Origin of the sequence: Furfurilactobacillus milii (assembly GCF_009864005.1) — a bacterium.
Classification (GTDB): Bacteria; Bacillota; Bacilli; order Lactobacillales; family Lactobacillaceae; genus Furfurilactobacillus; species Furfurilactobacillus rossiae_B.
The window spans coordinates 115,343-173,013 of record NZ_WEZQ01000014.1 but is presented as its reverse complement, the minus strand read 5'-3'; the positions used below and the strand labels follow the sequence as shown (position 1 = coordinate 173,013).

The following is a 57,671-nucleotide window of genomic DNA, read 5'->3' as shown; positions in this document are numbered from 1 at the left end:
ACAAGATAACCGCCACAAGTGGCGCAACGATGGCAGACCGAAACGATGGCAAATTATCTGGATCAGGCGTCGCACCCGTGTCTTGATTTGCTTCAACATCCGCCATGCTGGCAATGTCGCCATGATTCTTCAAAACGGTCGCCAGCAAAACGGCCATTGCAAGACCAAACAACGCTGGCACAAAGTCCGCTACCATCACAGAACTCAGTTGCAAATGGAAGCCACGCGCAGCCGCAATCGTGTTCGGATTGGGCGAAATGATGTTACCAGCTTTACCGCCGCCAGACAGGGCAACCAGTAGCGCCAGTTTGGAAATCTTCATGCGGCTACCAACTTCAAGCGCAATCGGTGCGACAATCAACACAGCAACTGGGATAAAGACACCAACCGCTGTGATAATCATCGTTGATAAGGCGAGCGAGAATATCGCCAGCCCCTCACCAAGTTTGTTCACAATCGTCTTGGCAATCGTGTTAGCGGCGCCAGATTCCATCATGACACCAGCCAGCACACCAGCAGCCAACACGCGCACCACCGTCCCCATCACACTTTGGGTTCCGGCGACCACAATATTCACCGTTTGAACCAAGTTGGCACCTCCGATAATGGCGCCGACAATCGTCCCCAATAATAACGAGTACACTGGGTTGAGTTTACGTAAAATCAAAATAATGGCTAAAGCTAACCCAACCAGCGCACCGATCCAACTCACCGTTACGTTTACCACAGTACATCCCTCCAAATAGATTACTAACTTTACGGTATACTTTACGTTAAAGCGGTTACATAAAACAGTATCAAACTGCCAAAAATGTTGTGTGAATTTGGTCACTTTGCATATTCATTCACAATACTTAGATGTCTTAAGATAACTATAGGGAACTAGCGCTAATCAAACGCTGTTAATCGGGGTGATTTAAATGAAGCTTGAGCCAGCTCTTGCACAGTCAATCGTAGATAAGATGATGAAACAGATTCCTTACAATATCAATATGATGGATGAAACCGGCACCATCATCGCTAGTGGTGATAAAAAGCGAATTGGATCACTCCATCGCGGCGCCGTTGAAGCAATTAGCTCGGGCCAGTCATTACCAATGGCCGAATCATATGGCGAACACGGTCAACCTGGCGTCAATTCACCGGTTGTGTTTAATCACCAAATTATTGGCGTCATCGGGATTACTGGCGATCCGGAGAAAGTTACACCATTGGCATCTTTATTGAGCACTGCAACGGAACTGTTGATTTCTCAAGCGCAAACGGACGCCATTCGTCAGGAACACACCTCCCGTCTAAATCGTTTCCTACATCAGTGGATTCAAACGAAAACCATCATTTCTAAAAGTTCATCCTTGTACTTGGAAGCTGAACAATTGGGTATCCATGTTGAACAACCAAGAGTAGCCCTAGCCCTGCACGCCACCCACCTGCCGCAAATTCCCATGGATACTGCGGATTACTTACTTCAGTTGAGTGACAACACCAGCCTCGTTTTAACTGCCTACGACACAACGATTAAACGGTTAACTAGTTTCGCCAAGGACAACCATATTGCCATTGGGATCGGCACCAAAACGAACCTTATTAAAACGACGGTCAATCAGGCCTTACAGGTCATTGATATTCAAACAAAACTAGCCGATCCGAGCCTAATTTCGTTTGAACAGGTTCAGTTTATCAGCGCAATCGCCAATAGTAAATTGATTATCCCCGATACCCTTGAACGACTGCGCAACGCTACCATTGACGGTGATCAGGGAGAGCTTTTCAAAACACTGGATGCATTTATCGATGCTAACGGCAATTTAGTACACGCAGCCACTAACCTGCACATTCATCGCAACACGCTTAGCTACCAGCTGAACAAAATTCACGAAGAAACGGGACTGAATCCACGGAACTTTAAGGATCTTGTGGAACTTTATATTGGCAGTTTGCTGATTAAGCTTAATAGTTAGAAACCTTTTTAGTTAAACTTCCACAAATAGTATTTTTGTTAATTTAGATTCAATTAGAAAAACTTAAGATTCAGTCTACTTACCTCGTGACGTCTCGATAAAAATGGCTTACAATTCTAGAGTTATCATTTCTAAATAAGAAACGGAAAGGCTGAATTCAATGTCTGAATCTACTAATAAACTCTACGGTACTGTACTCATTCGTGCCAAAGAAATTCTCGATTACTTATTGAACTCTGAAACCGCCCCTACGCTTAAGGAAATAAGCGATGGGATTGGCATGACAAAACCAACAACGTTAAAGATTTTAACTACACTGGAAGCACTAAAATTTGTGACACGAGATGAAAACACTAAAGCCTACTTTTTAGATGTATCATTGCTTGCCTATGGTGAAAAGGCATCTGAAGAATTTGATATTCGATCAATTGTGACGCCAACGTTATCTCGCCTTCGCGATAGTACAGGCGAAACGATTAATTTAGGTATCGTCAATGACAATGAAATTGTGCTTCTAGACAAATTTGAAAGTCCACAAAGCATCTTTTTAAAATCTAGAATTGGTGGTCGAATGAATATGTATTCATCTTCGATGGGAAAAGCCATCTTGTCAGCCTATTCAGATACAGAAATGGCTGATTATCTTGATCACACCGATCTAAAAAAAGTCACACCGAACACTATCACAACCTCTGATGCATTAATTGCCGATTTACAGACTACTAAAGGACGTGGCTATTCTGTTGACGATGAAGAAAATGAAGTTGATATCTTTTGCGTCGGTTTTGTTATTACTAAATATCAAAAAATTTATGGTGCCTTCAGTATCACGGCTCCAAAATTTCGCATGGGCTCTGAAAAGCGAAAAAAGATAGTTCAACTCGCTAAGGCAGCTCAAAAAGAAATCATAGATAAAATATAAAATGCACCGAATATGAAAAAGACCAGACCTCCTTCTATTTTGAAGGCGATTTGGTCTTTTTTGTATAGATTCAAAAATCAATTAATTGATTGAACTTTCCGAATTTGTAATCTTACTATCTTTTTTGCTAGAAACGCCCTGTTCATCGACAATCTTGCGACGGTTATAAATCATCAATAACACAGCGCAGATAGCTAAGATACCAGCACCAATACCGGCTAGATTATTCGTGAAGAAATAAGTAATCCATGCCAAGGGACTTGCTGCAAAGTCGATACTTGCAACTGAAGTTGTCCCTACTGGAATCAAATTCTTTTGGACTAGTTTTACAGCCGCAGTAAAAATAGCTGCTAAACTCGTGGCCGAAAGAACACCTACAACTAGTGAAATCAAGCCGGTTAGAAAAGTTCGTAACACATTGCCATGAGTGTAAGGAAGTACAAGTGGAAATAGGTAAATCAAGCCAGACAAGCTGGCTAGGGGCAGAAATTCATTTCCAGGAATAATGATCGACAAGAATAAGATCATTGGCACAAGGAGTAATGACACCACTAAAGTTGTTGGATGTCCAATCACTAACGCAGGCGTCATCCCGATGTTAAATGAACGACCCTTGAAATGTTTAGAAATAAGCTCCTGCGATCGTTTTGAAATTGGACTTAGTCCTTCAATAAACAATGAAGTGATTCGCGGAATCAATACCATAACGGCACTTAGGATAATTCCCAACTGCAAAGTTTTTGCAACTGGATATCGTGCTAGAAATCCCAATAAAATGCCAATAACTACACCTAGGAAAATAGGATCCCCCATGATACCGAACCTTTTTTTCATTTTGTCGGCATCTAAATCAACCTTATTCAATCCGGGAATATGTTCTACAATCCAATCCGTCACAATAGCAAATGGAATGAATGAAACACAAAATGCTTGTGGAATCGAGATACCCTCAAGATCTTTACCATAAAATGATTCGACAGCTTTTTGAGATCGGTCCGCCCCGACCAAGGTAACAATAAATACGGAGATAGCAGCAAAAATTCCCCACCAGAAACTCTTTGTTGCAATGGACACAATCGATCCAATAAATGCAAAGTGCCAATAGTTCCAAAGATCGATATTAAGTGTCTTAGTAGTCTTAGTCAGCAACATTAACACGTTGATGCCCAGTCCCAATGGAATGATAATGGCACCAACTTTTGTACCAAATGCTACTGCAGAAGCCGCTGGCCATCCAATATCCAACGTGTGTAAATGTAGATGATATAACTTGACCATCTGATTAACAGCGGGCCCAAGATTAGTCGCCAATAATTGCGTAATCACGTTTAAGCCAACAAACCCAACACCAACAGATAGTCCGGCCTTGAGTGACTTTCCAAGGCCCATTCCGAGTAGCAACCCAAAAATAAGAAATATGATTGGCATCATAACACTAGCCCCAAGGGACATGATGTAATTAATAACTTGCATTGTAATTAAGTCCTTTCGTTTCTTTAATAAAAGTGCGAAATTTTGGGATTTCTTATAAAGAAATGCTAGTTCTTAAAACGAAATTACAATCATAGTATAGAAGGTCACACGTTCCTTTTGCAAGCCTTTTCAAAAAATATAATACTATTTCGTTGATTCCTTGACTTGCTGTCTAAGTAGCCAATCTACTATGCCTCGCAGAAGTGTATAGTAGATTTCCCGTCTACTTTTAAAATACAGAATTGACTAATTTGCACACCTTATATGCATCTTAAAAGCGCGAGTATACGGCGATCTACGCATTACTATCAGTGATTTCCCACTTGGTTCGAACTATATTTGTAACATTATGCTGACTTAAAAAATGCTGTAAAACGTGAAAAAATACGGTTTGTTAAAAATAACTATTGCAATATTTTCAAAAACGCATTATTGTGATTGTGGGATTTCTAAATAGAAAACACTATTTCTTATAAGGAAATATTAAAATGGAGGATTCTAAACATGACACAATCACAAAATGAAATTGACGAGATCACGGCAGCACTCAATAAATTTAAAATGGATTGGTTTAGCTTAAGCGGAAAAGTAGCACTCATCACAGGCGGAAATACCGGCTTGGGACAGGGTTACGCAGTTGCATTGGCAGAGGCTGGAGCAGACATTTTTATTGCCACCCACGGCACAGATGGATGGGATGCAACTCGTGACCTTATTGAAAAACGCGGTCATAAGGTTGAATTTTTAGATACAGATCTTACACAGCCTGGCATTGCCGACAAAGTTGTTGAAAAAGTCATCAACACATTTGGCCATTTAGATATCTTAATCAATAACGCTGGCATGATTAAGCGAAATCCTATTTTAGAATCCAAGGACAAGGACTGGGACAAGGTCATTTCAATCAATCTTTCTGCCGTTTACCACTTATCTTTAGCCGCTTCGAAGGTTTTTGCTAAACAGAAATCAGGAAAAATTATTAACATTGGCTCCATGCTATCCTTCCAAGGAGGAAAGTTTATTCCTTCGTACACTGCAGCTAAACATGGTGTTGCCGGACTAACTAAGGCTTTTGCCAGCGAAATGGCCGCTTATAATGTTCAAGTTAATGCAATTGCCCCTGGGTATATTAAGACTGCAAACACTGCACCCATTCGTGCCGATGAAAAACGTAACGCAGAGATTCTTGGTCGTATTGCCGCTGGTCATTGGGGCGAACCTTTCGAATTAATGGGGATTGCCGTTTATCTTTCCAGTGACGCTGCAAATTACATCAATGGTGCAGTAATTCCAGTAGATGGTGGTTACTTAGTTCGTTAGAAATAAATATTTCAATCTTTTGCTGGAGTGATTTGATAATGAGTGAATTTCTTACAATTGGAGAGCCAATGGTCGTTTTAGCATCCCAGGATATCAATCAAGAGCTAGCGGACGTTAGTCATTTCAATCGCTTTTTGGCCGGGGCCGAATTAAATGTTGCCACCGGTGTTCGACGTTTAGGACACTCCACCAGTTTTGTTTCGGCAATTGGCAATGACCCTTTTGGTCAATACATCCTTGATGCCATTCGTTTATCAGGAATTGACACAACACACATTAAAATAAATTCTAAACTATGGACTGGATTCTACTTAAAACAGCGCGTTAGCCATGGCGACCCACAAACGTACTATTTCAGAAAAAATTCAGCCGCCGCCAACTATGACAAAGAGAACTTAGCACATGTTGATTTAACTGATACCAGAATCACACATATCAGTGGCATATTTGCAGCTCTATCACCGCAATCATTAGCCGCAACTAAGGAATTAATCGCTAAAGTCGAAAATGAGAACTGTGTCATAACGTTCGATCCCAATCTTCGCCCTTCCCTGTGGCAATCAGAGAACACTATGATAGCTACGACTAATGAATTAGCAAAACATGGAACAGTTGTTATGCCAGGCATCCATGAAGGACAAATACTAATGGGATCAGACGACCCAGTGGACATCGCTAATTTTTACCTAAATCAGAGTTCAATTACGCAAACGGTCGTTGTTAAGCTTGGTCCTGATGGAGCATTCGTCAAAGAAAGAAACAGACCTGCATACACCGTTGCCGGATTTCACGTAAACAGTGTTATTGATACAGTTGGTGCGGGTGATGGCTTTGCAGTGGGCATCATTTCAGCGCTATTAGAGGGCAAAGAAATTAAAGAGGCTGTGAAACGAGCATGTGCAATAGGTGCATTAGCAGTGGAATCGCGTGGAGATAACGATGGGTATCCGACGAGAAATGAATTAAAGAGATTCTATGAAAAGAATAATAGACAAGTGGGAGAAAAAATATGAAGCGTGAAAAACTACTAAAGAAACTGACAGAGGTAGGTGTTGTTTCGGTCGTTCGCGCTGAAACCGCAGAAAAAGCAGTTAAAATTGCAGACGCAGTCATTGCCGGTGGTGTTCGAGGAATAGAACTAACTTACACTGTCCCTCATGCAGATACAGTAATCGGTAAACTAGTTGAAAAGCATGGTGTCGATGCTCTTATTGGTGCTGGAACAGTGCTTGATGCAGCTTCGGCTCGGCTCGCTATTATAGCAGGAGCTCAGTTTATAGTCAGTCCAACATTTGATACTGACGTAGCAAAAATGTGCAACCTATATCAAATTCCGTACGTGCCAGGTATATTCACACCAACCGAAGCGCAAACAGCCTTGCAGTATGGATCAGAGGTTGTCAAACTATTTCCTGGTGCATTAGCCACACCAATGGCAATTTCCGAATTCAAAGGACCGTTTCCGTATCTTAATGTAATGCCTTCTGGAGGTGTTAACACTGATAATTTGAAGGATTGGATTAAAGCGGGGGCTGTTGTTGTTGGGGCGGGTGGAGGCCTTGTTGGCCCAGCAAAAAATGATGACTATGACGCTGTTACTGCAAATGCCGAAGCTTATATGCATGCTTACACTGAAGCAACAAACAACGATAAAAACGCTATAACAGTTTAATACCAGCCATACTCCGTTCTGTTTTATGTGATTTATCTCTTCGCAAAGGTTCTTGGGCTTTCTGCCAAGGCCTTTTTAGTTTGTCAAATTGACACCAGATCCCACATCACCGCATAACTAGTTGCTATGAACCTAACGCAAAAAATAGCATCGATGAATTTAAGAAACAAATCACCGATGCCGTTGAAATGAATTACATCATCTACCCCTTAATGTTATTCATCTGACTATTTATACTTAGACACATTTTCTTTCGTAACCAAGTGAATTGGTGACGTTGTGTGCTTAGGTACTGACTTGCCTTGATAGTGTGCATAGGCAGCCTTGATGGCCAACTGTCCTTCAACTTCTGGTGACTGGGCAATAATACCAGAAATCTTGCCTTGCTTAACAGCAGTTAATCCTTGAGGTTCACCATCAATGGAAACAACAACTAGATCAGGATTGTTAATGGCTTTAACGGCCCCGAGTGCCATTTCATCATTTTGAGCAAACACACCTTGGATAGATGAGTGAGCCTGCAAAATATTTTCCATAACGGAAAGTCCCTTAGCACGGTCAAAATCTGCACTTTGCTTCGTCACAATCTTCAGATTATTCTTGGCAGCGGTATTGAATCCTTTACCACGTTGAATGGCAGCATCCGCACCAGGCGTTCCCTCAAGTTCAGCAACCTGACCGCCCTTTGGCACTTTGCTCATCATGTACTGAGCAGCCATCTTACCGGCTTTAACGTTATCAGAAGCAACCGTCGTCAGTAGTTTCCCACCGTTAGATCCACGATCACAGGCGATAACCGGAATACCAGCGTTGTTTGCATCCTTAACAGCAGGAACAATGGCATCTGAGTCAACAGGGTTAATGATGATAACATCAACCTTCTTCTGAATCAGATCTTCAATGTCGCTGGATTGTTTGGAACTATCATTTTGTGCATCAAACACTTCAGTTTTAGTGCCATTTTGTTTGGCAACACCATTAATCCCGTTACGAACAGAAATGAAGAACGGGTTGCTCAATGTTGAGAGTGATACCCCAACCTTCAGCTTGTCCTTTGATTTCTTGGTAGTGTGCGTTCCACCGAATGTTGGCGGTGTTAATGAGACTGCTTTACACCCGGTTAAAATAATTGAACTCAATGCAAACAACGCAACTAGAACAAGTACATATCGTTTACCCTTTTTCATGAGTACCCCTCCCTAGGCTTTGGCCTGCTTACGATCGAGCAGGACAGCGACCAGGATCACGATCCCTTTAACGATCTGTTGATAGAAACTTGAAATTCCAAGTAAATTCATACCGTTGTTTAGGACCCCGATAATTAAGGCACCAATCAACGTTCCGAACATCTTACCTTTACCACCTGCTAGACTCGTTCCACCTAACACAACGGCGGCAATGGCATCCATTTCGTAGGCCACCCCTGCATCAGGCTGAGCAGATGCCAGACGTGACGTTAGAATCATCCCAGCAACCGCAGAAAGAAAACCTGCCAGAGTGTAGATCCAAATGATCATTTTATTGTTCTTAACACCAGCAACAAAAGCAGCACGAGGGTTACCACCCAAGGCGTAAGTCTTACGACCAAACGTTGTCCGGTGTAACAGAATAAACGCAAGGATGTAGAACAATACCATAATGTAGACAGGGAATGGAATACCGAATAAGTAACCTTGACCAAAGAATTGGAAGCCAAAGTTATTGCTCATCTTGGCACCTGTAATTGGGTTACCTTTAGTAAACACATACGTTGCACCACGGAAAATTGTTTGTGTCGCCAACGTTGCGATAAACGGTGCTGCTTTACCATAAGCAATTAAGACACCGTTCAATGCACCAAAGATACCACCAGTAACCATCCCAATCAGGAAGGCAATAAACGACGGCACGCCCATCAATACTAACTGTGCAGTAAACGCACCACTTAACGCTAGAATCGATCCAACAGATAGGTCAATTCCACCAGTCAGGATAACAAATTCCATCCCAAAGGCAATCAACGCGTTAATGGAGACTTGGCGAAGTAAATTCAATAAGTTCAGTGGATCAAGAAACGAAAAATTCAAAATTGATACAAGCACAATTAGAACAATCAGGGCGACCAGCGGACCAAGTTTCGAATAAAAGTCGCCAAAGCTAAAGTGACGCTTTGTTTCTGTTTGGTTATCCATTAGTTTTCTCCTCCCGTTGCTAATGTCATAACACTCTCTTGGGTCGCGGTAGCAGTTGGCACAACCCCCATTAGCTTTCCTTCATACAGTACGGCAATGTTATCTGAAAAACCGAGTACTTCATCAAGATCACTAGAAACCATGATGATGGCAGTTCCACGATCTGTGAGTTCGTTCATCAAATCATAGATTTCACGTTTAGCACCAACATCGACCCCACGAGTTGGCTCATCCAAAATTAGCACTTGCGATCCGGAACCTACCCACTTAGCCAAAACAACTTTCTGTTGGTTACCACCAGACAAACTGCCTGCTTCATCTTCAGCACTATTTGCTTTGACGGTCAGTCGCTTCATCAGCAAGTTAACGAAATCCCTGTCAGCCTTACGATCAATCATTCCGTGCTTGACGAATCCCTCAATGCTTGGCAGATCGATGTTGTCAGCAATACTGTCGTCCAAAATAAGCCCTTCAGATTTGCGATCTTCAGTTAAAAATCCAATATTATCCTTGATGGCATCACTTGGATTTGAAATCTTGACTTGCTTTCCATTTACCGTGATTGTCCCTGAATCAAGTTTGTCAATTCCAAAAATGGCACGCATGACTTCCGTTCTACCTGCACCCATTAATCCAGAAAAGGCGAGGATTTCCCCAGAACGCACGCTGAAACTAATATCTTTAAAGACACCTTCACGTGTTAACTTGTTGGTTTCTAACATGACTTTGCCAAACTTGGGATGACGGTCAGGATAAAAGTCACCCATATCTCGACCAACCATGTCGTGAACGATTTGTTTAACGTTGGTTTCCTTTGTGTTGTACGTGTTAATCGTTAGTCCGTCACGCATAACAGTCACACGGTCGGAAATCTCAAAAAGCTCTTCCATTCTGTGTGAAATATAAATAATACCCACACCCTGCGCTTTAAGAGACTTAATCACGTCAAACAACTTGCCAATTTCATTTTCTGTCAGGGCAGCCGTAGGTTCATCCATGATAATGATTTTGGCATCTGTCATTAAAGACTTCGCAATTTCAATCATTTGCTGTTGTCCAACAGATAAATTGCCAATTGGCTGATTTAAGTCTAGTTTCACATCAAGCTTGGCTAGTGATTCCTGTGCAATCGCTTTCATTTTTACGTTGTCGATAAAGCCAAACCGCGTCTTAATTTCCTTGTTCAAAAACATGTTGTCTAGAATCGGCATTTCACCAAAATTATTCATTTCTTGATGAATAAAGCTGATGCCATGCTGTTCCGCTTCCAACGCGCTAGCAAAATGTGTTTCTTTACCGTCAACTTTGATTGAACCACCGTTAGGCTCCAATAAGCCCGTCAAGATATTCATCATTGTCGACTTGCCTGCACCGTTTTCTCCCATCAACGCATGGACCTCTCCGCCCTTAACGGAAAAGTTAACGTCTTTTAAAACGACGTTAGGACCAAACGCTTTAGAAATATGTTGCATGTCAATTTCCATCTGTGATTTTGCCTCCCCTAAAAGGTTACGCCACTCTCAAGAATAATATTTGAATACGGCGTCATTTCCCCTGTCCGTACAAATGCATGCGCCTTGCTAAGATCTGCCTTCATCTGATCGTGCGGAATGAATTGAATCTCAACGTCTGGTAATAGTTCTTTAACCGCCGTTAGTTGTTTCGGATTTTGAGTCTTCATTTCTTCTGCCAGAAAAATCCGTTGTACTTGAAGTTCACTTAAGATGTTTTTCAGCACATCGATAAAACTTGGCAGGTTCTTAGTAACCGCTAAATCAATCTTCTCTGTCCCAGCAGGCACTGGCATTCCTGCATCGCCAACTGCCAGCGTATCAAAATGCCCCATTTGTGCAATAACACGCGATAAGTCTGAATTGATAACTGTTGTTTTCTTCATTTGAAACGTTGAACCACCCTTCGATTAATGTTTGTGAAAAAATCCAGTAAAACGATTTACGTACTTCACTCGTATAGGATACCAATTTATGTAAGCGTTTACAACACTTCGTACTCAAATTTAGAAATTTTGTTTATACACTAGCAATCTAGACAAAAAAATCTTCCTAAACGATAGATCATAATCGACCTATACATTTAGAAAGAAGCATTTAATCAAGCATAATATCGAACATTTACATTTTGGCAATTCACAATCTTTTAACCGAGTTACGTTCCCTTAAACTAACATCAACCATCTTAAGTTGTGGACTCAATTCTGGCGTGCTCAAGCGACTCATAATCATTTGGCCGGCCCACACGCCCATGTCGTAAATCGGTTGATGAATTGTTGTTAATCGTGGCGTTACATAATCGTCTAAGTCAATGTCATCATATCCGATCACTGAAACATCCTCGGGCACGCGCACGTTTGCTTCCTGCAATCCCCGAATCAGCCCAATGGCCATTTCATCGTTAGTACTAAAGACGGCCGTTACCTTGGATTCGATAATATCAGCAGCGATTTGTCGACCACCCATTTTCGAAAGCACCGTCGGAAAAATCAACTGTGAGTCAAACGGAATCTGATTTTGCTCAAGTGTGTGCCGATAACCTGCCAATCTTAATTTCACATTTTGTGATGGCTGCTCTGGTATCACAACGGCAATTTTTCTGTGTCCAGCATGAATCAAATGGGATGTGGCCAGTTCACCACCGTGCTCATCGTTCACAATTATTTGATCCCCGCCACTTATGGGATCAGCTTGGTCAAATAACAGATATGAAATGTGAATCGGTTGTAATAAGTCCTTAATTCCTTTATTCCCAATCGCCGACCCCGCAATGATGACACCATCAACGCCGCGCTCAATGAATGTTTTTAAATAATACCTTTCCAGGGTCTCATTGTGATCTGCCGACAAAATAATCGGCACACACTCACTCTCATACATTGCACTTTGAATACCCCTCAGAAAAGTACTGAAAAAAGGGTTAACAAGATTAGGCACGATGATGCCAACAGTCTTCATTGAGTGGTTAATCATACTTCTTGCATTAAAGTTTGGAACGTAGCCGAGCTTATCTCTCACGGCCATTACACGATCTCTGGTGGCTTTGGGAAATCGTTCTCCTTTACCATTCAATATTTGAGAAACAGCCGTAATTGATAGTTCTGCCGCTTCAGCCACATCTTTGATAGTTACTCGTTTACCCACAGTTATCACCAAACTTTCATCACATAGAATGCCTATTAGTAAAACTTTTACCATATCATCATAACAAAAAGTAAGAAGATAACCATGTTTTTTATTATTTTTTATTTAAGCAAATACCTTTATCTAAGCATTGGAAGCGTTTGCTAAAACTCAGCTACTTTCAATCTAAAATAAAAGAGACAACCATTTTGGTTATCTCTTCTCTAGTTCAAATTGCCTCAGCAATAAATTATCACTTTAGGATTTCTCGAAAGGATCTAGCGGCTCCCTCAGCAAACATTGCGCTGCTTATTTTCCCACCAACAATAACGATCTCCGCGATACCTTGTTTCCTAAGCCTCTGAGCATTGTCTAAATCAATTCCGCCAGCTACAGCGATATGCTTCACTTTAGGATGTAATTGATGAAAATTAGCGAGCATTTTGGGTGCGTCAATTTTGGTACCAAGATCATTATTGTGATGAACCAAATAAACGGCGTTATCGAAAGTATCAATTTTTGCGACTTGATTCTCAGGCACATCAGTCAAGTCAATCATCATGTGCTGAATCGCATTAGTTTCCTTATAACATAAAGCAATTGTCGACGGAGACGCTGAGCCCATGACTGTTAGATAATCGGCGCCATAATAAAAGCCGGAATGAAATTCATAGGCGCCTTCATCAACAGTCTTAATGTCATACAATACACGACTGTGACGAGCCAACTGTGCAAGTTTACTGACATCATTAAACCCAAAATCTTTAATCAGCGATGTACCAAACTCAATGATATCGGCGATACCATTCAAGCTTCGGACTAGCTGCTCGGTTTCGGTTAACGACTTACGATCAATTGCGACCTGTAATTTCATTCCGACTTCCTCAGAAAGAGATCTTTCAATATTTACTTTAGTGATTACAAGAATGACTTGTATGGTAGATTAATCGGATGCGTATAACGATCCTTGAATCCACGATCATGATAATATTCCAGTTTATCTTGGTCGTCAGGATAAACAAATCGTCCACCTGGTAACCAAGAGAATGGATGGAATTTATAATCCAACCTCTCTTTACGCATTTCCCACAATGCTTCAACTTCACTCGGGTCTCCAAGCATGTTTGACCATACATCCCAATGTAGCGGAATGACAATTTTTGTATTTAAGTCTTCTGCAGTCCGTAGAACATCTACGGAAGTCATTTTGTCTTGGACACCGATTGGATTTTCTCCATATGCCACAATTGCGACATCGACGTCAAAGTCCTTACCATGTTTAGCAAAGTAAGATGAAAAGTGTGAATCGGCAGCATCGTATACGGTGCCTGCATCAGTTTTCAAAACATAATTAACGGCTCGAGCATCCATATCAGGCACCTGTTTATCATCAGGCAAATCTTTTTCGTCGGGATCAGTAATTAACACCGAGCGGTCAAAGGAATCTGTCACATCGATTTCAATGTCCTTTACTTTGATGACATCCCCGGGTTTGACGATACGACACCGGTCAGCCGGAACACCCCAGTCAAGCCACTGATCAACAACATCTTTAGGCCCAATAAATGGAATTGGCTCCTTTACGTTTTGCAAAATGGCCGCAGCCACATTCATGTCAATGTGGTCATGGTGAAAATGCGTCACAAGATATGCGTCAAGATGATGAATTGCAAACGGATTAATGACCATTGGTTGAGCCCGTAAGTTAGGCTGAATTTTACGGCCCCCGGTCAAACGGGACCACTGATGACGTGGTGACATGTCAGCCTTGTCATGTGTTGTTTTACCAGTACCGCACCACAAATCAATGGCAACACTCGTCTGCTGATCAGACTTAAGCCAAATGCCCATATTAACTAGCCACCACATTTCAAACTTGTTTTGTGGTACCTCAGTACGATCAATTTCTTCGTTTAACCACGTTCCCCACTCTGGGAACACTTCATCTTTCCATGTTTGTTCTGTGACATCATTTACATTATCAACTGACATTTTTCCACGTTCCTTACTTATTCTCTAATTCTGCCATTTTTGGATCTAAGTGGGCTTTGATATCGTTTTTGTCCACAAAGTTTGTCAAAACGATGGTCTTTTCTTTATCTTCTTCAGGAAAATCTTCAAACAATTCCCGTGTCGTTACATAAATGTCAGCTGGAGCACTTCGAATACTGCCTAAATCAACAGTGTCTACATCAACTTCATCTTTACCTTCTTCAGACAAAATACTTTCAATGTTCATCTTTGCAATAACACTTGATCCAACACCTAAACCACATACAGCAATAATTTTCATGATATTTCCTCCAAATTTCGTTTGCGTTTAAATTACAGAATAAAGCCAACAATCGCGGTGCGAATGAACTTTAGCAGGTACATAAGTGGCATCCAAACAAGAGCATAGTCGATGTTTGACCACGTTAACCCACTGCCGTACACAGCACCAGTAAGTGGATAGAACAGAATGACGGCAGCTGATGAAATCATCCCAGTGATAAATCCGGCCATAATGGCACCACGCCAACCACCAGCCTTATTACCAAATACCCCCATGACATTCCCGTCAAAGTACATAATGATTGGACTTGGGAACACGATAACAGGAGATTTGAAAATAATTGTGGCAAACGTGATCAAAATACAACCAACAGTCGAACCAAGGAAACCAAACATCCCACCCATTGGTGAATAAGGGAAGATGGTTGGCGCATCCAAGGCAGGAATCGCACCAGGAAGGAATTTATCAGAAATCCCTTTAAATGCTGGCACAATCGAACCAATAAACATCCGCACACCAGAAAGTAAGATAACAATCCCAGCCGTAAACGTGAATCCTTGTAGAATTAACCACATGATCCAGTTCGTAGCATCAGGACCTTTCCCTGCAAGTTGTTGGATGCCTGCAGGACCAACGGCTAATCCGATTCCAACAAAGATAATTGGCATTAAGAAGAACAGAACAATCGTATTGTCTCGGAACATTGAGGCCCATTTAGGCAACTTCATATTATCGGCATCCTGTTCAGGTTTGGAACTACCAAACCATTTACCAATAAAGTGAGCAACCAACGACCCAACCTGATCCATAAACCCTAGCGTGGACACATCATGCATCCATGGTCGTGAAATGATTCTTGGAATTGCAGGTGAATACGTGTAGTAGACCGCGTTCAGAACCGTCCCAACAACAATCGTCCAAAAACCGTTGGTATGTAATACAACTGGCAACGTAACATTCATAAACGCTGCGTGGTAAAGCATTAGGTGGGCGGTTAAATAGGCGTTCTTAAAATTCTTTCCTGATGAAATTCTTACTAATACCAAATGGAGGAAGAATGCCAATAGGAAGGTGATAACCGTGTTCTTTGCAATGCTGCTAAAGCGAAGTACCACGCCAAAGACAGCATCATTAGTTGGTAGAACCCCTTTAACATGAAGTGTTGAGTTCAACTTTGTGACCACTGGCGATAGAGAAGTAATTAAAATTCCGGCACCAGAAGATAAAACGGTTAATCCAATAACAGTTTTAACTGTGCCATCAACAACCTGCGGAAACTTTTTGCGTTGGAGCAATAATCCAACCAACGCTACCAAGCCAAGAAAAATAGTTTCGTTACTCAAAACCTGATAAACCAAGAAATTAATCACTTGCATTACTGATCGCCCCCGTTGATCTGTTCAGCAATATGCTTTGCGTCTTCTCGTGTTTTCGCACGACGCAAAGTTTCTAAGTTTTGACTGTCATTCAAAAACATAACAATCTTTTGCAACAATGAAAGGTGGGCCGTATCACTGGTAGAAGCAAGAATAACCACCAGATCAACTGGATCGTTGTCTTTGTTTCCAAACTTCACGGGTTCCGCCAATGTTGCAATTGCGAACCCTGTTTGATGCACAGCTTCTGACGGTCGTGCATGACCAAGCGCCAATCCTGGTGCAATCACAATGTAAGGGCCTAATTTTTTAACGGAATCAATCATTGCTGTAACGTAATCATTAGTAATTTTTTTACCATCTACTAATGGCTTGGCAGCAACCTGAATTGCTTCTTCCCAGTTTGATGCATGTACCTTTAACTGCACTTCATCAACAGAAAGCTTTGGATCGGTGTCCATAATTTTACCTCCGTAATGTAAAATAACGTCATAAATTTCTAATTAGAAATGATTGCTTTTTACATTTACTATTATAATCGAAACCGCTTTCATTGCAAGCTAGAAAATTTTAAATTGTCATGTTATCGTTATGTCACACTACAAATCATTAGTTTTATGAATTAAGGAAGATAAAAACAAATGGAATTAAACATCTTTGACCGGATTAAAGACATCTACCCGTCCCTTGGACACAGTAGTAAGAGCATCGCAGACTATTTTCTCGCCAACCAAACTAATGCTTCCTCCAAAACCGTTACTGAACTTGCTGGGGACTGCCACGTTTCTGTTGCCACAATTTCACGTTTTGCAAAACAATTAGGTTACACTAATTACTCACAGCTTAAATGGGCACTTTCAAATCAAATGAGTAAAAGCGCACCCACCATTCAAGAAGTTGCTGACACTGACACACCAAAGATGGTTGCTAAAAAAACACTCGATGCAAATATCGAAACCCTAAATGGTACATTCGATTTAATGGATGAAAAAGACTTGGAAAAAGCTGTAAATCTCATCGTCCACGCTAAAAAATTGGAATTCTTTGGTCTCGGTGGATCAAACATTGTGGCTCTTGACGCCTATCACAAATTTCTACGAGTTCCCTTAAACGTTCTACATGATACCGAATACCACTTGGCCTTAATGCAAGCCTCTCGAATGTCTGATTCTGACTGTGCGGTTGTAATTTCGCATACTGGAAATGATACGGATACACTTGAAATCGCTGAGGCCTTAAGATCTAAACATGTGCCAATAATCGTTATCACAAGTTTTCCAAATTCACCTTTAGCTGAATACGGGAATGTAGACTTCTTCTCCATTTCTGAAGATTCTCGATACCGATCTGAGGCATTGCTATCACTAACCTCTCAATTGGCAATCAACGATTGCTTGTATATGCTAACGGCACAATATTTTGGCAAATCTGCAGAAATAGTTCTTGATGAAATTCGTTCCACTATTTCAAAAAAGCATCCTGCATAGAATATAAACAAAACAACAGTCAGGCTACATTGATTCCAGTGGTCTGACTGTTGTTTTACTGACAAGTAATTTTGGCTTAAGTTATATTCGGAGCAATGACTAAGCATCCACTCAAGTAGGACTTGCTACAACTCTAAACTAGATTTTTTAGCAGTTTCTTCTACCATCTGAACACTAACAGCAATGCTTTCACTGGCCCGATTCAAATCCCACTGACGCAGTTTCGATGAAAAAGGTTCAAATGAATAATTTCCGGAATATCCAGATGCCTGTAACAGTCGAACATACTCAAGGCAACGACTTTCATCGGCATTATCAAGCATCATTCGATCTTCATCTGCAAGTGAAGACACTGATTTTCCGGGTGCAACTGTACTCATATGAACAAGGCCAATTTGTTTTACATCTACTCGCTTTTGAATATCCCGAGCAGTTACACCGGCTAGAAAGTAATGAAATGTATCCGCTACTATTTTAAAATTGTCCACACCGCTAATTTTTAGTGCTGCTTGCGCCTCCCAAGGCGTTTGTAGAACACTATCAGCAAAACCTAATGGTTCTAGTAACCCTTGAAGACCAAAGCTTTTTAAAATTGCTGAAAATGAACGTAGCGCAGTTACCAAATCTTCTTGCCGTTGTCCGTCCGAGCGTGTATCACTGGCATCACGCGTCGGACAAAAAATGATTCTAGTAACTGAAAGTTGTTTAGCCACTTCACACATTTGTGTAAGAATATCGACGTTATTTTGAAGTAATTCTGCTGAATCAGCATTTCCCAGCGCATTAATTGTCTCAATTTTTAAGCCTTTTAAAACCGATTTGACCTCTTCAATTGATCGCCCGTCAGTGATGGATTCAACCGTAGGTACTCCAGATAAATCATTCCTCAATTCTACTATTTTAATGTTATTGTCTTTGGCTAATTGCGCAAATTTTTCCAACGACATCCCTGGAGCAACGTTCCGGTTTATCCCGATTCGTTTTTTGCTGATCATATTTATCCCCTCACCTGCTGGTCATTTTTATGCTTCAACTGACGTTCTCAATTTATTTTATTCAGAGTCTGTGAATCATTTTAATTCGAGACCGTCCCTAATACTTTTTAACGTCTTGTTATTGGACCATTCAACTTTATCAGGCCATGCAAAAACATTATTGGTGACGATTCCATCAAACTTTGTTTCTTTTAGAACTTGATAGAGTGTTTTAAAATCAACCTCTCCTTCTCCGGGATTCAAATGCTGATGGATTGTAACAGGTGCCTCAGGCGGATTAATAATATAACGTAATCCAAAATTTCCTTTGTGATTAAAAGTGTCAGCAATCAAAATATGCGATATCAAACCATCGGCCTCTTTAAACTGCTGACGGACATCTCCCAAACCGTCATCGTAATAGAAAGCATGCGCTGAACACCAGACTTGGCTAACAATATCCGAATCTAAAGATCGAATTAATCTAGATGCTTCTCTACTAGTTTCAATGAAATCATTCGGATGTGATTGAATTTCCAATTTGATGTTTTCCCGATCAAATATTGGCAACAATTCTTCCATAGACTTGTACCACTGACCTTCGGAAGCTACAGCATTGTATTTATCACCAGAAAATTCAGTATTAAGGGTATCTACGCCCAATTCTGACGTTATTTCAATTGTGCGTTTCATATTACGAACTGCGGCACAACGTTCTTGTTCATTTGGCGATGACCATTGCTGAACTGGTAAAACGGAAGAAATACGAACGCCTGCATCGTCACACCAGCGTCTGACACTTTTAATCATTTGCGTATTTACTTTGGGATATTGATAAAACCAAATGAAGTCTTGTCGTGGTGAGAGCTCAATATATTGATATCCTAATCGAGCTACCCTATCAACCATATCTTTGAATGACATATTATCTCGAAACATTGATGGATCGTATGCTAATTTCATATCGATCATCTCCTAGTCTTCGCTGTACAATTCAGGCCGGTCAATTGGCAATGTAATCGCTTCTTTGATTCCACCTTCATTACGCGATTTATGGAGTGCATCAACCGTAGTCATTGAAATTAACCCATCCCAGGCGCTAGGTCCAACCGCCCTGTCTTCATTGATTCCGTTCGCCCATTCCTGCATTTCAGTATCATACGCTGTCTTAAAACGTTCTGTGTACTCTTCAGGAATATATTCTTCCTGATGCAGATTCGTCTTAACACTTGTATAATGTGGCGTTTCAAGCCGTAGTACACCTTTTTCACATACCACTTCGCAATTAATGTCATAACCCATCTGATTGTTTACAAATACCTCCAAGTCAACATGTACACCTGATTTAGTATCAATCGTAATTACTTGTGGATCATGCAAATTTTTGTGAGTATATCGCGTTTGTTTTTTGGGTAAGAAAGTCGATCCGAACTCATAATCATCATTAAGCAACCAATGGAGGATGTCGGTTTCATGAACCGCCGTATCTGCAATTGCCATCGGAGTATCATACGTTTCGTCCACTGTTTCGTTTCGATGCGTTGCGTGCACTAACAAAGGTTCACCATATCTTCCGGAATCTATTTCTCTCTTTAACTCAATATAGCTCGGGTCAAAACGACGCATGAACCCGATCTGTGTATAACGCTTTCCAAGTTTCACTTCCGCATCAATGACTCTCATTGCATCATCTGCAGTATCTGCGATTGGCTTTTCGCAAAAAACATACTTTTTCTGTTTAATGGCTTCAAGTACGAATGGCACGTGTGTCCGATGCTGTTCCTCTTGATTGCCTTCCAACGTAACTACCACAACCGCGTCAATGTCAGGTGAGTCAATTAAATCCATGGCATTGTCATAAACCTTAACGTCATACATTTTCGAATATTTATCTGTTAACTCCTTTTTTAAATCACAAATACCGTTCAGCCTCACGCCGCTGATTCTGTTAGCCAGCCTATCCAAATGACTTGAACCCATATTTCCTAAACCAATAACTCCGACATTAATTGTCATTTTCATACCCTCCAATTATTGTGATTGATTTTACAAATACACTATAAGGACTAATGAAAGGGCTTACAATTAATGATTGTGCATACTTATTGTACTTTTATGCATTAGTTTAAGACATGCAAGTAACTATAAATGCGACTGTCTAAAGAACCGTGGAGTATACCCAGTTGCTTGCTTAAACCGCTTGATAAAATGTGGAGAATCACTAAAACCGCATTCTTGAGCAATCTCCTCAATTGTTTTATCTGAATCAGTTAACGCCTCTTGAGCATGAATTATCCGTTGACGAATAAATGCTTCATGTATCCCCATACCAAAATACTTTTTAAATTGGTGTGACAACGAAGAAGAACTAGAACCGAAAATATCGCCAATTTCTGTAATAGAATAATTCGTTGCAAAATTATCTTGAATAAACAGCATTACATTTTCAATTTGTGCGGGCACTGTTTTCACTGTGTGAGGCTTTATCTGCTGTCCTCCTTGCTCTCCATAGATAAGTAAACTCAGCAGCACACGATACAAACCTTCAGATAATTTGGCTTCATCAATTTTATTTTTTTCGTGTAGCTTGATTTGGTCGACAACTTCCCACACTTGATTGCAAAGATTGTCATTATTGGTCACCAAAATTGAATGGTTGAGTAGGAAACGGTCAAAAAAGCTTTGTACTTCATATCCTCTAAAATGTATGAATGAAAAGTGTGTTTCACTTCGCGCCAAGTATCTATTGGGTTCCTTGCAATCTAAAATCAGCACGGACTTATCTAGCGCTGTAAACCATTTTCCATGATAAAAAAAATCTAAAGCCCCAAAATCAATGCACATTAAAATAAAAGAGTTCATATAATCACGTTTGACTTGATATGGCGTTTTAACAATATAATCACCTGCCCATAACGGATAAATCATATAGTGACGAGATAAGATTGAAGGTACATTAAAATATAGCAACTTTTGAGAAATCCCTGCCTCATGCCTTGGAATAAAGTGTGAATATTGCATCTTAACTCCTCCGTTTTGCCCCTTACGTTTCTAAGAATGACTTCGAGTGATTAGCCACGATCCCCCAACCAATAAAAGGATGCCAAAAATTTCTTGAATATTAATAGTAACCTTGTGCCCGCCAAACCACCCAAAAAAATCGATCATAATAGACATTAGTAATTGACCCGCAATAAATAGTCCAAAAAAAGTAGCATACCCAATTCGTCCAGGTACAATAACCGTTGACAAAACAATCAATGCGCTAAGAATTCCGCCTGTCCAAAGCCACCAATTGTCTGCTGCGGGCTTTATCAAAGACACATTATTACGCTCGATACTCGCCGCCAACAGGAGCATAATAACTGCACCAATAAAATTACTAATTGCTCCTGTTAAATAAGCTGAATTAATGTGAGTACGTAGGGTAGCATTAACACCGCTTTGAATAGGTTGAAAGCTACCTGCAATCAGTGCAAAAAACAACAATAGTAATTTCTCCATTACAACGTCCTCCTACACGCAAAAGGCCAATCACGGAAACCCGTGATTGACCTTTTATGCTATGACCCTTATCAGCAACGATACAGGTTTTAGTGCTTTGAATCCTCTTTATAAGACTTATCATATTTTGATCTGAAATATTTTTCAATTTCTTCAAGGGGTACACCCTTTGTTTCAGGAACCCTTATATGAACAAACACTATTCCTAAAACACAGCATGCAGCGAATATATAAAAGGTATATGACATGTTCCAATCCAGTAGTACTGGGGATAATAACCCAACAACGAAATTACCAATCCAAAGTATAAAAATGGTAATTCCAGTTCCAATACCACGGAACCTCTGTGGAAAGATTTCTGAATTGATCAGCCAAGTAACAGGCCCTAAAGTACCCTGGAAGAAAATAATGTAAATGTAAACAAGGATAACGATAGTGATACCTGCCCAGCTTGCATTTGGCACTGTCGAATGAATCACCCCGGCGATGACTAGCGTGGTTGCACAAATGATTAGGCCAGAATACTCCAATTTTTTACGACCCAGCCAGTCAATTGTGAACATCCCTAGAACCGCACCAACAACAGACAGTAGTCCATTACCGGTATTCAAAATGGCAGCAACCGTTGGATTAAATCCTGAATCTTGAATAATCTTACCACCGTAATACATTATGGAATTAATCCCTGCAAATTGTTGAATAATGCCTAACATAGCACCTGTGATAAGGATTTGCAGTACCCAACGTGTTTGAAATAATTCTTTAAAACTCGCTTGTTCAGCTGCCTCTTCTTTGTCGGCCTTATTCTTGGCCTCGATTTCGGCCATCTCGGATGGCACTGATGCAGCAGAACGAATTTTTTTCAACACTTCGAGTGCTTTTGACGTTTTATTTTGAGAAACCAACCATCTAGGTGATTCAGGAACCAGATACATTCCCAACCATAAGATAATTCCGGGTATAGTTCCAAGCCCGAGCATCCATCGCCAAATTGCTGCATTGCCTGCGCCTAATGGTGTTAATGCCGCATTCACGCCAAATGCAATAAATTGTCCTGAAACGATCATAACTTGTGCGGTCGTAACCATTTTGCCCCGAAATTCAGAAGGAGCAATTTCAGCAATATAAACCGGTACATTCGCCGAAGCTGACCCAACTGCTAAGCCTAGTAAAAATCTGAATATAATCAGTATGGCAATGCTGGTCGAGAATGCACAACCAAGTGCTCCAACTGCGAAAATAATTCCCAAGATAGTTAAAATTCGTTTGCGGCCAATTTTATCAGCTAACGGCCCACCAAAGATAGCTCCAAATGCGGCACCTAAAGTTAATCCTGAAGAAACAATCCCCTGTTGAAAGGATGTTAAATCAAGTTGCTGTGCTTTGGCCATGAACTGCAGTGACCCATTAACAATCCCAGTATCATACCCAAAAAGGAGTGATCCCATCGCAGAAATGAATGTGGCGGCCCATAAAAAGCCAACATGTGATTTTTGGTCCTGACTTTGATCCATTATTGTGTCTTCTTTCTTATAAGTAGGTTATAGGTCATCCCTTTGGAATATTTACCAGTTTTCCCGTGTTAGCGGACTCCTGACATGCCTTGGCAATCTTCAAAGCTCGGATACCATCCTCAACAGTTACTTCTGGCTGCTGGCCTTTTGCAATGTTGCTAATAAAATCTTGAACTTCATCTAAAAAGGCTTCATCGAAACGAGCGCCAAAACTCTGCAAGGATGGTCTAGAGACACCATTTTCACTAAAGACTGTTACGCGATTAAGATCCGGATGTTCGCCCACACGAAGCCAGCCATTAGAACCCATCACTTCGAGTTCGACCTGATTGCCATGTGCGGCGTGGCGACCACCAATTAAAGTAGCAATGACGCCACCATCCATTTTCAACTGCGCGACCCCAGTTTCAAATTCTCCAATATCCGCCAAGTCAGGTGCGGCAATATTGCTAGTTAATCCATATGCCTCAACTGGTTCCTGATGCGTAAACCATCGAATTAAATCAACATCGTGAATATTCATATCCACGAAAATGCCGCCAGAGTCAGCTTCAGATGCAAATTTCTTGAAGCTTTCCATTCCGGATATTGGATCAATTCCGTAACCGCGCATATAAATGATTTTACCAATCTTGCCTTCATCAACTATCTTCTTTGCGTACTGATAGGACTTGTCATAGCGGCGCATAAATCCACTTTGAAAAATTTGCTTAGGGTGTTGGTGAATGGTATCTGCCATTTTTTGAACTTCATCAAGGTCAAGACCAAGTGGTTTTTCGCAAAAGACATGTAATCCCGCATTCATAGCATAAGTTGTCATTTCTGGATGGAAAGGTGTCGGTGCAACAATAACCACAGCGTCCAAATTGGACTGATCAATCATTTCCTTATAATCAAGGAATATTTTTTCAATTCCAAGATCATCGTGTGCCCATTGCAATTGATCTTTATCAAGTGCACATGCCGCAACAACGTCAACTCCTTGAATTTTCTCAGTTAAGTGGCGTGCATGCCTCGAGCCTAAACGGCCTAAACCAATAATTCCAACGCGAACCGGATTTGTCTGTTTTGTCATGGCTAATTCCTCCGAGAATCCATAACCGTTACTTTTCAGCGTATAAAGCTGGTGCTTCAGGGAAGCTCAAATCTTGGGTAGCACCTTTATCGTTCAATGAAGTGATGGCAGCGTCCGCAGTAACGGCAGCAATGTAACCGTCCCATGCAGATGGACCAACTGGTGATTCTTCTTGTGAAACATGATCGATAAAGTCACGGAATTCGATATCGTAAGCACTTTCGAAACGAGCCTTCCAGTCTGTCAAAATGGCAGTGCTGTATTCAGCGTTCAAACGAGTAGCAACTTGTGGTACCGTTGGCAATTCCAGAACCCCTTCTTCACCAATAACATCACACTTAATGTCATAGCCATACTGACAACGAACAAAGACTTCGATAATGATGTTAATACCAGTCTTAGTTTCCATCATGACAATCATTGGGTCTTGAATCTTAGCATTTTGAACATACTTAGTTTGCTTTGGACTAAAGACACGAATATTTGCATAGTCATCATTGATTAACCAGTGATCCAAATCAATTTCGTGAATTGCTGTTTCAATAATTGAACGACTTGAATCATATTCTTCAGGCTGAGTTTGGTTGTAATGGCGTTCGTCAATCATTAATGGCGCACCAATTTTACCCTCATCAATCATTTGCTTCATTTGTACATATTCAGGTGCGTAGTGGCGCATGAATCCAACCTGCAACATCCGTTTGCCATATTTCTTTTCTTCGGCAATGATGTCCAAACATTGTTTTGCATCCAATGCCAATGGCTTTTCACAGAATGTGAACTTACCGGCTTTTAAAGCTGCCATTACAATTTCGTAGTGGGCTTCGTTATTCGCAGTACATACAACAACGTCAACATCTGGGTCGTTAACCAAATCGTGATAATCCAAATAGTCATGAGCAGTTAGTCCCTGTCGGTCCAATTCTTTCTGTGCTTTTCCGGGTACAATATCACAAACAGCAGTGACATCCACGTTAGCAATAGTTTTCGTCAAACGGTGTAAGTGATCTGATCCAATAAAACCAATACCAACAATCCCTACTTTGGTAACATGTGTTTCAGCCATGATGTAATCTCCTTATTTTCTTTAATTGCTTTAGTTGAATTGAGAAATTAAATTATTATCGATGTACTTACGGGCAATTTGAGCCATTTCCAGTGGATTGGCTTTATCAGGATCCTGTTCAGCTTCAACAACAATCCAACCCTTATAGTTGTTTTCAACCAATTTTTTAAATACAGGTTTGAAATCCAAATCGCCATCACCAGGCACTGTGAACATCCCGTTCAAAAAGGCTTGCTGGAAAGTGAGTCCCTTTGCACGTGAATCATCTTCCTGCTTTTTGCGAACATCCTTGAAATGAACATGAACAACTCGATCAATATGGTCGTTTAATAGGCTCATGTAGTCTCCATCAGAAACATAAATATGTCCTGTATCGAAAAGCAGACCGACCTTGTCTGGATCAGTGTTCGCCATCAAGCGATCCGTTTCTTCTTTCGTTTGAATGCCAGTTCCCATGTGGTGATGATAAGCAACCTTAATCCCATACTTGGCAGCAATTTCACCGTAATGGTTTAACCCTTGGCAAACTTCATCCCATTCTTTATCTGTAAAATGCGGCTTGTCCGTGAAAATATTGGCTGTATCAGATCTTTGGATCGTATATGTTTGTTCAGAGACAACAGCGACTGGGGCATTAACCGCTTTCAAAAATTGACAGTGTTTTTCAAAGGCTTCACTCGCCTTTTCAATACCGTCACGAATGATATAACTACTGAACCACTGACCGGCAATGTGCAGATTGCGTAATTTTAATTCATAGTTCAATTTTTCTGGTGCTGGGAAGAAACCACCCACTTCGGTGCCATCAAACCCTGCAACAACAATGTCGCTTAATAATTGCTGAAGATTATTTTCTTTACCAATTGATGGAATATCATCATTCCGCCAACCAATTGGAGCAATACCCCATTTAATGTCGTTTTTAACATCTGATGCCATAACTATTGCCTCCGTTTTATATGTCTTGAACTGAAACAACTGCGCCTGTATCTAATGACTTCTTCGCTGCTTGAGCTAAACGAATCGCACGAATACCATCTTCAAATGTGCACTGGACTTCGTGTTCTCCGCGAACTGCACCAAAGAATGATTCAAGTTCTCTTTTATATGCATCCATGTAACGCTGTAAAAAGAAGAACATTGGTTTATCTCCCGCAACGTTATCCTTTGAGGAATAGGTCGTCGTCGAATCTGTCACATTATCGGCGTGCGCCATGCCTTTCGAACCAAACAATTCAATGCGCTGATCATATCCATACACGGCCTGTCGACTATTATCAATTACACCCATCATTCCATTCTTGAACATTAATGTAATGATGGCAGTGTCAATATCTCCAGCCTTGCCAATCTCGTCATTAATCATGACGTTGCCAGTTACAAATACACGATCAACTTCTTCGCCAGTAATGAACCTTGCCATGTCAAAGTCATGAATCGTCATGTCCATGAAAATACCGCCAGAATGACGAACATAATCCATCGAAGGTGGTTCTGGATCACGAGAAGTAATTTTTAATATCTGCTCATTTCCAAGACTGCCATTTTTTCTATAATCGACTATCCGATCAAAATTTTTATCAAACCGACGATTAAATCCGACTTCGAATTTAACGCCGGCTTTTTTGACAGCGTCTAATGCTTTTAAAATTTCAGCATTGTCAAACCCGACTGGCTTTTCGCAAAAAATATCTTTGCCCGCTTTAGCAGCGTCAATAGTCATTTGTGGATGTAAATCTGTAGGCGTACAGATCAAGACCGCTTGAATATCAGAATCATCTAACACTTCGTGATAATCCTTGACGATCTTTTTCACTGAATATTTTTCAACCCAATCATCCTTAGCGAGAATGTCGCAAATTGATTCAATTTTGACATTATCTATCTGCTTTAAATTTTTGAAATGAACATTTCCAATACGCCCCATACCGATAATCCCGATTGTGATTTTTTTGTCATTGCTCATGTGAATACCTCCTTTCATGTTATGATATGAAGCATTTTTCAACTGAGCAAATGCTTGTGAAAATATATATAAAAATGGCATTTTCACACCACCTGGGTATCCCCAGCTGTTCGCTGCATCTGACGTCATAATAGCATGATAAAGGCTTTTGTCAACATCACATTTTATTTTTAAGCCTAAAAAGAAAGCGTTTTACTTTGATGTGTTGACAATCACAAGCACTCGTGAAATAATTCAAGCCGAAGTTAAATTATCTTCTTGTGCGCACAATCACTTTGTGAAGATGATGTCCTTGTTAAGGCCATTGCAGCGTTACGGCTTGCACAAAGATGTCGATTTCATATCATAATTTGCTCAAAAAAAATGACGATTCAATAGCTGAATCGTCTACACATTTACTTTTTTTCTGGAGGTGGCTATTTTGAACGATGATTCAACTGGTCCTGAAGCTTCAGATGTGCAGTCAAAAATGTCAATTAACACAAAAGCTTCCAAAAACCTACGCCGTATTGCCATCGTATCAACTCTCGGTGGACTTTTGTTTGGAGTCGATACCGGAGTCATTAATGGTGCACTTTCGTATATGTCGTCACCTAAGGAACTAAATTTAACGCCAACTGACGAAGGTTTAGTCACGAGCGGTATTACATTAGGTGCCGCTATCGGCGCTATTGCGGCAGGGCGTCTAGCAGATAAATTCGGTAGAAAGCGGGTTCTTCTTTACCTCTCATTCGTTTTCTTTGCAGCAACTGCTATCTGTTCCATCGCACCTAATGCTCTTATTCTTATCATTTTTCGCTTCTTGTTAGGATTGGCCGTCGGTGGGGCATCCGTCATCGTTCCGACATTTTTATCAGAAATGTCGACACCTGCCATTCGTGGACGATTGGTTACACAGAACGAACTAATGATAACTGGTGGTCAATTGCTCGCCTTCATCGTCAATGCAGCGTTAGGTTCTATTTTTACGAATGTTTCCAACATCTGGCGTTATATGATTGCTTTTGGCATGGTGCCGGCCGTATTACTTTTCTTCGGCATGCTAACTGTACCTGAATCGCCCCGCTGGTTAACTATGCAAGGCCGAACAAAAGAAGCATTGTCCACGTTAACCGAAATTCGACCGGACAAGGCCAGCTCCGAAAGAGAAATACAACAAATCAAGGATACCTTGGCGCAGGAAAAAGAAACTGCTCAAGCTCGTTTTCGCGACTTGGGTAAACCATGGATTCGTCGTTTAGTCCTAATCGGCATCGGTCTAGGTGTTATGCAACAGATTATTGGAATCAACATCATGATGTACTATGGAACGACAATTCTCATGAAAGCCGGTTTTGGTCATAGTGCCGCACTAATCGCCAACATCTCCAATGGGTTGGTCTCAGTAGTAGCTACCTACATTGGCATGCGCATGATGAATCGAGTCAATCGACGACGAATGCTTTTAACAGGAATCACAGGAACCAGCATCTCACTGGTCTTAATCGCGATTGTATCGTCAACGCTTAGTCATTCGTCACTATTACCCTTCTTTGTAATTCTTTTGACCATGTCATTTCTTGGCTTTTTTCAGGGATGCATTTCGCCCACTACTTGGTTGTTACTTTCAGAAATTTTCCCTCAAAATTTACGGGGTCTCGGCATGGGCGTATCAACATTCTTCCTTTGGTTCTCAAACTTTTTAGTTGGGTTCTTTTTCCCAATATTAATGTCAGCCATTGGGTTATCTCTCACCTTCGTAGTCTTCGTTGGTTGCAACATTCTATCGTTCATCTTCGCTTACAAATTTGCTCCAGAAACACGGGGCAAATCTCTTGAGCAAATACAATTGGAATTTAAGTATGGTGATGATTCAGGAGTTAATCCTGAATCAAAATAATAATTTATAAAGGATGGTTTTAAATTATGAGTATGAAACGTATTAACGTCGGTATTATCGGTCTTGGTCGTGCGGGTCAAATGCACTTACACAATCTAATGACGATCCCTGAGATTCATATTGTTCAAGTTGCAGATGTTTTTATCGAAAAAATTTCAACTGAATTAAACGATCTCGGGATTACAAATCAAACTCGCGACTATCACGACATTTTGAACAATCCCGATATTGACACCGTTTTTGTCTTTACTTCTACGGATACTCACGAAGAAATTGTGACGGCTGCAGCAAACGCAGGTAAAAATATTTTCTGCGAAAAGCCACTGAGCATGAACACTGTTGAAGAAGCCAGTGTTAACGTTCTTCGAGCGGTCGAAAAGAACCACGTTAAGTTACAAATGGGTTTTAACCGTCGAATGGATCCTCAATTCCGCAATATTTTTGAAAATGTTCGGCAAGGAGAAATCGGTACACCTCAAGTCGTTAAAATAACTTCACGGGACCCTGACTTATTACCTCATGATCTCATTCAGCGAATTGGCGGACTCTTATTTGATTTCACCATGCATGATTTTGACATGGCTCGCTACATGATGAACAGCAACATTGCCGAAGTTTACGCAAAGGGCGGCACCTTAATTGATCCCACACTCAAAGAAATCAACGATATTGACACATTAGCGCTCGTTTTGCAGTTTGAAAACGGTGCCTACGGCGTTATTGATAATAGTCGTCGTGCCGTCTACGGTTATGATCAACGTGTTGAAGTATTCGGATCTGAAGGAATGTTAAAGGCAGAAAACGTTAGTGAAAGCACTGTCGAACTTTACACTGATAAAAACAAGATTATGAAAAAGCCCCTACCGATGTTCGTTCAACGCTACCGCAATGCTTACATTAACGAAATGAAGGCATTTGTTAATTCAATTTTAAATGATGAACCAGTCGTTGCCTCCGGACAAGATGTCATCATGGCACAACGAGCGGCCATTGCAGCTCAGAAGTCCTTAGAAACAGGTCTTCCACAAAAGGTGGACACGAATTTTTCGTTAGATTAGGAGGTCAGTATGTTATCAATCGATGAGATTCTTAAACAGGAAGAAGTTGCAACATTAGATCACTTCGGTTTAAAAGATGTTGATCGACTAGTTGAAAAATTAAAAACCATTGGTGAAGATGACTTTCAACGCGTATGCATTCTCATTACAAAGAATGACCGTGAAGTCTATTTCCATGCTGGCACGAGCACAACCAACGAAAACAATATTTGGATTGAGAAAAAAGCTAATGTTGTGAATGCTTACGAGCATAGTTCGCTACTAGAAAAAGCAATCTATGCTGATAATCCAGATAATTACTACCAGTCAAACGGACTTAGCCCAAAGGATTACGCAATTGTTGGTGGTGGTTTTCCGATCTGCGTTCAAGGTACTGGCATTGTCGGCACGTTAATCGTGTCTGGATTAACAGATGAGGGTGATCACGATTTGGCATATAAGGCATTGTCTGCCTTAAAACAGTCACAAAAATAGTAGATTCCTTTGCCAAGGAGGTTATCAAAGATGAAAGCTTTCGGCTTCAATCAATACGGCGACGCCAACGTCATGGAAGAGCTGGAAATGCCAATGCCCACGATTTCGCAAAATGAAGTATTAGTAAAAAACGAAGCTTTTGCAATCAACGCATTTGACGTAGCCGTGCGAAGCGGGCGATTCAAAAATTCAGTTACTCTTCTATTCCCAACAATTTTAGGAACAGACGCAGTCGGCCGCATTACTGCTGTTGGTAATAATGTTTCTGATTATCACATTGGCGATGAAATCATCGCGCATGCCGGCACAGGCACCTATGCTGAATATTTCAAAGTTTCAAGTGCTAACATCGGTCTGCGACCCGCCGAGTATGATCGAAACGAAGCAGCAGGACTCCCCCTTTCAGGAATCACTGCGTACAACGTTCTCGTTCATATCGCTCAGGTGCGCCCAGGTCAAACAATCGTAGTTCTAGGTGCAGCAGGTGGTGTTGGATCGATGATCGTTCAAATGGCCAAAGCGCTGGGACTTTATGTCATCGGTACAGATGTCAATACAGCAAAAGAAACAGTGTTAAAACTCGGAGCAAATGAATTTGGTGCCTACGATACTGAACATGTCGGACAAAAGTTTAACTCTGTAGCAGACATTGTTGTTGATGCTACAAACGGTGGCACTGGTGCCAAAGCTGGTGTCCCTATCGTTAAGCCAAGGGGAATCTACGTATCCTTAACAACACTTCCTAACGATACAACACAAAAACCAGATGCCTCATACCGTCAAATGATTCCCAAAAAGGATTATTTAGACAGCGACGCATTTGCCGCCATATCGCTAATGATTAGAAATAATCAGCTTCACGTCAGCATCGGTAAGATGGAGTCTTTCACCCTTTCAGGTATTCGAAACGGACAAAACCTCGTTTCAAACGGAAATCCTGATGGAAAGGTCATCGTAACGTTATAAAAATAACCGTTCAAGAGCCTATTTTTAGGCATTTGAACGGTTATTCTTTAATTATTAAATGACTCCAAGCTAGAAATAACTAAATGAGCAAATCTCTCCCTGTTTATATGAAAAAGCACATTGGCGTTCTTTTTACGGTGCGTCATATTGTAATAATCAATGATTGTCTCACCAGAGGTTAATTCCCCTTTAGTTTCAATTTCAACATTGCAGACACGACCTTCAAACATATCTGGATCAATCAGCCACGCAATCGTACATGGATCGTATAGTGGCAACCCCTTAAATCCCCAACGATCCTGACCAAAGGCAATGCCGTAGTAAGCAACTAATCCAGAAACTGCCTCACCAACTGGGTTTGTAATCTTGTTAATTTTTTTGACATCTTCATCGAGTAGTTGGGCTTCAAAAGCAACATTCAAGGGTGCTAACACAATCGGTATACCCGAATCAAAAACGATTTTAGCAGCTTCAGGATCAACAAGGATATTGAATTCAGTGGTTGGTTCCCAGTTTCCAAGTCCCATACCGCCACCCATGATGACAATCTGTTTAATTGAATTGACCAACTCGGGATGGACAGATAAAAACAACGCGATGTTGGTACATGGCCCAGTAACCACAATTGTTACTGGATCATCCTGCTCTTGTAAAACCCTCGCGATTAGTTCCGTTGCCGGTACATTTTGGGCAAAAAAATCTGGATGCGGCAAATCTGCACCATCCAAACCAGTGACACCATGCATGCTAACACCAGTAATCAAGTCACGCATCAAAGGCTTTTTATCACCCGATGCTACTGGAATATCTTGACGTTTCATCAAAGTCAACAACGACATAGCGTTGGTCAATGTTCGCCCAGGCGTTTGGTTCCCCGCAGAGGTCGTAACAGCCAACAACTCAATATTTGGGTTTGCTACTGCAATCATCATTGCGATTGCATCATCATGACCAGGGTCACAATCCAGAATAATTTTTTCCAAAACAAAGCCTCCAACTTTTCCACTAACAATATCACTTTTCAATTGTGGAAAATGTACTTTAATCCACATTTACATTACATGTTTTATTCAAGAAAGGACACCATTATGCAAATCATTAACTGCGAATTTCATATCAAACATGATCAAGAATTGTTAACACAGTTTAAAAAGGCTGCCTTAGTTGAAATTGACCACGCTAGAAAAGACAGAGGTAATATATCATTTGGTTTATTCGAAGATGTCGAAAACCAATATGAGCTTCAAATGATTGAAGCTTGGGATAGCGAATCTTCTATTGGACTACATGCTAACTCTAGGCACAATCAACAATTTAATCGTGAATTATCAAATCTTGTTACACGCTTGCCTGCTGTTCATCAGTATGTTTCGGATTAGGAATAAATTTTATATTTGGCGCCATCGATGTTCGTAAAATCACTGAATGAATACTGTTGGTATAGTCATGACGCAATCCCCATTTTCAAATACTGAATTGCTCGTTCGTATTTATTTCATGCTAGATTTATCACAAAACGCGTGGAGGAAGTGCAGACATGGCAACTTCAAACGTACAATTAGTGATTTTTGGCGGGACGGGTGACCTGACAACACGGATGTTAATGCCGTCGTTGCTGGGACTGTTTGATACTGGGAAGCTCGCGAACTTTGCGGTACTGATTCTGTCGAATCGGAATTTTACGGACGATGATTATCGGGAGTTCATTCGGCCCTTTTTACGACGGTCAACGAAACCGGACATCCCCGGATTTTTACAACATATCTTCTATCAAACAATGGATGTGACTAAAGGTGCGGACTATACGGCAGCGGCTGCCAAGTCACACGATATCGACAAGCAGTTTGAGCTCGGCGGCAACCGCATCTTTTACTTTGCCGTTGCGCCGCGCTTGTTTAGCCCAATTATTGCCAGCCTACCAGATAGTGGTTTTCTGGCCCGCCCTGGATATAAACGCGTTGTTATCGAAAAACCGTTTGGTCAGGACTATCCCAGTGCCAAGGCGTTAAATGAACAATTGAATCATCTTTTCCACGAGGACCAGATTTTCCGGATTGACCACTACCTCGAGAAACGAATGGTGCAGAACATCATGTTGACGCGGTTTGGTAACGGTCTAACAGAAGGCATCTGGAACAGTCACTTCATTGATAACGTTCAGGTGACGCTGAGTGAAACGGTCGGGCTTGAAAACCGAGCCGGTTACTATGATCAGATGGGGGCAACCCGCGATATGGTGCAGAATCATATTTTCCAACTGATTAGTTTGTTAACGATGGATCAACCCATCTCGCTTCGACAAGAGGACGTGACGGAGGCCAAGGTAGCGGCGCTACGCATGCTGAAGACGCCGGACCTGCAGCTAGTTGATCAGCAATTCGTGCTGGGTCAGTATCTCGGCAACCAGCAGGAACCCGCCTATCTCGACGAGGAGCGCATCCCGAAGACTTCACGAACGGAAACGTTTGTCGCCGGTGAACTGAACTTCAACAGCTACCGTTGGGATGGCGTGCCCTTCTACTTCCGGACAGGCAAACGTTTGGCAACGAAAACAACACGGATCGACGTGGTGTTCAAAGCCCCACAGCTCAAACTATTTGAGGAACATCATCAAGTGATTGACCACATGGCGCCAAACATCCTGACGATTCTCATTGATCCCGATGAAGGATTGTCCATGCAACTCAACACGCGGGACAGTGACGAAGAAACGTTTGGCTCGACCAACGCGATTCTTGCCAACACGCAACCAGCAACTGGATTTGAGACTCCGGAGGCGTACGAATCGCTGCTGAGCGACATTATCGATGGCAATACGGAAAACTTCCCACAGTGGCGTGAAATCGCCGTTGCCTGGCAGTTTATCGACGCACTTCGAGCGGGTTGGCAAAAGACCTCACCGATTATTCACCAGTATCCATTAGGCAGCATGGGACCTGAGCAAGCCGACGAATTGTTAACACGGACTGGGCGCTACTGGGCGTTTGACCCGACTAAATAGAGACAAATAAAGCCTTCGCAGAATTTCATCTACGAAGGCTTTTTACGTTCTCTCAAGCTTTAGATTGTTCGACTTTCAGGTAAATCCGTTCGGCACCCGCTTTAATCCACGTTTCCAGCCGGTGACCTTCAATCGCAAAGCCAAACGCAATCGCCCATCCGAGCACATACGTCACGGCAACGCGAACACCCAGTGCATTGTTGCTCTGCCAGCCGAATAGTCGTTCACCCTGCCACAATAGGTTCATCCAGAACACGTTGCCCAGAAAGGCGCGGTACGCATAGACGGCGAGAAAGTGAACCGTGGGCAATAACTGAGATTGCCGTTTGATTAGCCACAACGCCAACGTAACAATGAGGGCAATCGCACTCAGCGCGTAAACTACTCCGGCCGGTTTTAAATAAGGCGCATTAGCAAACGTCAGGCCGCCATTGAAACTTTTCAACTCAACATTATTGCGCCACCAGGACCAAATCAGAGTAATGGCGGCGACCCACCACCAACGTTTCAGCAGCGGTATCAGCTGGTCGCGGAACACCCAGAGCAGAATCCCGGCAATGGCGTACAGAATAAAACTAATAAACACACGATCCAGCAGGTACCAGTCGTTTGCACGCGGGCCGTTGAAGACTTCCACATCGTAAATGGCGACCCACCAAACGTAACCAACTAGGGTGATCAAACTGACCGCTACGCCTCGTCCAGAATGACCCGTCAGCCATCGAGTTAAGCCGACGAATAGTGGCATTAAGATAATGAATTGCAACATCATCGTGTTGTACCACAGGTGCGGCGCTGCGTTACCGTTCACAAACTGCCAATTGAAGCTCACCAGGCCATCGAAGTGTTCCCGTTGTTGCAGGCCGGGCATTAAGACGAGATAGGCCAGCGTCCACCAAATGGTTGGCGTAAACAAGGCCGTCCACTGTTTCTGTAGATAGGGCAGATAATCGCCATGCAGGGTTCGCAATGAGGTCGTTCGGACCGTTGTGTAGAGGATTCCGAAAATGAAGGCTGGCGCGGTGAACTTAACGGCATTGTACCAGCCGATAATCCAAGATTGCTGAGCGGTGTTCGGACCAACATCGAGGGCGAATCCGAGGACCGTTTGCAACATCACTGCGGTGCAGGCAAACACTTTCAGAAAGTCGCCAACATCTGTGCGATTCGGGTCATTTTGTTCATTAACTTGTGCCACGATTCGTCCTCCCCTCAGTAAATTCATTACTAACTAGTTTACACGTCTACCGATTCGATAGCATCCCATCGCGTAGACTTCGTCTTGTAAGTGCGACTTTTTAACGTTAACTTAATCCACGAACCAATATGGTCGCAAACGGCTGTGAGACCAGTCGTTCATCGCTTTCCATCTTAGTCTTCTAATAGACCAATGAAGCACTAACCCTTGAAATCACCGATAACTTTTTGTATGTTAGACGATAATTTAAGTAATTAACGTCCTAGGAGGTCTCTATGACAAACATCGAATCAACTAAGGATCAACCTCAACCCAACAAGGTCATCAGTGTGACCTTAAAAACACTGATGTCGTTCTTCGGCATTGCCATCTTATCGCTCGGAACCACCTTCTTGCGCGAAGGCCAAGTCGGTTTGGACCCCTTCACCGCTTTAAACACCGGTATGGCGAACAAGTTCGGCCTTAGTCTAGGTACATATCAGTTGGCCGCTAACGTGGTTATTTTCGTTTTCATCGTCTTACTTGACCGCAAGAAAATTGGAATTGGGACCGTGCTAAACATGGTGCTGGTCGGCTATGAAATTCAGTGGTTCTCCGCCATTTATAAATCGATTTTACCGTCGACTGTTAACCTGTTTACCATTTTAGCGGATGCCATTATTGGATTATTATTGTTTACACTGGGTGCTTCCCTATATATGACCGCTGACCTTGGGGTTGCCCCATATGATGCGATTGCCCCAATTGCGTCGGACCGTTTGCACATTCAATACCGCATCGTCCGAATTGTTCAAGATGTCCTCTTCATGCTCGCAGCGCTTTTTGCTGGCGGTCCAGTCGGCATCGCAACAATCATCGTCGCCTTCTTTACTGGCCCATTGATCACTTATTGGAACACTCATGTCAGCCAACACGCTGTCACCAGCATCGACCGGTTTAGCACTCAGCCAAGTTTCAAGGGTGTCGGCACTGAAATCGTTGAGTTAGGCCGTGTCAGTTACGGTGCTGTCTCTCACGCCTACAAAATGACTGTGCACACCCAACAACGATTATCTGGTTACTCGAATGCAGAGTTGGCTGGCCGTTTGAACGTCACCAAGAAGAATTTGGATAACGCCAAGCAAATTTACGACAACATGTCAGCACAGTATGAAATGCTGAAAAATGAAGCTAAACGCCGGCATGATAACAATGACGAAACTAAATAAGCTATAAAAGAAGGCAATCGTAGAATTAATCCGCGATTGCCTTTCGTTTACCTATTTTTTGGTGCCAACCATGCCGCCTCCAGAATATCTAAAATTGTCTCCAATGGTACTTGAATCGGATCCACAATCTTGTCACGAACTGACTTAGCGTACCGAACCAGCGTATCAAACGCAATGGCCATCAGTACATATGGATCAGTATCCCGCACAATACCATCAGCTATCCCCTGCTTCACTAATACCGTCACCCGGTCAAAGTCCATCTCGGCTTCTTCGGCCGAAATATCAATTTGGGCAAAAATTGGAGAGTTCTCGTATTGTGTGATGACATCCATCGCAACAGGGTTTTCAATGGCAAATTGATAAATGATTCGTGCATATAACTTCATATTAGCAATTGCCCCTGGCTGTTCGCTGAAATGATCGCGCATATAATCACTCATTTTGGCTTTTTGCGCCAAGAATACCTGTTTGAGTAAATCATCCTTGTTCTTAAAGTACAAATAAATATTCGATTGTGAGATGCCGGTGCGCTTGGCCACCTTCCCCATGGCGATGCTGGAAATGCCTTCCTCAATCACCATGTGCGCCACGACATCAATAATTTCCTGTGGCCGTTGTTCATTCTTTGTTCGCATGCATTATATTATAAAAGAATGGTTGTTCCTCGTCAATTTATTATTTGTTTTGATTTTATAGTTGACAAAGAATGTTCATTCTTTTATATTAGTCACATACTCATCGCGAATGAGTTTTTATTTTAAATCTAAAAAGAACAATCATTCTTCAAACGAAATTAACGTTGACACCATCACTGCTGTTCGTTTGAACATCAAAAAGGAGATCTTCATTATGACTAAATCTGTTGCTTTAATTACTGGTGCTTCATCAGGCATGGGCAAGGCCGCTGCCATTCAATTCAATAACGCTGGCTACACGGTTTACGCTGGTGCCCGTCACACGGAACCGATGGCTGAGCTGAAACAGCAAGGCATTCACACCATGAAATTGGATGTCACAGACCACGATTCCAACAAGGCGTTTGTCGATGCCGCATTGGAAAACGAAGGCCGCATTGACGTGCTGATCAACAACGCCGGTTATGGTTCCATGGGCGCCGTTGAAGACGTCGACCAGGCTGAGGCCAAACGTCAATTCGACGTCAATGTCTTCGGTGCCGCAGATTTGATTCAACTCGTCTTACCAACAATGCGTGCCCAACATGCCGGCAAAATCCTGAACAATTCTTCTATCGGTGGCCAGATGTACTCACCACTTGGTGGCTGGTACTACGCTTCCAAACACGCTTTGGAGGCCTTGAGCGACTCCCTTCGTTTGGAAGTTAAGAACTTTGGCATTGACGTCATCATCATCGAACCAGGTGGCACGAAGACAAACTGGCAACAGGTTGCTGCCGACCACATGCTGGAAGCAACACCAAAGGATTCCCCTTACCGTCAGATGGTTGAGATTTACGCTCACGCCAGCATGAACTTCAGCGCCACAGCCGATGATATTGCTCACCTGATGTTCAAAGCGGCTACGACCGTTAATCCAAAAACACGTTATCAGTTATCTTGGGGTGACCGAGCCGTCGTTATCGCCGTTCGCAAGTTTTCGTACAAGACTATCGACCGCGGCATCCGGTTTGCAATGCGGATCGCTGAACGAAATTTGACGAAGAACCGTTCTCTAGAAGGTGCGGACGAAGACCAATCCACAGATAACTCACAAATGATTTAAATAAAAAATGTGATTTTAAAAGAGGCTGAATGTGCGACCTACTTTAAAACCTGAATCTAACTTCTATTTGACACCTAAGAAGACTTCATTGTACGTAATTCTGAAAACGGCCTGTATAACTCTTCAAAAACGTTTTTCGAATCATTGAATTTTATCTCGTTTAGAAGTCGCACTTATGCCATTAACGATACCCCCTCGCTTGACACTCAGGCTCACAAGGATAAAGAATTCAAGAAACACGAACCAGGCCAGCCTAAAAAAAGGCTGGCCTGTCGTTGTATTTAAGATAATATTTTTTATATTGTTACTGACGGTAAAAATACATATCCGATGAGTAATTGGTTGCTTGCTGAGTAATTATTAACCTTGGCTTCGTCGAATCTGATTGATCTCCTTTTGGATTTTGGTAGCCTATTTTAAACAGTGCTAATACCGCTCCAGTATGACCATCTGTTAATCCGACATATGGTCCGCCGCTTACATCACTCGGCATTCCATTCGTCTTAATTGATTCTGCATGGTTTGTTGTGCCATCCGCATTAATAACAAGCGTGGCACCTTGACCATTTTTCCAAGTACCAACTAACGAAGATAAGTCACCATTTACGATAGCGTTAACATCTAAGTCCCTTTGTTTAGGATTACTGATAGCCTCAGTGCTCGATTCATCGATGCTGGACGAACTAGAATCAGCGTCATTAGTTAAACTTTCACTATTTTCTTGCTGCTGGTTATTATCTACTGATGTTCTAACTTGTTTTGCACCCTCAGTATTTGTCTGTGGTATTGCGCTTTCCTTAAATACACGCGTATATACTGTGTATCCACCCATTACTGCAACGAAAAACACAAGAAACACAGTCAATCGTAATACCATAGAGCGTCGACGAGCTGAGCGAATTTGTAGAAACTCTTGCCGCCATTTTGGATCGTCTCTACGATTCTTAAAAAATTTATATGTATGTGGTGTTCTGGAATGACGACTAAAATATTTTTTAGCCATGAACTTTCACTACCCAACGTAATAGTATTGTATGACCTTATTTTATCAGCTACTGTTCAAATAATCTTTGAAATAAATTTACACCTGGGTATAACGAAAAAGCAGACATTAAATGTCCGCCTTAATCAGTTTTTTTCAAATTCAGTTAAAAGCAATAGTTAATACAAAGTTTATATTCTCCGTGACAGCTCCCACGCTTAATTACAAATAGACGTTTACTTTAGGCAGGCAAAATAATATCCGAAACCTAAATCAGACATTAAATACTAATTTCTTTGCCCAATCATACCCGTCTCTTTCATCAATCAATACCTTTAGTTCATTTGAATACATATAGATTGTTTCGAGCATTTGATTAGTGTTGTCGATTATCTCTAATCCATCAAACAAATCACTCAGTTGCACAAGATGCTTTAAAGATTTTTCGTAACGCGTTCTTACTACCGAATCTTCAACTCCGTGTCCACCCAGCCTAACTCTTTTGTGCACTCGCCGAATGGCTATATCTGGAGAAGACAATCCCACGTATCGAACTTCAACCTTAAATCCGTTCGCCTTAGCAAACTCTATTTCTTGACGCGGATGTCCTGCCAGCGTTGTCTCCCATATAAAAGACTGTTTTTGACTAACGTATTGCCGAAAAAGAACTGCGGCAGTTCTAAATGCAGCTAAATAAGCCTTTGAATCACGCCAGTCACTATGTTGTTGACGAACAATATCATCAACATTAATTCTTTTAAAATTACTGAAGGCATAACCACTTTTCTCAAGGGTCAAATCCAATGTGCTTTTGCCAGCACCGTTAACACCAGCGATAATCAAAAGGACTGGTGAAGTCATCGGATAAATTTCTTTTCTTCAATTATTTTTCTGCTATCCTCAGCAAGAAATGTTCGGTAAGCAGTAAACGCTACCTCCTGAGTAACACGATCTGGTGCCTTTGCAATTAACTTTACTAAAGTACCTTGATTGTATGCTTTTCGTAATTCGCTCACGTCATCACTCAACTGTTTCATCTGCTTTTTTTCGGTTAATTCAGACATAAAATCGCCTCCTCGTATGTGTCATTATACGACGTTTTTTGATTTGAGACGTATCTTTTAACTTTATAATGGATAAACTCAGTTTTGTATTAATTCTTAGAAGGCGTGGGGAAAACAGTTGAACTTTCACCTTTAAGATGCTTCCATCTATCCATAATCGTGCCACTACCTCCCAGCAACCCTGCACAACTCAAAACAACCACTATAAAGGCAAAATTCACCTTCACAGTGGCTGTTTGATGTGGTTGCTCAAGCTTTTTACTATTACAACGCAAACGCGTTCACAGACCCTGGCCTCTGTGCATAAGAAGTAAGCCGAACTATTCGGAAAACCACCGAATAATTCATCTTACTTCTTATTGCTCGAGGCCAAAAACGGGTCTGTTCACGCTCTCCTCTTTTACCACAAATACTCAACTGGATTCTTAATGTACTTGTTGTAAACATCGTTGACGATGAGCATCTGGTCGTGTGTCAATGCTGGTGCATCAGCGGCGCTCACGTTGCGGTCAATTTGCTGTGGGTTAGATGCACCAGGGATAACCGTGGAAACAGCATCGAACATCAAGATCCACCGCAAAGCCGTTTGGGCCAAGTTGTCTGAACCCAACCGTTCTTTCAATTCATCAGCAGCTTTCACACCAGTCATGTAGTCCACACCGGAGAATGTTTCACCCTTATCAAAGGCGGAACCGTCACGGTTGTATGAACGATGGTCGTTCTTACCAAACTTGGTGTCGGCCGTGTACTTGCCGGATAACAAGCCGGAAGCCAGCGGTACACGCGCCAAGATGCCGACGTTTTGTTCCTTAGCCAGTTTGAAGAATAAATCCGCTGGACGCAAACGGAACATGTTGAAGATGATTTCAACAGTTGAAATGTTGTAGCTCAATGCCTTAATGGCTTCTTCAACCTTTTCAACACTCACGCCGTAGTTTTGGATCTTGCCGGCCTTTTTCAGGTTATCCAGTTCGAACCAGACTTCTGGATTGTAGTAAACGTCAGTTGGTGGGCAATGCAACAGAACGTTGTCCAAGCTGTCGACACCCATGTTCGTCAAACATTCATCCACGAACTTGTCGATGTTTTCTTTGGTGTAACCTTCAGCAACATGCGGATCAAGTTTACGACCAATTTTAGTCGACACGTGAACCTTGTCTTCTTTACCTTTCAAGAACTTACCGATGGCCTTTTCACTAGCACCATCCTGATAAATATCAGCGGTGTCAAAGAAGTTAACCCCAGCGTCATAAGCGGCTTCCAACGTGTCCAAAGCATCTTTTTCGCTAAACGGATCGCCCCATTTACCGCCAAGTTGCCAGGTGCCTAACGAAACTTCGCTGACTTTAAAGCCAGTTTTGCCTAACGTACGATATTGCATAGTTTATGTCTCCCCCTAAGCTATTTTTCACATCAACTTTATCATAATTCTCTGGCATCGAATGTCAGATTTCTCCTAGTCACTGACGATTACGTGTTCAAATGCTGATCACATTAATCGCCCACAGATTCTAGTGTAGCAGTCTGTCGCTGGATGAAAAGTACGCACCTGAATGTAACTACGGCAGCCCAGTCTTGCAAACGCTTTCCGCCGCACCTATACTAAAGCCAAGATTACTTAGAACTTGGAGGCTTTAGTATGACAATTGCAGTTCGCTATCAAACTCGTAATGGCAACACAGAGGCATTCGCTAATCAAATTGCGGCGGCAGTTGATGCTCCAGCAGAAAAAATCGACACACCGCTGCCAACAGATCCAGTTGATGTACTCTTTGTCGGCGGCGGTACTTACATGATGCGCCCAGACAAAACATTAAGCGCCTTTATGGCAACTTTAGACGCCGCCAAGGTAAAGCACATCGCCTTCTTTACTACTTCTGGTGGTCCAGAGACACCAACGGATAAGGCATTAACTAAGCTAGCCGATGAAAAAGGCATTCCCGTTATTGGGCATTTTCATCAAATGATGGGTGGTAAAGGCATGTTTGGTTCCAAGTCTGTCACCTTGAAACCTGATCAAATCCAGGCTGTTAAAACGTTTGCTGAAAGCATGTTGACGCATAACTAAATAATCAACCGGTCTAATGAAGAATGGTCTATAAATTCAAAAAGCGTTACTTGAATGGTGCGATAAGATGCACTCAAGTAACGCTTTTGAGCTAGCTAAGCCTTTTTATAATCATTTTTTATCGTCCTGAATAGTTCCAGCCGAATATTTCCCTCATCATCCGGTTCCGCGCGGCCATCTTTATAGTCAAAGCCAAACTGTTTGTAAAATGGCACGGCACTGACGGCAGCCGGAATTTCAATTCGTTTGGACCGCAAAAATACAGGATCATTCATCAGCTGGTGCATCATTTTATGACCGATCCCCGCACGCTGCTGATGGCGTTCAACAAACACCGTTAAAATGATCGCCTCTTGTGGCACATCCCAATAATTGCTAATGCCGCCGCAACCGACGATTTCGTTTACATCGTTCACAGCAACGTAGAAGTCAGCATAATGCGCCATCGTGCGAAGATGAGCTGCATCATGTTCAGCAGCCGTTTTTAACATCAGCGCTTCACCATAATCTTTGACGTTAACCGTCAGTAACACATCTTTCACCATGGCGGCCGTTTCCTCGGCATCTGTATCCACAAAGGGACGGATCGTAATCTCACTTGCCATCTGCATCGCCTCCTGTTGGTTACGATCATCAGTGTTTCCATGGTCAAAGTCAATTGCAAATTGCGCACTAAGTGACAAATTTCCAACAATCAAATAGCTTTTTTTGCCGAATTTCAAGTAATCACCGTACAATAGCGATACTAAAAATCATTCAAGCGGAGGATTTACATTATGTTCAAACGAGCTTTCGCACTACTCAGTACGTTTGTCATCGCTGTAACGCTTGTTCTTACAACGCAGACACAAGCAGCCGCCAAACAAAATCATAGCAAATACAACTATTCTCAAACACCGACCATTTTCCTGCACGGTTACGGTGGTGGTCCCTCGTCTGCTAACAATATTATCGCAGCCGCGCAAAAAGCTGGGGCTGCGCAAAAAGTGTTAACCGCTCATGTCAGCCGTTCTGGTCACGTAACATTCAGTGGTAAGTGGCAAACGGGCAAGGTCAATCCACTTGTCCAAGTGCTGTTTGCCAACAACCGTGAATCAAATTACAACAACGACGCACGGTGGGTTAAAAACGTACTGACCACCTTGCAGAAAAGATATCACATCACTAAATTCAATGTTGTCGCTCACTCAATGGGCAATCTGGCCCTCATGTACTACGAAGTCAACTACGGCAAGCAACGTTCCCTCCCTCAACTGCAAAAGCAGGTCGATCTAGCCGGTCATTTTGACGGCATCCTTGGCATGGACGACAAAGCTAACCGCAATCATTTGTTAGCAAACGGCAAGCCACAGCATTTTAACAGTTCATACAGGTACATGCTGAAACACCGTAATAATTATCCAACGAATCAAGTCGACGTTATGAACATCTACGGCAACCTCGGTGACGGCTCTAATTCTGACGGCAGTGTCAGCAACGTTTCAGCGCAATCACTGAAATATTTATTAGGTAGCAAACCAAAAAGCTATGTTGAGCACATGATCAAAGGATCGAATGCCCAACATAGCAAGTTGCATGATAACGATGAAGTTAACCGGTATATTATTCAGTTCTTGTGGGGAAAATAATGATTTAACCTTAGCCTCAAACTTAGATCAGTTTAAATGGAGTAACTTTTCAATATTCTCATGGGCAATCTTTTCTTTGTCCTGGTCACTAATTGGCGTTTGGGACAGGAATTCTTGAGCATTGCCTTTCACATATGGGTAATCTTGTGCCCACAATACGTGGTCAGCCCCCATTTCCGACAGCACTAACTGCATTTGGGGCCACGTATACATACCACTTGGCGTAATATACACGTTCTTCTTGTAGTAATACGAAACTGGATGCTTCAATGTATTACCAGTGACCGGTGTCGTCGCTTCGTCCAACCGTTCCAGAAAATACGGGACAAACTCGCCCCAGTGCCCAGAAATCAGTTTTAAGTTTGGTAATTTATCGAAGAGCCCAGACAAAATGATTCGGGTGACATGAAGGCCGGCTTCCATGTGCCATCCCCAGCCAGGCGTTGACATAATGGCATTAAAGCCAATTGGTTGCATGCCACTATAGTAATTGTCACGAATCGTTTCGGATGGTAATGACGGGTGCATATATAGTGGCACATCAAGCTCTGCCGCCATTTCAAAAATTGGCATGAACTTTGGCGCATCCAAAAACTCGTTATTACGAGCAGTACCTAGAATAAGCGCACCTTTCAAGCCAAGTTTCGTGACCGCCCGCTTTAACTCCTGCGCAGCAGCGACCGGCTCTGAAACGGGTAACGTCGCAAATCCCAAATACCGACCTGGGTGTCGTTTGACCGCTTCGGCAGTCGCGTCGTTGATTTTCTGCGTTAACGGAATCGATTGCTCACCTGGCAAAATATCTGGGTTAGTGACTGAATCTCCGTAAGACAAAATCTGCATATCAATGCCATTTTCATTCATGTAACGGATTCGTTTGTCATCAACATCCTGCATCACTGCCGGATCGACAGCATAGGCCTTCAAACCTTCAGCAAAAGACTGACCAAATTCAGCCATTTTCTTAGGATCACTTGGTTGTTGTTTTAAATAATCAGTGATTTCTTTGTTAGCAAACGCTGTGCTAATGTGTTCTTCAGTTGTAATTAATTTCATGTTTAATTCACCTCATCTATTAGGATAAGGCTTAGCTTACAGGGCTTTTAGCAGAAGTTATGGACCGATTTCGCTGCTTTGTTGCATAACTAGAAAAGGTCGCTCAGACCGTTAGTCAGGTGCAGCAATAGTTTGGCTGCCTGCTCCGGCGTCCACTTGTGTTCCAGTACGTAATCACGTAAGAACATATAGGTCGCTGCTGCGTAGACATTACAAATCGTTGTCTCATCGATTAAAGCTTTGCTATTTCTGAGCGCAATTTGGTGATTAAAGTTCGCCAAACGTTGAATAAAGAGTTGTCGTATGTTTGACCATTCGATCATTTCAAAAGCGTCCGTGCGCTTTTGCCAAGCCTGCAGCAATTGAATAACCATACTCTGTGCAGTTAAATCTTGAAAACGAAACGCCGACAAGAATTCATCCAGATGACGATCTAAAATCGTGACAATGACTTGTTCCGGTGTGAGGTAATAGCGATAAAAAGTTTGACGTGATACGTGTGCTGTTTGGGCAACTTGCGGCCCTGTCAACTTGGCAAACGGCACATTATCATGACAAAGTTGGAGCATTGCAGATTCAATTTTACGTTTGGTCCGATAGGTTCGTTGATCTATTTTTTGCATACTTTGCTCCCTACACCTTTTCTTCTAACGCAATCAGACACACAGTCTAACAACTCAACAAAATGGATTGTATCCACATGATTTTTCATGCAACCACCTCAACAAATTGCAGCTACACATCCCGTTTGTTCTGCCGTGAATCAATTACCTATTACATATCCTAATCAACTATGTTGTTTGGGAAATTTCACTGAAAACTCAATGGAGCATGCGTTATTAATTCATGGTATCAACAGTGTACCGTCCCGTACTGAAACGCTAAATGCATCACCCGATGCTATTAATCCAATTTTCATAGACCTTTTTTGTAAGGTCATAATGACTTGTCAACAGTTTGAAAGAAACTAGCAATTTTTTTTGCATTTTTTTTAATTATAAAAAAAACAGGTAATAATAAAAAAAACAAAAAAGAAACAACTATTGTAACCTCAGACCCACGCCACAAAACATCAAAAGATTTTGAATTACCAAATGCACACTCGCTGAACTTTAAGAAATACGAACTGTCTACTATATATTCAGAAAGACAAATAATAAATGTTATAGAGACTTCCAAGGCCTGCAGGAAAACAAACATTGTTCGCTGTCTGTCAACAAACTCAATTTTGTCATAAGGAATTTTGTCAACTCTTGATTTGACCGATAGCCAAAAATTTTCTCTTGAAAAGCTTATCACTACAGCACTAAAAGCTATAAACAATGACCATTTATTGTCATTGGCAAACCCTAAAATAGCCATTAAAACAATAGTTAAAATTAGTGTCAGAGATACAAAAATTCTTTTATAGCCGACCTTTTTGCCCTTAAAAAGGCTCGTATCACTTAAAAACCATAAAAAGTAAGTGTCACTGAACTTCCAAACAATATAAAATCCTAAGATCATAATCGCTGATGGTCGCAATTCGTCCAGGATTAATATTTTTTTAAAACTATTTACAATATTAAGCACCGAAAAAAAAGTAAAAAAAACAAATGCACTGTTAATAATGGCTGTCATAAAACCATTTATTAAAAAGAAAAACGACTTCAATTGTTTTTCTGTTAACTTGGATGGGGAATACTGACATTCATATCGTAGTCCAAAAAAAGAAATGATTAATAGCACTGATACTTGGATCCATTCCACAGAAGACAAAAACTTTGTTTTTAACAATAAATCAGAAAATTTAAATAGTCCAAAAATTGTAATAGCAAAATATACCAACACTGTTGAACAAATTAACCATTTATTTTTAATTTTCCCTGTAATTGCTGCTCTAATAAAAGTCACGTTACCGCCTCCACTTAAAATTGAATTAACTGAGCTTAATAAATCCATGCTTAAACGACGGGGCGGCTAATTATTATCTTGTTCCTGCGCCCGTTGAATCTGTGTCATGGTTTCCAACCAATCATTGGTCAACGCCTGTTTGGCCGCCTCGGCATTATGATGATCAATTGCGCTTAATAACGCTTCGTGCTGCCGACCATTGATATCAATACTGACATCGTGGTGACTGAAAAAGTATGTCTCAAAACGTAAAATGTGACTGTATAGGAAATCACTAAACTGCGTTAAATAGGGATTGTCGGCAACCGCTAAAACCTGTTCGTGAAAAGCTCGGTCAACGCTCAGTTCTGTTCCAACATATTGCTTATGCAACGCCGTCGTTAACCGCGAATCGATTTTTTGCAGTTCATCGCGCTCGGCAGGACTGATCTTGCTGACCATTAGCTGAGCAGCTAGTCCTTCAATAGCGGCCATTGGCTGGTATAACGTTGCTACGTCATCATGATACAGTGGCGCCACCCGTGTGACTTGCCCTGTATTCATAATGACGAAACCATCCGTTGCCAAACGTTGTAAAGCCTCGCGTACTGGTGTCCGACTGATCGAAATAGCGGTGGCCAACGCGGTTTCTGCCAGTTTTTCACCTGGTTCTAGCGTGCCATCAATCAACCAGCTGCGAATTTGCTGATAAGCATGGTCTGTCGCCGTCTCACGTTTGATTGGTTGGCTCTTTGGAATGGGCATATTATCCACCTCGTTTGAAATATTACATACACTATACACTAATTATTAACTTAGCACGCTAAATTGACATCTGGTCTAGAATACAGATGTCGCATCATTTACGTGAACAAAGCTCAAGATTTTACTAATGCTAACTAATTCGAATCAGTAAAGGAACTCATATGACAAACACCATCACGCAAACGGAGATTCGGCACCTGCGTCTCCAAAATAGTTTACTGGTTAACCCTGCCAATAGAACGCTGGCACAAACGGTTGATCACTTGCTGGGTATCCAAGCACAATACGGTAATGCTGCATTACTAAATTTATATAATCGAATCGACAACATCACCCCGCAGGACTTTCAAACAGCCGTGCAGGCGTCACCAATCGTCAAAGCTTGGGGCAATCGGCAAACTTTGCATCTCTTCACGCAACACTCGTGGCAAGAATTCGTCACCATTTTCGGTGACCGTGCCACCTGGGTCACTAAACACCTGCGCGAAAACAACATCGATCCGAAAGAAGCTTTCGACCACTTTCACGCGTTTGGCCAAGCGCATCCCCACTTTACCCGTGACGAACTGTTCGCTGAGTTTGGTGAGCAAGCCCCCATCCTCTTCACTTGGAGTGCTCTTTTGTTAGACGAATCAATGCACGGCCGGTTGTACCTGCCTGCCATTGCCGCCACCAATACTAGTTTCACCGCCTGCCCGCCAGCGCCCCAGCAATCGCTATTACCGACACTTCAACGTTATGCAATTGCTTACTTTACCGCCTACGGTCCAGCCACGTTGCAAGACTACGCCCACTTTGCCGGCCTTTCCCAAACGGCACTCCACCTTACGGAAATGGATCTGAGCAGTTTGGCAACGTTTGAATACGACGGTAAGACGTACTACGGACCCGCAGATAATGTGCCCACCAAAATGCCTGCGCTCATCATGCTATGCAAGTTTGATCCCCTACTGATTGGTTATGCAGACAAAACGTGGCTCACCACGAAACATCAAAAGAAGATTTGGCATACTGGTGGACAGATTGAGCCGATTATCCTAATTGATGGTGATTTGTACGGTACTTGGCGATATCAACTCACAACGAAGAAGCTCAATGCCACCGTGGATGCATACAAGATTATTAATAAACAGCGCAAACGACTGATTGAACGGCGGCTAACCGAATACGCAACTATTTTTGGACGAGCGCTTGGAAAAATCACGTACACTGGGAAAGCCTATGGTGTGAAAAGTTAACGCGTTGCATTGCAATCTCATCAAAAACAGCCTCCAAATGAGTTGGTTAAAAACCATTTCATTTGGAGGCTACTTTTATTTCAGATAACCAAATTTACTTTTTATCACGCTTGGGACGGTACAGACCAAATCCCAATAGACCCAAAATCAATCCTAGCAGAGACAGACTTTGTTCAGCATGTTGCCCAGTTTTTGGCAGTGCCGAGGTTTTAGCTTTCGTAGTTTGAGTACCAGACGCAGATGGCATCTTTGGCAGGCTGTCCTTTGCTACTCCTACAGACACGGTTTCTTGGTTTTGCGTTGAAGATCCAGTCGCAGAAGTCATGCCAGGTTTGGCTATGGTAGATGATTCTTGACTTGAATCACCTGCGGATTTCTGATCGTTTGTTTCACTCTTAATAGCCGTGACATGGACAGTTACTGTCTTACTAATGCTGTTGCCTTGACTGTCCACGTAACTGTACGTTACCGAATAATCGCCAGGCATCTGTGGATTTACATTTCCGGCTACCTTCACATCGTTTAGTTGCAGTGGCTTACCGTTAGCGTCAGTCGCGCTGTCAAAGTTATCACTGGCAGTCCATGTGGTATTGGGACCAGCAACTAGATTACTGTCATGGCCGTCTACACTGGCTTGGCTAGCGGTAACGTGAACGGCAACAGTCTTGCTGACATTGTTACCTTGACTGTCCACATAACTGTACGTTACCGAATAATCGCCGGGAATTTGAGGATTTACATTTCCAGTCACGTTTACGTCACTTAACTGCAGTGGCTTACCGTTGGCATCAATCGCACCGTCAAAGTTATCAGCGGCCGTCCACGAAGTATTTGGACCAGCTACAAGGTTACTGTCATGGCCGGTTACGCTTGCTTGGCTGTTCAGCACATGAACAGCAACGGTTTTGCTGACGTTGTTACCTTGACTATCTACGTAACTGTAAATGACAGAATAATCGCCGGCAACCTGGGGATTTACACTTCCAGTCACCTTCACATCATTTAGTTGCAGTGGTTTGCCACTTATATCAGTTGCACCATCAAAATTGTCAGCGGGCGTCCACGTGGTATTGGGACCAGCAATTAAGGAGCTGTCATGACCTGATACACTAATTTTGCTAGCTGCAACATGGACAACCACCATCTTGGTGACACTGTTACCTTGGCTATCTACATAACTGTAAGTTACGGAATAGTCACCAGGCACCTGTGTATTTACAGTGCCTGTTACTTTTATGTCACTGAGCTGTAAAGCCTTTCCATTGGCATCAGTCGCGCTATCGAAATTATCGCTAGCAGTCCACGTGGTATTGGGACCAGCAACCAAATTACTATCATGACCGGTTACGCTTGCTTGACTTAATGTGACGTGAACCATCACCGTCTTGTCAACACTGTTTCCTTGGGTATCTACATAACTATAAGTTACAGAATAATCACCAGGCATCTGTGGATTTACGCTGCCAGTTACCTTGACGTCACTTAGCTGGAGTGGTTTGCCATTGGCATCGGTCGCACCATCGAAATTATCACTGGCAGTCCACGCTGTATGGGGACCGGCAATCAAGTTACTGTCGTGACCCTTCACGTTTGCCTGACTAGCTGTGACGTGAACAACTACCGTCCAACTAACGTGATTTCCTTGACTATCCACATAACTATACGTGATCGAATATCCACCAGTAACCTGCGGATTAACGGTTCCTGTGACTGTCATATCACTTAACTGTAACGGCTTGCCATTAGCATCAGTTGCGCTATTGAAATTATCGCTAGGCGTCCACGTAGTATTCGGACCGGCAACTAGATAACTGTCATGTACTGATACCCACGCCTGAGTGGCTGTAACATGCACAACTACTTTCTTGCTGACACTATTGCCTTGACTATCCGTATAACTATAAATTACCGAATAATCGCCGGGCACTCGCGTATTTACACTACCGGTGACTTTTACGTCACTTAACTGTAGTGCCTTACCATTGATATCAGTCGCACCGTCAAAGTTATCACTAGCCGTCCATGTAGTCTTTGGACCGGCAATCAAGTTGCTATCATGACCGGCAACGCTAGTTTTAACGCGGCCAACAGTTACTGTATAGGTATGTCCAGCAACAAATGTTTGCCCTGAACTCCATTGGGCTGGTGTGAGGGTTATATCATCCGTTAACGTGCCATCGTTGACGTTTATATCAGTGTTAACGTACATCGCCGGATCAAGTCCTAAAGCGACTAACGAATCAATAAAACCTTTTCGGGAATACTGAGTTCCGTCCTGCCCAACTTTTGTCAACACCTTGATGACTTTATTAGTTTCGGCATCCACTATGTTGTAGGTATCTGTCACCGTCGCATGTGTATAGGTCAGCACCTTAGTAATGCCAGGATAGACAATTCCCTTTAAGTTTGCATCTGGGGCGTTTATCCCTAATGAGCTCGCTGGCAATGTGGGATAAAATCCGCCGCCCTCTGTGTAATTACCGGAACCGGCAAACAGCACGCCCTTCGATGCTAATTCATTCATCGTATTAGCATTCATGCTTATTGTCTTAGGGGTTGTGCTAACATCCGCACCCGTGTGAACAGGCAGATGAAGAACTGGCCAACTAGACGATATGTTTGCATTGGTATCATTAGCGCCATCATTAGGTCTGAAATAATAAACCTGCCGGCCATCTGTCGTATCATTCAATTGGTAAGCGATCATAGAATCAATTGAAAAGCCCTTTGCCTTCATTTGGGCCACTAGATCATCCGCCGCCGCTTGCATAACGGTCAAACCTTGTCCCGTAATCGATGTCGGCAACACAACATAAAATCCATACAATTGCTTATTTAAATTGGTAACACTGTACGGAAATAAATCAAAAACACCAGATGCGTTAAATAAAATATAGTCGCCCTGACCAGTCACAAAGAAATTGGACAACGCCGGTGCCTGATTTAATGGTGGCGCAGTGACTTGAGATGCACTTGATAATGTGAAACTCGTTTGAACGGGTGTCACTTGGACTTGGGGTGTAGGATTCTGTTGGACTAACTGAGCTATAGTCTCGGTGTCACTCTTAGTCTGACTATTTACGCTTTCTGCCGAAGATAATTGGCTGTCCCCAATTGAAGCCTGACTCGTTGCACTTGATACAACTGAATCTTCCGCAGCTGATTGCGTATTGGGATCGGCGTTGCTTGCTGAATGGCTGTTAGTATCGGATAAGGTACTCGATTGCGTGGTCGAATGCGCAGCACTAGATGAAGCTGCGGCACTGCTGCTCAGAGCATCCTGTTTTTGTTCAAACTGACTCGTTGCTTCCGTGCTTCTCGATGCACTTATTTCACTACTTGGTGTTGAAGGGGCTGTATTGTTATTCACTGCCGTGCTCGCGGTTGATGATGCTTTTGAAACATCACTAGTTGGTGTGCCTTCTGAACCAGTACTACTCGAAACCGCGCTTGAAGCACTTAATGCATGCGCTGTTTCCGTCGTCAAATTTGTTGTGGTCGCTTTGATTGCCGTTGCATCTGTTGATCCAGTGTCTGCATGAACTATTTCAGAAATTCCGGAATAGGTAAAAACACCAAACATTCCAATCGTCAAAAATGCTCCTGGAATCCAAGCTCGTTTCTTTTTGGCTGCATCTTCATACGTTAATTTGTTATAGGCACTAAATTTCATGTCTAGTTTCCCTCTTTATTGATTCGTGTCCGCATGTAGCATTTGCAAGGAACACTCATGTTTTATTTAGTCTGCTCTAAGCAAGTCAATAACACGTCGATGTTGATGATGAAAACCGTTGATTTGCCAATCGCAAATTCAATCGTTTTACATTAGCCGCTACAAGTGTTACCCCCTTGATTTTTTAGCGACTACAATATATCATTGTGCTTGTAAATCGTCCACAGGATGTACTCGCTACAAAAAGATAAATTTGTGACGAGCTAATCGAGAAAATAATATATGTATACCAATTCGTGTATATGTACTATTCGAGCGTGAGCCATTTATTGACTAAGGCTTTTAAAATTTGAGAAAAAGGTTGGTATATTAACTATGGTAATAATTTATACCACTCCATTTAATCGACCATCTCGAGAAGCTGTTCAATGGTTTAAAAGACATAACGTGCCTTTTACTGAAATAAGGATTACTCAGCATGATCGATTGTCAGTTAAGACCTTAAAGAGACTTATTGCTGCCTCAGAAGATGGCGTAGATTCCATCTTGGCTCGTCGCTCAAGATCTTTAAAATCGATATCTGGTTTAGATACGATGAGCTTGAATAATCTGTTAAAAATGATGAGTCTAGATAGTCACTTGATTCATTTTCCACTTATCTTTGATGACGAGAGAAACATCTTGGTAACCCACGGCCAAGAAGAACTCGGAGTATTCATCTCCCACAAAGAACGGATTGCAGAAATGCAGGCGCTTCTGAGGAGCCATGGCTAATGCATACTTTTAGAAGTTGCTAAAAATCAGCATTTTACAATGTGAGACCCAATCTGATGTTTTCCCTTTAAGTTTTTTGCGTACTCAATTATCGGTTCTAATAAGTTGCGCACAATTCGTTAAAAATGGTAGCCCAGTGATTGGTGATTGTATAAGTTGGGGCAAAACTTAAATCACTTCAATCTGCTGAAAGAGCTCTGCAATGCGAATTGGTCACCTCTTTACTGTGTAAACCTTGCTGACACATAAGCCCTAGATCAGAACTGCGACGAACTCATTAACTGGCTTGAGACACATTGTCTCGACATTCAAAAAGAACAGAATAGGAGGTAGGGCTTGAAACTTTCATCGTTTATTTACCAAAAACGGTACTATGCGCCTCAGTTATCCCTATCCCCTTCCATAAGCTGCAATCGGCAATCTTTAGCATGTCACTCAGCAAGTAAAAGTCACAGCGGGCTGTCACCGCCTAGCACTTTGTATCATGCATGCCGAGTGCGCCTACAAAAATAGCGCCACTTCCATCACGGAAGTGGCGTTATTTGTTTTGCATTAACTTCATTTTTAGTTTGGCTAAGGATTGGCTGAAGTCAGTTTGTTTGAAAACGGAAATTTTACTTCAAATCCAACCTGACTTGGCTTAATTAGCGCTGGCCGTCTCTGCGGCCTCAACCGCTTGGCTGGCATAGAGGCCAGCCAAATATCCCGAGGAAATTCCCCATGTATTCATCATGCTCGGCATAGAATCATGACCGTTAGCACCGCCCACAATTTCACCAGCAGCATAATAACCAGTCACATCCTGATCGTCTGTATTCTTAAGTTGCATGGTCGAAGGATTAATACTATAACCACCCAACGTTGTGGCAAACCGATCACGCTGTTCAACAACGTAGAATGTTTCACCGTCAAACTGATGTAAGTACTGGGCATCTCGACCAAAGTCTGGGTCTTCTCCTGCTTCGGCCTGTTCCTGATAACGCCGAACTGTTTTAACCAATTGATCAGAATTGATGCCAGCTGCCTGAGCAACCTCACGAAGACCACCTTTAACAAACACTGGCTTCTTGTCTGGATTATCAAAGTAACCTTTAATCTCGGCCGCAGTGAAATCATGTAGCACCAGCAAAGCATAAACTTCTTTCCAAGTGCGTTCGTCCATCACCATAAACGCAACTTTGCCCGGCTGATCAAGAATAGCATCTCGGAACTTGGCGTAAACGTCTGATTCATTAACGATCCGCTGACCACGGTTATTCACATAAATGGCGCCCATGTCAGTGGCTTTTTTTGAAGCATACGTTGTCAGTTTAGCAATCCCTGGCTCCACTTCAACACCGTGTGGATAAACTTTGTACCAACCGAGATCGTGCGATTTCAAATTCAGTTTGTCATTAAAACTGTACGCATCCCCTGTAGATGTCATTGGGCCATAATAGTCGATACCTTCACTTTCAGTGCCACGCATCTTCTGATTGGCGCCATACCCACCTGCGGCCAAAACAACAGCTTGTGCGTGAATAGTAATCGTTTTATTTTTAGTTTCTGCTACAAGACCAGTTACACGATTATTACCGGTCAAAATATTTTCAACACGGGCATCTAAAAGTATTTGACCACCGTTTTGTTTAAATGCTGCTGAAACTTTTTTATGAATTCAAAACTAGAAGCACTCGGCAACTCAATCTGTCGTTCCACAGAGTGCTCGGGTGTTTGTGTTTGGGCTTTTTGGTACGTGAGATCCGCATAGTCACTGACAAAATCGATCGCTGAACCGATATTATTTACCATTAACTTGGTTAACTCAGGCAAGTTCGTATTACGACTTTCTTTTGTCACATCATTGAACAACTGTTCCGGTGAATCTTGCTGTTCTGGGAAAATGCGCGCCGCAACCTTTGAACCAGTGGCCGTCACGTTAGAACCATTAAGAATAGTTGCGCCACCAAGATAGCCGTTTTTCTCGACTAAAATCACTTTGTGTCCCAAACTGAGTGCCCGACTAGCGGCAACCAAACCGGCTTCACCACCACCAATTACGACAACATCTGCGGTTAGTTCGACATCTTGATGCTCCGTATTTGTTGGAACAGAATGTAACTTAACATCAGCTGCATTAATCGCAGACTTGGCGGAATTTAATAACGCCTGTGTCATCACGGTTGCGCCACTAATTGTATCAACATCAAATGACTGATTAGCAATAATATTTTGTTTAAGTGTATCTACCACCTGATTAAAAATACCAGGCGTTTCAGAATGCTTCAATACTTTAAAATCATCAATGTGATTATTCGAAACGTCCACTTCATAATTAATAATACCGTTGTGACCATTAGCCTGGCCGGTAATTTGCTGTTCATTGCTCATAATGGATTCTTCCTTTACTTATTTTTCCAAACCGCGAGACATTAATATTTTATTCTGACGGGTAACAAAAACGGCTTCGACATCTGTCATATGATCAACCAATTCGAGCCCACGTCGACTACCTGCAAAGAAACAGACCGTCGTCAAGATTTCAGCCAATGTCGATTCCGGCGTCAGGATGCTAACAGAGGCAAGATCGTTATCAATTGGATAACCAGTTAACGGACTAAGAATATGATGATACCGGTGACCGTCAACAATGAAGTATCGTTCATCAATGCCAGAAGTCACAACACTTTTCGCCACCGTACTTATTGTCGTCAAAGGTTTCCCTGCCGGTTGTTGTGAATTGCGAATACCCACATGCCACCAGCCATCCGAAGTTAACGGATTGCGGCCAAACAATTGAACGTTACCACCAAGGTTCACAATGCCAGCTTTCAAACCATTCGATTGCAACAGATCTATAATTTGATCGGCAAAATACCCTTTGGCAATTGCACCCAGATCCAATTCCATTCCGCGCCTAGTCAGATAAACAGTTTGCTGCTCATCATTCAACAAAACATCATCGGGTTCGATAAGCTGCAACCGTGCCTTAATATCTGCTGGATCTGGCAACCGCTGTCCATCGAAACCAATTCGCCATAGTTTCACAAGTGGACCGATCAAGACATTAAAACTGTCACGGTATTTGCGGCTTGCCACTACACCCCGTTTGATCAGATCGTACAGCTGGCGTGGCGCTTGCACTGGTTGCACAC

The 57,671-nt window shown here is 42.1% G+C and carries 54 protein-coding genes and 1 pseudogene (2 of these 55 running past the window's edge); 18 read left to right on the top strand and 37 right to left on the bottom strand.

Translation table 11 applies throughout. The features are described 5' to 3' along the window. Nucleotides 1-727: the 5' portion of a GntP family permease gene (locus tag GB993_RS08495; RefSeq protein WP_161003924.1), read on the bottom strand. The gene continues 584 nt to the left of window position 1, outside the view; the window shows 727 of its 1,311 coding nt (coding positions 1-727); it begins with the start codon at nt 725-727; its stop codon lies beyond the left edge, outside the window. Nucleotides 728-920: 193 nt separating this feature from the next. Between GB993_RS08495 and GB993_RS08490 the strand changes: the two genes are divergently transcribed. Then, nucleotides 921-1,961 (top strand): CdaR family transcriptional regulator, encoded by a 1,041-nt coding sequence (locus GB993_RS08490; protein ID WP_161003923.1) that lies wholly within the window; start codon nt 921-923, stop codon nt 1,959-1,961. A 160-nt stretch (nt 1,962-2,121) separates the two neighbouring features. Next, entirely contained in the window at nt 2,122-2,883 is a 762-nt protein-coding gene (locus GB993_RS08485; protein ID WP_161003922.1) for an IclR family transcriptional regulator, read from the top strand. Between the two features lie 81 nt (nt 2,884-2,964). Here GB993_RS08485 and GB993_RS08480 read toward each other — a convergent pair whose 3' ends face one another. Continuing rightward, nucleotides 2,965-4,356 carry a PTS galactitol transporter subunit IIC gene (locus tag GB993_RS08480; protein WP_161003921.1) on the bottom strand — a complete coding sequence of 464 codons (1,392 nt, stop codon included), beginning with the start codon at nt 4,354-4,356 and terminating at the stop codon, nt 2,965-2,967. Between the two features lie 504 nt (nt 4,357-4,860). Here GB993_RS08480 and kduD point away from each other — a divergent pair. The 3 genes from kduD to GB993_RS08465 are packed head-to-tail and all read left to right on the top strand — an operon-like array spanning nt 4,861 to nt 7,348. Further along, nucleotides 4,861-5,676: a 2-dehydro-3-deoxy-D-gluconate 5-dehydrogenase KduD gene (gene kduD / locus GB993_RS08475; RefSeq protein ID WP_162854085.1), complete on the top strand. Its 816-nt coding sequence runs from the start codon at nt 4,861-4,863 to the stop codon at nt 5,674-5,676. A 38-nt stretch (nt 5,677-5,714) separates the two neighbouring features. Further along, nucleotides 5,715-6,689, top strand: coding sequence for a sugar kinase (locus tag GB993_RS08470; protein WP_161003920.1), 975 nt, complete (start codon nt 5,715-5,717; stop codon nt 6,687-6,689). Further along, nucleotides 6,686-7,348 (top strand): bifunctional 2-keto-4-hydroxyglutarate aldolase/2-keto-3-deoxy-6-phosphogluconate aldolase, encoded by a 663-nt coding sequence (locus tag GB993_RS08465; protein ID WP_161003919.1) that lies wholly within the window; start codon nt 6,686-6,688, stop codon nt 7,346-7,348. Before GB993_RS08470 ends, GB993_RS08465 begins: the two co-directional genes overlap by 4 nt. A gap of 227 nt (nt 7,349-7,575) precedes the next feature. Here the strand turns inward: GB993_RS08465 and GB993_RS08460 are convergent, their stop codons facing one another. The 10 genes from GB993_RS08460 to GB993_RS08415 all read right to left on the bottom strand — a co-directional run bounded on the left by GB993_RS08460 (nt 7,576) and on the right by GB993_RS08415 (nt 16,765). After that, on the bottom strand, nt 7,576-8,535 hold the full coding sequence (locus GB993_RS08460; protein ID WP_161003918.1) for a substrate-binding domain-containing protein: 960 nt from the start codon (nt 8,533-8,535) through the stop codon (nt 7,576-7,578). A 12-nt stretch (nt 8,536-8,547) separates the two neighbouring features. After that, nucleotides 8,548-9,519 (bottom strand): ABC transporter permease subunit, encoded by a 972-nt coding sequence (locus tag GB993_RS08455; RefSeq protein WP_017260718.1) that lies wholly within the window; start codon nt 9,517-9,519, stop codon nt 8,548-8,550. After that, nucleotides 9,519-11,003, bottom strand: a complete 1,485-nt coding sequence (locus GB993_RS08450; protein WP_161003917.1) for a sugar ABC transporter ATP-binding protein — start codon at nt 11,001-11,003, stop codon at nt 9,519-9,521. Before GB993_RS08450 ends, GB993_RS08455 begins: the two co-directional genes overlap by 1 nt. A 17-nt stretch (nt 11,004-11,020) precedes the next feature. Continuing rightward, nucleotides 11,021-11,416 carry a D-ribose pyranase gene (gene rbsD / locus GB993_RS08445; protein ID WP_161003916.1) on the bottom strand — a complete coding sequence of 132 codons (396 nt, stop codon included), beginning with the start codon at nt 11,414-11,416 and terminating at the stop codon, nt 11,021-11,023. A 250-nt stretch (nt 11,417-11,666) separates the two neighbouring features. Beyond that, nucleotides 11,667-12,674 (bottom strand): ribose utilization transcriptional repressor RbsR, encoded by a 1,008-nt coding sequence (gene rbsR, locus GB993_RS08440; protein WP_161003915.1) that lies wholly within the window; start codon nt 12,672-12,674, stop codon nt 11,667-11,669. Between the two features lie 232 nt (nt 12,675-12,906). After that, on the bottom strand, nt 12,907-13,527 hold the full coding sequence (locus GB993_RS08435) for an orotidine 5'-phosphate decarboxylase / HUMPS family protein (protein ID WP_161003914.1): 621 nt from the start codon (nt 13,525-13,527) through the stop codon (nt 12,907-12,909). A gap of 44 nt (nt 13,528-13,571) precedes the next feature. Further along, nucleotides 13,572-14,645, bottom strand: coding sequence for an L-ascorbate 6-phosphate lactonase (gene ulaG / locus GB993_RS08430; RefSeq protein WP_017260712.1), 1,074 nt, complete (start codon nt 14,643-14,645; stop codon nt 13,572-13,574). A 13-nt stretch (nt 14,646-14,658) separates the two neighbouring features. Next, nucleotides 14,659-14,946: a PTS sugar transporter subunit IIB gene (locus GB993_RS08425; protein WP_017260711.1), complete on the bottom strand. Its 288-nt coding sequence runs from the start codon at nt 14,944-14,946 to the stop codon at nt 14,659-14,661. Nucleotides 14,947-14,978: 32 nt separating this feature from the next. Further along, the gene (locus tag GB993_RS08420; RefSeq protein ID WP_017260710.1) at nt 14,979-16,304 is read right to left on the bottom strand and encodes a PTS ascorbate transporter subunit IIC; all 1,326 of its coding nucleotides are present in this window, start codon (nt 16,302-16,304) and stop codon (nt 14,979-14,981) included. Continuing rightward, nucleotides 16,304-16,765 carry a PTS sugar transporter subunit IIA gene (locus GB993_RS08415; RefSeq protein ID WP_161003913.1) on the bottom strand — a complete coding sequence of 154 codons (462 nt, stop codon included), beginning with the start codon at nt 16,763-16,765 and terminating at the stop codon, nt 16,304-16,306. Before GB993_RS08415 ends, GB993_RS08420 begins: the two co-directional genes overlap by 1 nt. A gap of 180 nt (nt 16,766-16,945) precedes the next feature. Between GB993_RS08415 and GB993_RS08410 the strand changes: the two genes are divergently transcribed. After that, nucleotides 16,946-17,791, top strand: a complete 846-nt coding sequence (locus tag GB993_RS08410; protein ID WP_161003912.1) for a MurR/RpiR family transcriptional regulator — start codon at nt 16,946-16,948, stop codon at nt 17,789-17,791. A 125-nt stretch (nt 17,792-17,916) separates the two neighbouring features. Here GB993_RS08410 and GB993_RS08405 read toward each other — a convergent pair whose 3' ends face one another. The 10 genes from GB993_RS08405 to iolG (GB993_RS08360) form a co-directional block, all read right to left on the bottom strand. After that, on the bottom strand, nt 17,917-18,786 hold the full coding sequence (locus GB993_RS08405; RefSeq protein WP_161003911.1) for a TIM barrel protein: 870 nt from the start codon (nt 18,784-18,786) through the stop codon (nt 17,917-17,919). A gap of 75 nt (nt 18,787-18,861) precedes the next feature. After that, on the bottom strand, nt 18,862-19,728 hold the full coding sequence (locus GB993_RS08400) for a sugar phosphate isomerase/epimerase family protein (protein WP_161003910.1): 867 nt from the start codon (nt 19,726-19,728) through the stop codon (nt 18,862-18,864). 12 nt (nt 19,729-19,740) lie between these two features. Beyond that, a complete protein-coding gene (locus GB993_RS08395) occupies nt 19,741-20,781 on the bottom strand; it encodes a Gfo/Idh/MocA family protein (RefSeq protein ID WP_161003909.1) in 1,041 nt (346 codons plus the stop codon). A gap of 126 nt (nt 20,782-20,907) precedes the next feature. Next, a complete protein-coding gene (locus GB993_RS08390; RefSeq protein ID WP_161003908.1) occupies nt 20,908-21,786 on the bottom strand; it encodes an AraC family transcriptional regulator in 879 nt (292 codons plus the stop codon). A 30-nt stretch (nt 21,787-21,816) separates the two neighbouring features. Next, nucleotides 21,817-22,269, bottom strand: coding sequence for a DMT family transporter (locus GB993_RS08385; RefSeq protein ID WP_161003907.1), 453 nt, complete (start codon nt 22,267-22,269; stop codon nt 21,817-21,819). 89 nt (nt 22,270-22,358) lie between these two features. After that, a complete protein-coding gene (locus GB993_RS08380; RefSeq protein ID WP_161003906.1) occupies nt 22,359-23,783 on the bottom strand; it encodes a sugar porter family MFS transporter in 1,425 nt (474 codons plus the stop codon). A 34-nt stretch (nt 23,784-23,817) separates the two neighbouring features. Beyond that, nucleotides 23,818-24,858 carry a Gfo/Idh/MocA family oxidoreductase gene (locus tag GB993_RS08375; protein ID WP_161003905.1) on the bottom strand — a complete coding sequence of 347 codons (1,041 nt, stop codon included), beginning with the start codon at nt 24,856-24,858 and terminating at the stop codon, nt 23,818-23,820. A gap of 28 nt (nt 24,859-24,886) precedes the next feature. Continuing rightward, nucleotides 24,887-25,924 carry a Gfo/Idh/MocA family protein gene (locus tag GB993_RS08370; RefSeq protein WP_161003904.1) on the bottom strand — a complete coding sequence of 346 codons (1,038 nt, stop codon included), beginning with the start codon at nt 25,922-25,924 and terminating at the stop codon, nt 24,887-24,889. 30 nt (nt 25,925-25,954) lie between these two features. After that, complete coding sequence (gene iolE / locus GB993_RS08365; protein WP_017260704.1) at nt 25,955-26,863, bottom strand: myo-inosose-2 dehydratase; 909 nt, start codon at nt 26,861-26,863, stop codon at nt 25,955-25,957. Between the two features lie 16 nt (nt 26,864-26,879). After that, complete coding sequence (iolG, locus tag GB993_RS08360) at nt 26,880-27,971, bottom strand: inositol 2-dehydrogenase (protein ID WP_238331632.1); 1,092 nt, start codon at nt 27,969-27,971, stop codon at nt 26,880-26,882. 388 nt (nt 27,972-28,359) lie between these two features. Here iolG (GB993_RS08360) and GB993_RS08355 point away from each other — a divergent pair, with 388 nt between their 5' ends. Genes GB993_RS08355 through GB993_RS08340 form a run of 4 tightly spaced genes read left to right on the top strand, consistent with a single transcriptional unit; the run spans nt 28,360 to nt 32,267 of the window. Further along, nucleotides 28,360-29,769 (top strand): sugar porter family MFS transporter, encoded by a 1,410-nt coding sequence (locus GB993_RS08355; RefSeq protein ID WP_162854091.1) that lies wholly within the window; start codon nt 28,360-28,362, stop codon nt 29,767-29,769. 26 nt (nt 29,770-29,795) lie between these two features. Next, nucleotides 29,796-30,827, top strand: coding sequence for an inositol 2-dehydrogenase (gene iolG, locus GB993_RS08350; RefSeq protein ID WP_284142839.1), 1,032 nt, complete (start codon nt 29,796-29,798; stop codon nt 30,825-30,827). Nucleotides 30,828-30,836: 9 nt separating this feature from the next. Next, entirely contained in the window at nt 30,837-31,301 is a 465-nt protein-coding gene (locus GB993_RS08345) for a heme-degrading domain-containing protein (protein WP_161003902.1), read from the top strand. A gap of 30 nt (nt 31,302-31,331) precedes the next feature. Further along, nucleotides 31,332-32,267, top strand: a complete 936-nt coding sequence (locus GB993_RS08340; protein WP_161003901.1) for an NADP-dependent oxidoreductase — start codon at nt 31,332-31,334, stop codon at nt 32,265-32,267. A 47-nt stretch (nt 32,268-32,314) separates the two neighbouring features. Here GB993_RS08340 and rihA read toward each other — a convergent pair whose 3' ends face one another. Then, a complete protein-coding gene (rihA, locus tag GB993_RS08335; protein ID WP_161003900.1) occupies nt 32,315-33,250 on the bottom strand; it encodes a pyrimidine-specific ribonucleoside hydrolase RihA in 936 nt (311 codons plus the stop codon). Nucleotides 33,251-33,355: 105 nt separating this feature from the next. Between rihA and GB993_RS08330 the strand changes: the two genes are divergently transcribed. Together GB993_RS08330 and zwf are read left to right on the top strand one after the other, a co-directional pair. After that, entirely contained in the window at nt 33,356-33,646 is a 291-nt protein-coding gene (locus tag GB993_RS08330; RefSeq protein WP_161003899.1) for a putative quinol monooxygenase, read from the top strand. 158 nt (nt 33,647-33,804) lie between these two features. Beyond that, nucleotides 33,805-35,268 (top strand): glucose-6-phosphate dehydrogenase, encoded by a 1,464-nt coding sequence (zwf, locus tag GB993_RS08325; RefSeq protein WP_161003898.1) that lies wholly within the window; start codon nt 33,805-33,807, stop codon nt 35,266-35,268. Between the two features lie 52 nt (nt 35,269-35,320). Here the strand turns inward: zwf and GB993_RS08320 are convergent, their stop codons facing one another. Beyond that, on the bottom strand, nt 35,321-36,466 hold the full coding sequence (locus GB993_RS08320; protein ID WP_347877355.1) for an acyltransferase family protein: 1,146 nt from the start codon (nt 36,464-36,466) through the stop codon (nt 35,321-35,323). A 275-nt stretch (nt 36,467-36,741) separates the two neighbouring features. Here GB993_RS08320 and GB993_RS08315 point away from each other — a divergent pair, with 275 nt between their 5' ends. Continuing rightward, nucleotides 36,742-37,674, top strand: a complete 933-nt coding sequence (locus tag GB993_RS08315) for a YczE/YyaS/YitT family protein (protein ID WP_161003896.1) — start codon at nt 36,742-36,744, stop codon at nt 37,672-37,674. A gap of 47 nt (nt 37,675-37,721) precedes the next feature. Here the strand turns inward: GB993_RS08315 and GB993_RS08310 are convergent, their stop codons facing one another. Continuing rightward, nucleotides 37,722-38,312: a TetR/AcrR family transcriptional regulator gene (locus tag GB993_RS08310; protein WP_161003895.1), complete on the bottom strand. Its 591-nt coding sequence runs from the start codon at nt 38,310-38,312 to the stop codon at nt 37,722-37,724. A gap of 214 nt (nt 38,313-38,526) precedes the next feature. Between GB993_RS08310 and GB993_RS08305 the strand changes: the two genes are divergently transcribed. Continuing rightward, nucleotides 38,527-39,417 (top strand): oxidoreductase, encoded by an 891-nt coding sequence (locus GB993_RS08305; protein ID WP_161003894.1) that lies wholly within the window; start codon nt 38,527-38,529, stop codon nt 39,415-39,417. 304 nt (nt 39,418-39,721) lie between these two features. On the opposite strand, the gene GB993_RS08300 is transcribed toward GB993_RS08305, so the two are convergent. The 4 genes from GB993_RS08300 to GB993_RS08285 all read right to left on the bottom strand — a co-directional run bounded on the left by GB993_RS08300 (nt 39,722) and on the right by GB993_RS08285 (nt 42,844). Continuing rightward, nucleotides 39,722-40,420: a DUF6287 domain-containing protein gene (locus GB993_RS08300; RefSeq protein ID WP_161003893.1), complete on the bottom strand. Its 699-nt coding sequence runs from the start codon at nt 40,418-40,420 to the stop codon at nt 39,722-39,724. Between the two features lie 252 nt (nt 40,421-40,672). After that, entirely contained in the window at nt 40,673-41,260 is a 588-nt protein-coding gene (locus tag GB993_RS08295) for an ATPase (protein WP_161003892.1), read from the bottom strand. Then, nucleotides 41,257-41,463, bottom strand: coding sequence for a hypothetical protein (locus tag GB993_RS08290; RefSeq protein ID WP_161003891.1), 207 nt, complete (start codon nt 41,461-41,463; stop codon nt 41,257-41,259). The genes GB993_RS08295 and GB993_RS08290 overlap by 4 nt, the downstream gene beginning before the upstream one ends. A 400-nt stretch (nt 41,464-41,863) precedes the next feature. Continuing rightward, nucleotides 41,864-42,844, bottom strand: coding sequence for an aldo/keto reductase (locus GB993_RS08285; RefSeq protein ID WP_161003890.1), 981 nt, complete (start codon nt 42,842-42,844; stop codon nt 41,864-41,866). A gap of 258 nt (nt 42,845-43,102) precedes the next feature. Between GB993_RS08285 and GB993_RS08280 the strand changes: the two genes are divergently transcribed. Beyond that, entirely contained in the window at nt 43,103-43,531 is a 429-nt protein-coding gene (locus GB993_RS08280; protein ID WP_161003889.1) for a flavodoxin family protein, read from the top strand. A 95-nt stretch (nt 43,532-43,626) separates the two neighbouring features. On the opposite strand, the gene GB993_RS08275 is transcribed toward GB993_RS08280, so the two are convergent. After that, nucleotides 43,627-44,136: a GNAT family N-acetyltransferase gene (locus GB993_RS08275; protein WP_161003888.1), complete on the bottom strand. Its 510-nt coding sequence runs from the start codon at nt 44,134-44,136 to the stop codon at nt 43,627-43,629. Nucleotides 44,137-44,307: 171 nt separating this feature from the next. Between GB993_RS08275 and GB993_RS08270 the strand changes: the two genes are divergently transcribed. Continuing rightward, on the top strand, nt 44,308-45,159 hold the full coding sequence (locus GB993_RS08270) for an alpha/beta hydrolase (RefSeq protein WP_161003887.1): 852 nt from the start codon (nt 44,308-44,310) through the stop codon (nt 45,157-45,159). A gap of 27 nt (nt 45,160-45,186) precedes the next feature. On the opposite strand, the gene GB993_RS08265 is transcribed toward GB993_RS08270, so the two are convergent. The 4 genes from GB993_RS08265 to GB993_RS08250 all read right to left on the bottom strand — a co-directional run bounded on the left by GB993_RS08265 (nt 45,187) and on the right by GB993_RS08250 (nt 48,852). Next, nucleotides 45,187-46,215 (bottom strand): amidohydrolase family protein, encoded by a 1,029-nt coding sequence (locus GB993_RS08265; protein ID WP_161003886.1) that lies wholly within the window; start codon nt 46,213-46,215, stop codon nt 45,187-45,189. Between the two features lie 89 nt (nt 46,216-46,304). After that, nucleotides 46,305-46,838 (bottom strand): TetR/AcrR family transcriptional regulator, encoded by a 534-nt coding sequence (locus tag GB993_RS08260; protein ID WP_161003885.1) that lies wholly within the window; start codon nt 46,836-46,838, stop codon nt 46,305-46,307. A 313-nt stretch (nt 46,839-47,151) separates the two neighbouring features. Then, entirely contained in the window at nt 47,152-48,108 is a 957-nt protein-coding gene (locus GB993_RS08255; protein ID WP_161003884.1) for a hypothetical protein, read from the bottom strand. A gap of 66 nt (nt 48,109-48,174) precedes the next feature. Beyond that, a complete protein-coding gene (locus tag GB993_RS08250) occupies nt 48,175-48,852 on the bottom strand; it encodes a GntR family transcriptional regulator (protein WP_161003883.1) in 678 nt (225 codons plus the stop codon). Nucleotides 48,853-49,013: 161 nt separating this feature from the next. Between GB993_RS08250 and GB993_RS08245 the strand changes: the two genes are divergently transcribed. Then, nucleotides 49,014-50,090, top strand: coding sequence for a DNA glycosylase AlkZ-like family protein (locus GB993_RS08245; RefSeq protein WP_161003882.1), 1,077 nt, complete (start codon nt 49,014-49,016; stop codon nt 50,088-50,090). Between the two features lie 94 nt (nt 50,091-50,184). On the opposite strand, the gene GB993_RS08240 is transcribed toward GB993_RS08245, so the two are convergent. Then, entirely contained in the window at nt 50,185-53,763 is a 3,579-nt protein-coding gene (locus tag GB993_RS08240; RefSeq protein ID WP_161003881.1) for a bacterial Ig-like domain-containing protein, read from the bottom strand. Between the two features lie 375 nt (nt 53,764-54,138). Between GB993_RS08240 and GB993_RS08235 the strand changes: the two genes are divergently transcribed. After that, nucleotides 54,139-54,537, top strand: coding sequence for an ArsC/Spx/MgsR family protein (locus GB993_RS08235; RefSeq protein WP_161003880.1), 399 nt, complete (start codon nt 54,139-54,141; stop codon nt 54,535-54,537). 640 nt (nt 54,538-55,177) lie between these two features. Here GB993_RS08235 and GB993_RS08230 read toward each other — a convergent pair. Both GB993_RS08230 and GB993_RS08225 read right to left on the bottom strand, forming a co-directional pair. After that, a pseudogene (locus GB993_RS08230) lies at nt 55,178-56,907 on the bottom strand (FAD-dependent oxidoreductase). 18 nt (nt 56,908-56,925) lie between these two features. Beyond that, nucleotides 56,926-57,671 carry the 3' portion of an FAD:protein FMN transferase gene (locus GB993_RS08225; protein WP_161003879.1) on the bottom strand. 190 nt of this gene lie beyond the right edge of the window, so 746 of the gene's 936 nt are visible here — the last part of the coding sequence; the start codon falls outside the window, past its right edge; it ends in the stop codon at nt 56,926-56,928.

What these genes read in the sequence shown, in the direction of transcription:
- GB993_RS08490 (WP_161003923.1), top strand. Translation starts at nt 921, where the DNA reads ATGAAGCTTGAGCCAGCTCTTGCACAGTCAATCGTAGATAAGATGATG.
- GB993_RS08485 (WP_161003922.1), top strand. Translation starts at nt 2,122, where the DNA reads ATGTCTGAATCTACTAATAAACTCTACGGTACTGTACTCATTCGTGCC.
- GB993_RS08480 (WP_161003921.1), bottom strand. Translation starts at nt 4,356, where the DNA reads ATGCAAGTTATTAATTACATCATGTCCCTTGGGGCTAGTGTTATGATG.
- kduD (WP_162854085.1), top strand. Translation starts at nt 4,861, where the DNA reads ATGACACAATCACAAAATGAAATTGACGAGATCACGGCAGCACTCAAT.
- GB993_RS08470 (WP_161003920.1), top strand. Translation starts at nt 5,715, where the DNA reads ATGAGTGAATTTCTTACAATTGGAGAGCCAATGGTCGTTTTAGCATCC.
- GB993_RS08465 (WP_161003919.1), top strand. Translation starts at nt 6,686, where the DNA reads ATGAAGCGTGAAAAACTACTAAAGAAACTGACAGAGGTAGGTGTTGTT.
- GB993_RS08460 (WP_161003918.1), bottom strand. Translation starts at nt 8,535, where the DNA reads ATGAAAAAGGGTAAACGATATGTACTTGTTCTAGTTGCGTTGTTTGCA.
- GB993_RS08455 (WP_017260718.1), bottom strand. Translation starts at nt 9,519, where the DNA reads ATGGATAACCAAACAGAAACAAAGCGTCACTTTAGCTTTGGCGACTTT.
- GB993_RS08450 (WP_161003917.1), bottom strand. Translation starts at nt 11,003, where the DNA reads ATGGAAATTGACATGCAACATATTTCTAAAGCGTTTGGTCCTAACGTC.
- rbsD (WP_161003916.1), bottom strand. Translation starts at nt 11,416, where the DNA reads ATGAAGAAAACAACAGTTATCAATTCAGACTTATCGCGTGTTATTGCA.
- GB993_RS08435 (WP_161003914.1), bottom strand. Translation starts at nt 13,527, where the DNA reads ATGAAATTACAGGTCGCAATTGATCGTAAGTCGTTAACCGAAACCGAG.
- ulaG (WP_017260712.1), bottom strand. Translation starts at nt 14,645, where the DNA reads ATGTCAGTTGATAATGTAAATGATGTCACAGAACAAACATGGAAAGAT.
- GB993_RS08425 (WP_017260711.1), bottom strand. Translation starts at nt 14,946, where the DNA reads ATGAAAATTATTGCTGTATGTGGTTTAGGTGTTGGATCAAGTGTTATT.
- GB993_RS08420 (WP_017260710.1), bottom strand. Translation starts at nt 16,304, where the DNA reads ATGCAAGTGATTAATTTCTTGGTTTATCAGGTTTTGAGTAACGAAACT.
- GB993_RS08415 (WP_161003913.1), bottom strand. Translation starts at nt 16,765, where the DNA reads ATGGACACCGATCCAAAGCTTTCTGTTGATGAAGTGCAGTTAAAGGTA.
- GB993_RS08410 (WP_161003912.1), top strand. Translation starts at nt 16,946, where the DNA reads ATGGAATTAAACATCTTTGACCGGATTAAAGACATCTACCCGTCCCTT.
- GB993_RS08405 (WP_161003911.1), bottom strand. Translation starts at nt 18,786, where the DNA reads ATGATCAGCAAAAAACGAATCGGGATAAACCGGAACGTTGCTCCAGGG.
- GB993_RS08400 (WP_161003910.1), bottom strand. Translation starts at nt 19,728, where the DNA reads ATGAAATTAGCATACGATCCATCAATGTTTCGAGATAATATGTCATTC.
- GB993_RS08395 (WP_161003909.1), bottom strand. Translation starts at nt 20,781, where the DNA reads ATGACAATTAATGTCGGAGTTATTGGTTTAGGAAATATGGGTTCAAGT.
- GB993_RS08390 (WP_161003908.1), bottom strand. Translation starts at nt 21,786, where the DNA reads ATGCAATATTCACACTTTATTCCAAGGCATGAGGCAGGGATTTCTCAA.
- GB993_RS08385 (WP_161003907.1), bottom strand. Translation starts at nt 22,269, where the DNA reads ATGGAGAAATTACTATTGTTGTTTTTTGCACTGATTGCAGGTAGCTTT.
- GB993_RS08380 (WP_161003906.1), bottom strand. Translation starts at nt 23,783, where the DNA reads ATGGATCAAAGTCAGGACCAAAAATCACATGTTGGCTTTTTATGGGCC.
- GB993_RS08375 (WP_161003905.1), bottom strand. Translation starts at nt 24,858, where the DNA reads ATGACAAAACAGACAAATCCGGTTCGCGTTGGAATTATTGGTTTAGGC.
- GB993_RS08370 (WP_161003904.1), bottom strand. Translation starts at nt 25,924, where the DNA reads ATGGCTGAAACACATGTTACCAAAGTAGGGATTGTTGGTATTGGTTTT.
- iolE (WP_017260704.1), bottom strand. Translation starts at nt 26,863, where the DNA reads ATGGCATCAGATGTTAAAAACGACATTAAATGGGGTATTGCTCCAATT.
- iolG (WP_238331632.1), bottom strand. Translation starts at nt 27,971, where the DNA reads ATGCCATTTTTATATATATTTTCACAAGCATTTGCTCAGTTGAAAAAT.
- GB993_RS08355 (WP_162854091.1), top strand. Translation starts at nt 28,360, where the DNA reads ATGTCAATTAACACAAAAGCTTCCAAAAACCTACGCCGTATTGCCATC.
- iolG (WP_284142839.1), top strand. Translation starts at nt 29,796, where the DNA reads ATGAGTATGAAACGTATTAACGTCGGTATTATCGGTCTTGGTCGTGCG.
- GB993_RS08345 (WP_161003902.1), top strand. Translation starts at nt 30,837, where the DNA reads ATGTTATCAATCGATGAGATTCTTAAACAGGAAGAAGTTGCAACATTA.
- GB993_RS08340 (WP_161003901.1), top strand. Translation starts at nt 31,332, where the DNA reads ATGAAAGCTTTCGGCTTCAATCAATACGGCGACGCCAACGTCATGGAA.
- GB993_RS08330 (WP_161003899.1), top strand. Translation starts at nt 33,356, where the DNA reads ATGCAAATCATTAACTGCGAATTTCATATCAAACATGATCAAGAATTG.
- zwf (WP_161003898.1), top strand. Translation starts at nt 33,805, where the DNA reads ATGGCAACTTCAAACGTACAATTAGTGATTTTTGGCGGGACGGGTGAC.
- GB993_RS08315 (WP_161003896.1), top strand. Translation starts at nt 36,742, where the DNA reads ATGACAAACATCGAATCAACTAAGGATCAACCTCAACCCAACAAGGTC.
- GB993_RS08310 (WP_161003895.1), bottom strand. Translation starts at nt 38,312, where the DNA reads ATGCGAACAAAGAATGAACAACGGCCACAGGAAATTATTGATGTCGTG.
- GB993_RS08305 (WP_161003894.1), top strand. Translation starts at nt 38,527, where the DNA reads ATGACTAAATCTGTTGCTTTAATTACTGGTGCTTCATCAGGCATGGGC.
- GB993_RS08300 (WP_161003893.1), bottom strand. Translation starts at nt 40,420, where the DNA reads ATGGCTAAAAAATATTTTAGTCGTCATTCCAGAACACCACATACATAT.
- GB993_RS08295 (WP_161003892.1), bottom strand. Translation starts at nt 41,260, where the DNA reads ATGACTTCACCAGTCCTTTTGATTATCGCTGGTGTTAACGGTGCTGGC.
- GB993_RS08290 (WP_161003891.1), bottom strand. Translation starts at nt 41,463, where the DNA reads ATGTCTGAATTAACCGAAAAAAAGCAGATGAAACAGTTGAGTGATGAC.
- GB993_RS08285 (WP_161003890.1), bottom strand. Translation starts at nt 42,844, where the DNA reads ATGCAATATCGTACGTTAGGCAAAACTGGCTTTAAAGTCAGCGAAGTT.
- GB993_RS08280 (WP_161003889.1), top strand. Translation starts at nt 43,103, where the DNA reads ATGACAATTGCAGTTCGCTATCAAACTCGTAATGGCAACACAGAGGCA.
- GB993_RS08275 (WP_161003888.1), bottom strand. Translation starts at nt 44,136, where the DNA reads ATGGCAAGTGAGATTACGATCCGTCCCTTTGTGGATACAGATGCCGAG.
- GB993_RS08270 (WP_161003887.1), top strand. Translation starts at nt 44,308, where the DNA reads ATGTTCAAACGAGCTTTCGCACTACTCAGTACGTTTGTCATCGCTGTA.
- GB993_RS08265 (WP_161003886.1), bottom strand. Translation starts at nt 46,215, where the DNA reads ATGAAATTAATTACAACTGAAGAACACATTAGCACAGCGTTTGCTAAC.
- GB993_RS08260 (WP_161003885.1), bottom strand. Translation starts at nt 46,838, where the DNA reads ATGCAAAAAATAGATCAACGAACCTATCGGACCAAACGTAAAATTGAA.
- GB993_RS08250 (WP_161003883.1), bottom strand. Translation starts at nt 48,852, where the DNA reads ATGCCCATTCCAAAGAGCCAACCAATCAAACGTGAGACGGCGACAGAC.
- GB993_RS08245 (WP_161003882.1), top strand. Translation starts at nt 49,014, where the DNA reads ATGACAAACACCATCACGCAAACGGAGATTCGGCACCTGCGTCTCCAA.
- GB993_RS08240 (WP_161003881.1), bottom strand. Translation starts at nt 53,763, where the DNA reads ATGAAATTTAGTGCCTATAACAAATTAACGTATGAAGATGCAGCCAAA.
- GB993_RS08235 (WP_161003880.1), top strand. Translation starts at nt 54,139, where the DNA reads ATGGTAATAATTTATACCACTCCATTTAATCGACCATCTCGAGAAGCT.